Genomic DNA, 57,671 nt, shown 5'->3' on the forward strand with positions numbered 1-57,671 from the left:
CTGGCCTGGTTTCCCTGGCACCGGAGGCCCACGCACAGCGGGTTTCGGCCCGGGACAAGGTGAAGGTGGATGCCCTGCAGCAGCGCATGACCGCAGCCGAGAAGCGCTACAGCGATGCCGTTCTGCTGGTGGCCAACGCCGATCCGAAGGGGCGCAACGAGGCCGATGCCGCGCTGGAGGACATGGAAGATGTCATCAGCGAATGCGTGAAGCAGAAGGGCTGCCAGATGAGCAACATGCTGGCGACCTACAAGCGCCTGCTCAAGCACGATGCCGATGCCGCCGCCGATGATGACGTGGCCGATGAAGCCGGCGACCGCCTGGAAGCCGACCCGGACCATGTCGGCCCGCTGGCTGCCGACGTGCCCGAGGCGGCCCGCGCAGCGGCGCTGCTGAACGACAAGCGCCATGCCTTCGACAACATGGTCGAGTACAACCCCGCCGTGCAGGCCGGCATCCGCCGCTGGCTGACCGACATGCGCCCGGCGCTGATGACCACCTACGAGAACTACCAGAACCTGCGTGCGGTGATGTGGCCGGAATGGGAGAAGCGCGGCCTGCCCGAGGCGCTGCTGTTCGGCATCATGGCCAAGGAATCCAACGGCCGTGTACATGCGTCCTCGCGTGCGGGCGCCGCGGGCCTGATGCAGTTCATGCCGGCCACCGGCCGCCGCTTCGGCCTCGGCCCGGACGGTACCGGTTTCGATACCCGCTTCGATGCGCGCAGCGCCGCTGAAGCCAGCGCGACGTACCTCAACGAGCGGATGCGTGAGCTCAACAACAACGTCGAACTGTCGCTGGCCGGCTACAACGGCGGTGAGGGCCGCGCAGCGCGCGTCTACAAGCAGTACCCGGGCCAGAGCTTCTGGGTGGACAGCGTCTACAACCAGTTCCCGGGCGAAACCAAGGACTACGTGCCGATGGTGATCGCCGCGTCCTGGATCTTCCTGCACCCCCAGCAGTACGGCGTGGAGTTCCCGAAGATCAACGCGCAGCCGGCCACCATCCGCCTGGCCCGCTCGACCACGATCTACGAACTGACCATCTGCCTGGGCAGCCATGGCACCCGCGATGGCTACATGCGCGCATTGCGCAACCTCAACCCGCGCTATGAGGCCGATGGCTGGATTCCGGCAGGAACCCTCATCAACGCCACCAACCGCATTGCTGGCCTGTACGCGCGCAACTGCGTCAGCGGCCCGCGTGCCGATCTGGCCCGCACCCTGATCACCGCCGACCTCAATGCCGCGATCGTGCGCCCGAGCGCTGCCAGCTACACCGGCAGCGTGGCCGTGGGCGGGGTGGTGCCGGTGGTCGATCCCAATGCCGCCAGCAGCGTGCCGACCACGCCCGCCGCGCCGGTGGCTGCGCCGCGCCCGGCGCCGGCCCCCCGTGCCAAGCCGGCCCGCAGCTACAAGGTCGGCAAGGGCGAGACCCTGGGCCGGATCGCCGCGAAGTTCCAGTGCGATGTGCCGGTGCTGGCCCGCGCCAATGGCCTCAAGGCCCCCGGCTACAGCCTGCGCCACGGCCAGGTGCTGAAGCTGCAGGGCTGCGACAAATAATCTTTCCGCAATCTGGATATCGCATGGACCTCGAAGACACCCGCAACCTGTTCACCAACCTTCGCGAGAACACCGACTGGGACCTGGACGCCCCGCTGCTGTGGGGGTACTTCTTCGTGCACTCCACCGCCGAGCCGCTGCACGCACTGGCCACCCACCTGCAGGCACAGGGTTATGTGCTGGTGGAAGTGTTCGAGCAGGAGCCGGAAGACGGTGAGGCTGCATTCCACGTGCTGCATGTGGAGCGCGTGGAAGTGCACGACGAAACCTCGCTGGACAAGCGCAACCAGGAACTGAGCGCGCTGGCCACGCAGATGGGCGTGGAAGACTACGACGGCATGGACGTCGGCCCGGCGCCGACCCTGCAGTAACGCCCGCATCCGGTAGTGCCGGCCGCTGGCCGGCAACGCTCGATGCGTTGGATCAACGGAGATGCCGGCCAGCGGCCGGCACTACCGCAGGATCAGCGCAGCTTGGCCAGTGCCTGGCCCAGCTGTACCGGATGCTCGGCATCCAGGTGCGGGGCGAATTCGGCCACGCCCGGCGGCAGCAGCACGATCACGGTCGAGCCGTAATTGAAGCGCGCCATCTCTTCGAAGCGCTGCAGCGTGATGCCGCGGCCCCGGTAATCCTTGCGGGTGATGCGGTCGCCGTAGTGCGGAATCTCTTCGCCGCTCCACACCGTTTCCACGCCCGACACCAGCAGCGCACCGACCATCACGCTGACCATCGGGCCGAAGCTGGTATCGAAATGGCAGACCAGGCGTTCGTTGCGTGCGAACAGGCCAGGCACGTTGTTCACCGCGGCCGGGCCGACGCTGAACAGGCGACCGGGCACGTGCACGGTTTCGCGCAGGGTGCCGGTCCACGGCATGTGCACGCGGTGGTAGTCGCGCGGCGACAGGTACACCGTGGCATACAGGCCCTCGTTGAACGGCTTGGCGTCCTCGGCGCTGCCCAACAGCTCGGCGGCGGTGAACGATTGCCCCTTGGCCTGGAAGATGCGCCCGGCGTCGATCTTTCCGAGCTGGCTGATGCGGCCGTCCGCCGGCATCACCAGGCTGCGCGGATCGGCATCGGCCACGCGCGCGCCGGGTTTCAGCGCGCGGGTGAAGAACTGGTTGAAGGTCGGGTAGCTGCGCGGGTCCGGATTGGCCGCTTCATCCAGGTTGACGTTGAACTTGCGGGTGACCGTGTCGATCAGCCAGCGCGATACGCGCGGGTTGTCCGAGTACGCCAGCGAACGCGCCATCGAGGACAGCAGGCGGTGGGGCAGGACGTACGTCAGGGCGGTGGTCAGACTCATGGGGCGGATTTCTCGGTCAGCTTCTGCAGGTCGCGGGCGATCGCCGGCGCGTTGAACGGGGGCCGCACCAGGCCGGCGAGCCGGCCCTGCGGATCGAGCACGGCCAGGCTGGCGGAGTGCTCGAGGGTGTAATCCTCGGGATTCTCGTCGAAGTGCTTGCCCGGCACTTTCTGGAACACGAAGCCCAGCGAGGTGGCAAAGCGCTCCAGCGAGGGGATGTCGGCAGTCGCCGCCAGGGTGTCCTTGTGGAAGCCATGGGCGTACTCGCCCAGGCGCGTGGCGGTGTCGCGCTCCGGGTCGACCGAGACGAACAGCACGCGCGGGCGCAGGCCATCGGGCAGGGCTTCCCACTGGTTCTGCGCGCCGGCCAGCTCGGCCAGGGTGGTCGGGCAGACGTCCGGGCAGAAGGTGAAGCCGAGGAACACCAGGGTCCAGTGGCCCTTCAGTTCGCCGGGAATCAGGCGCGTGCCGTCGGACTGGGCCAGGTTGTAGTCGGGCAGGGTGCGCGGCTGCGGGTACAGGGTGATCGCTTCGGTGGCCGGCTGCCCGGCCGGCGGCTTCGGCGCGAACACCTGCTGGGCGGCGAGCAGGCCAAGGCCCGCCGCCAGGGCGATCAGCAGGATGATGCCGACGTTGCGATTGAACATGGGATTCCGCCGCAGGAAGTGGCCACCATCATACCGGCTGCGGCTGGATCGTTTCTGCCGCAACGGATGCCGGCGCAGGCGGCAACCCCTATAATCGGGGGCCACTTTGCCCGCAGTACCGCCATGACCGCTGAAACGGCCGCCGAACTCCACACGATCATCGATCTGATCCGCTACGGCACCAGCCGTTTCAATGCTGCGGGCCTGACCTTCGGGCACAGCTACGACAATGCCCTGGACGAGGCCACCCAGCTGGTGCTGCACGGCCTGCACCTGCCGCACGACCTCGGCCCGGCCTACGGCCAGGCGCGCCTGCTGCGCGAAGAGAAGCTGGCGGTGCTGGAGCTGTTCCAGCGCCGCATCGACGAGCGCATCCCGGCCGCCTACCTGACCGGTGAAGCCTGGTTTGCCGGCCTCAGCTTCAAGAGCGACACGCGCGCGCTGGTGCCGCGTTCGCCGATCGCCGAACTGATCGAGTGCGGCTTCGAGCCGTGGCTGGCCGGCCGCGATGTCAACCGCGCGCTGGACCTGTGCACCGGTTCGGGCTGCATCGCCATCGCCATGGGCCACTACTATCCGAACTGGGAAGTGGACGGCGTGGACCTCAGCGATGAGGCGCTGTCACTGGCCGAAGAGAACAAGGAACGCCTGCAGGCGCACAACGTGACCCTGCTGAAGTCGGACCTGTTCAACGGCCTGACCGGTCGCCACTACGACCTGATCGTCACCAACCCGCCGTACGTCACCAACGACGAGACCGACGCCCTGCCGCAGGAATACTCCTACGAGCCGGAGATGGGCCTGCGTGCCGGCGACGACGGCCTGGACCTGGTGCTGAAGATCCTGCGCGACGCGCCGCTGCACCTGAGCGAGGACGGCCTGCTGATCTGTGAAGTGGGCGAATCCGAACAGCACCTGATCAAGCTGCTGCCGGAAGTGGATTTCGCCTGGGTCGAGTTCAAGGTCGGCCAGATGGGCATCTTCGCGGTCGAGTGCCGCGAGCTGATCGCCCACAGCGCGCGCATCACCGAACTGGCGGCGCAGCGCCCGTGAGCTCCAATTCGTTCGGCAAGCTGTTCACCGTCACCACGTTCGGCGAATCGCACGGGCCGGCCATCGGCTGCGTGATCGATGGCTGCCCGCCGGGGCTGGCGCTGGACGCGGCCGAATTCAACCATGACCTGCAGCGTCGCGCCACCGGCAAGAGCCGGCATACGTCGGCGCGGCGCGAGGCCGACGAGGTCGAGATCCTGTCCGGGGTGTACGAGGGCCTGACCACCGGCACTCCGATCGCGCTGCTGATCCGCAACACCGACCAGCGCAGCAAGGACTACAGCAACATCGGCCAGCAGTTCCGTCCGGGGCATGCCGACTACAGCTACTGGCACAAGTACGGTATCCGCGACCCGCGCGGCGGTGGCCGCTCCTCGGCGCGCGAGACCACCATGCGCGTGGCTGCTGGCGTGGTCGCCAAGAAATGGCTGGCCGAGCGTTTCGGCATCACCGTGCGCGGCTACCTGTCGCAGCTGGGCGAGATCACTCCGGCCGGTTTCGACTGGTCGGTAGTCGAGGAGAATCCGTTCTTCTGGCCGCACGCCGCACAGGTGCCCGAGCTGGAGGCGTACATGGATGCGCTGCGCAAGTCCGGCGATTCGGTCGGTGCCTGCGTGGACGTGGTCGCCGACAATGTACCGCCGGGCTGGGGCGAGCCGATCTACGGCAAGCTTGATGGCGAGCTCGCGGCCGCACTGATGAGCATCAACGCGGTGAAGGGTGTGGAGATCGGCGACGGTTTCGCCAGCGCCATGCAGAAGGGCACCGAACACCGTGACCTGCTGACCCCGCAGGGTTTTGCCAGCAACCACGCCGGCGGCATTCTCGGTGGTATCTCCACCGGCCAGCCGGTGGTCGCCTCGATGGTGCTCAAGCCGACTTCCAGCCTGCGCCTGCCCGGTGAATCGCTGGATACGGCCGGCAATGTGGTGGAGGTGGTCACCACCGGCCGCCATGATCCCTGCGTCGGCATCCGCGCCACGCCCATCGCCGAGGCGATGATGGCCCTGGTGCTGATGGACCAGGCGCTGCGCCACCGCGCGCAGTGCGGCGATGTCGGCACCATCACCCCGCGCATTCCCGGCCAGCTTGATGGCTGATACGCGGCCGACGGTATGGGTGAGCCAGCCGCTGATCGACGCGGCCATCGCGCCGCTGCGCGATCGCGTGCAGCTGCGCACCACCGATACCGTCACCGCTTGGTCGCCACAGCAGATCGCCGCGCAGCTGGCCGACGTTGACGGGGCGATCATCACCCTCAACGAGCGCATCGGTGCGACCCAGGTCGCCGATGCCGCGCAGTTGAAGGTGATCGCCAATGTCGGCGTCGGCTACAACAATCTGGATGTCGACGCGCTCAGCGCCGCCGGCATTCTCGCCAGCAACACCCCGGACGTTCTCACCGAGACCACCGCCGATCTCGGCTTTGCGCTGTTGATGGCCACCGCGCGCCGGATCACCGAATCCGAGCGCTGGCTGCGCGAGGGCCAGTGGGGGCAGTGGTCGTTCCAGACCATGCTGGGGGCCGACATCCATGGCAGCACGCTGGGCATCCTCGGCATGGGCCGCATCGGCCAGGGCATCGCCCGTCGCGGCGCGCACGGCTTCGGCATGAAGGTGCTCTACCACAACCGTTCGCGGCTGCCGGCCGATACCGAAGCCGCGCTCGGCGCGACCTATGTGGATCTGGACACGCTGCTGGCGCAGTCCGACCATCTGTTGACCGTGTTGCCATACACCCCCGCCTCGCACCACATCATGGACGCCGCCGCGCTGGCCAAGATGAAGCCGTCTGCCACCCTGGTGAACATCGCCCGCGGCGGCATCGTCGACGAACTGGCGCTGGCCGATGCACTGGCCAACGGTCGCCTGGCGGCGGCCGGCCTGGATGTCTACGAAGGCGAACCGAACGTGCGGCCGGAACTGCTGGCCCTGCGCAACATCGTGCTGACCCCGCATATCGGCAGCGCATCGCTGGCCACGCGTACGGCCATGGTGCAGATGGCCGTGGACAATCTGCTGGCCGGGCTTGGCCTGGATGGCAGCCCGTCGCGCATGCCGAGCGCGATCAACGCCGACGCGGCCCTTGCCGCGCGCGCGACCTTGGACAAAAAAAGCGGGAAACGATAGGGAACCTCCGCGCATCCATCCGAGGAGGCTCCCCGAACCCAGCTGTCGTGCGTGAGTTTTCCCCCTTCCCGTTTTCGTGAGAGTTCCCCCATGAGCAATGCACAACGCAGCTTCCACGTCGCCATCGTCGGTGCCACCGGCGCGGTCGGCGAGACCATGCTGGCCATCCTGGCCGAGCGCGATTTCCCGGTCGGCACCCTGAGCCTGCTCGCTTCCGAGCGCTCGGCCGGCGGCGAAGTCGAATACAACGGCAACAAGGTCAGGATCCAGGACCTCGCCACTTTCGACCCGAGTGGCGTGGACATCGCCCTGTTCTCGGCCGGTGGCAGCGTGTCCAAGGAATACGCCCCGAAGTTCGCTGCCGCTGGCGCGGTGGTGATCGACAACTCCTCGGCCTTCCGTTACGACGATGACGTGCCGCTGGTGGTGTCGGAGGTCAATCCGGACCAGGTCGCCAACCGTCCGCGCGGCATCATCGCCAACCCGAACTGCTCGACCATGCAGATGCTGGTCGCGCTGGCACCGCTGCACCGCAAGTACGGCATCGAGCGCATCAACGTGTCCACCTACCAGTCGGTATCCGGTGGTGGCCGTTCGGCACTGGAAGAACTGGGCAAGCAGACCGGCCAGCTGCTGAGCTTCCAGGAAATCGATCCGCAGCGTTTCCCGGTGCAGATCGCCTTCAACCTGATCCCGCACATCGACGACTTCCTGGACAACGGCTTCACCAAGGAAGAGATGAAGCTGGTCTGGGAGACCCGCAAGATCCTGGGCGACGACAGCATCCTCGTGAACCCGACCGCGGTGCGCGTGCCGGTGTTCTATGGCCATTCCGAATCGGTGGCGATCGAAACCCGTGACAAGGTGACCGTGGCCGAAGCGCGCGCGTTGCTGGAACAGTCGCCGGGCATCGAGGTGGTGGATCGTCACGAGGCCGGTGGCTACCCGACGCCGGTCACCCATGCCTCGGGCACCGACGCGGTGTACGTCGGCCGCATCCGCGAGGACCTGTCGCATCCGCGCGGCCTGAACCTGTGGATCGTGTCGGACAACGTGCGCAAGGGCGCAGCCCTCAACGCGGTGCAGCTGGCCGAGCTGGTCGCCGCCGAGAAGCGCTGATCCCTGCCGTTGCATGACCGGTAGTGCCGGCCGCTGGCCGGCAGTGCCTTATCGGTGCATGCCCGTGCCTGCCGGCCGCTGGCCGGCACTAGCGCAGTCCGCCTCCCCGGTGGGTGCGGACCGTGGTCCGCACGCTTTATAGTGTCGCCCATGAATAAACGAGCCAAGGGCGCACGGCGTCCGCTCACCTGTCTTTCCGCCGCGCTGCTGGCCCTGGTCAGCAGTTCGGCCATGGCCCTGGGCCTGGGCGACATCCGGGTCCTGTCCAAGCCGGGACAGCCGTTGCTGGCCGAGATCCCGGTGATCTCGGCCGATCCGTCCGAACTTGAGAACCTGCGCGTCGCGCTCGCTTCGCCGGTCACCTTCGAGCGCGTTGGCCTGCAGCGCCCGGCGGGTCTGGTCAGCGAACTGCAGTTCGAGCTGACCCGCAATGCGCAGGGCAGGGCGGTGGTGCGGGTGACCTCGCAGACGCCAGTGGAAACACCCTCGTTGAGCTTCCTGGTCGAGGCCGACTGGGGCCAGGGCCGGCTGGTGCGTGAGTACTCGGCGCTGGTCGATGCACCGGCCAGTGCACTGGCCGTGGCCGAACCGGAGATCGTCGCGCCGGCCGGCGTGCTGTCGGACACCATCGTCCGTGATGCGCCTGCCGCCGCTGCAACCGCACCCGAGCCGGCACCGGTCACGGCGGCCGCCGCACCTGCTGCACCGCGTCCACGGGCTGCGTCACCTGCGCCAGCACCTGCACCTGCACCAGCGCTCGCTGCAGACGGCAGTGTGACCGTGCAGCGCGGACAGACGCTTTCGCAGATCGCCGGCTCGCTGGCCCGTGGCAATCAGATCAGTCGCGACCGGGCGATGATCGCGCTGTTGCGTGCCAACCCCGAAGCCTTCATCCGTGGCAACGTCAACCTGCTCAAGCAGGGCGCGGTACTGCGCATGCCGGGCGATACCGCACTGGCCGCGGTGGATGCGGCCGAGGCGGCCGCGCTGGTCCGCGAGCATGCCGCACAGTGGCGGCAGGCACGCACCGTGCCACAGCCGGCTGGCGCCGCGATGCCGGTGGCCAAGGCCGATGGCGCTGCTTCTTCCCCGGCTGCGGCCACCGGGGCACGACTTGAAATCGCTCCGGCGCTGGCATCCGACGCCGCGCACGCGGGCACAACCACCGGCACCAGTGCCGGCAGCGAGGGTGACATGCTGGGCAACGAACAACTGCGCCAGGCCAAGGAGGACATCGCCACCCGCGATGCCGAAATCGGCGATCTGAAGCAGCGCGTGGCGGAGCTGGAGAAGCTCAAGGAGCAGCAGCAGTCACTGATCGCGATGAAGGACAACGACCTGGCCGCCGCGCAGCAGCGTTTGGCCCAGGCGCCCGGTGTGCCCGGCGCTGGCACGCCGTGGTACTGGCTGGGCCTGCCGCTGCTCGTGCTGGTTGCCCTGGGCGCCTGGCTGCTGCGTCGTCGCAAGCCCTCGCCGCTGCCGCCGCTGCGCGAGGAACACGATGCCGCCGGCCTGGCAGCAGCGCTGCCGGCAGGTGCCGCGCTGGATACCCTGACCGAACAGGACGCCGGGGTGAACTTCGCCGCCGATGGCGGACGCCAGGAACCGGCGATGCCGGCCTGGGCTGCCACCGACCATGACGTGCCGGCTGCGGACATCCATGAGGATGCCTCGCCGGCCGAGTGGCGGGCGGGTGAGCTTGATGAAGACGAACGGGTTGAACTGCCTGCTGCGGTGAACGATCTGCCGCGTTGGGACGATCCTGCCGGCGCTGCTGCGGTGGCGCCCATCGAGCCAGCCGAGGTGGCCGTGCCCGAATACGCGCTGCAGGCCGAACAGGAGCCGCAGTTCCGCGGTGTGTTCGATCTGCCGGCCGAACCGCATGAGCATGAGACGGCTGCACCGTTCGACCTGCACGACGACCGTGCTGCCGCCGGGGACGCCGTCGGGTCTGCTGCAGACAATGGCCATGACTGGGCACCGCGTATCGGCCAGGAGCGGCTGGAACTGGCCATCGCCTATCTGGACCTGGGCGACGCGCAGACCGCGCGCACCCTGCTGCAGGAGGTTGCCGAAGGGGGTGACCTGCATTGCCAGGCGCAGGCCCGCGAACTGCTGGCCCGTCTGCCCTGACACCCTTTCGACAAGGACCTGCGATGACCCGCGAACGCCGTCTCGACTACGTTGAATTCGCCTCGAGCGACCCGGCTGCGAGCCGCGCGTTCTTCGAGGTCGTGTTCGGCTGGTCGTTTGTCGATTACGGCAGCGACTACACCGCTTTCGATGATGGCCGCCTGCAGGGAGGCTTCTTCCGTGGCCAACCACAACGTGCCAGCGAAGGCGCGCCACTGCTGGTGCTGTATGCCGACCAGCTGGCGCCGATGGACGCGGCGGTGCGTGCGGCCGGTGGTCAGATCGTGCGGACCGTGTTCTCTTTCCCTGGCGGCAGCCGTTTCCAGTTCGTCGAGCCCGGTGGCAACGAACTGGCGGTCTGGTCCGAGCGCGACCCGGCCTGAGCGCCGCCCCACCCGCAATATCGAGGTAGCACATGCGTTACGCGCTCGGCGTCGAGTACGACGGCAGCGATTTCAGGGGATGGCAGAACCTGGGCGAGGGCGGACCCAGCGTCCAGGCCAGCCTGGAACAGGCCCTGTCATCGGTGGCCGATACCCCGCTGCAGGTGGTCTGCGCCGGCCGCACCGATGCCGGCGTGCACGGCCAGTGCCAGGTCGTGCACTTCGACACCGACGTGGTGCGTGATCCGCGCGCGTGGATGCTCGGCACCACTACCCGCCTGCCGCGTTCGATCGCCGTGCGCTGGTGCGTGCCGGTGGCCGATGATTTCCATGCCCGTTTCTCCGCCCGCGCACGACGTTATCGCTACCGCCTGCTCAATCGCGAAGTGCGCCCGGCGCTGGGCCGGCAGACCCTGAGCTGGGAGCGGCGCCCGCTCGATGCCGAGCGCATGCACCTGGCCGGGCAGGCCCTGCTGGGCGAGAACGATTTCAGCGCCTTCCGCTCGGTCCAGTGCCAGGCCCTGCATGCCCGGCGAGAGCTGCAGTCGCTGCAGGTCAGCCGCCACGACGACGTCATCGAGGTGGCGGTGCGCGGCAATGCATTCCTTCATCACATGGTCCGCAATATCGTCGGTTCGTTGATACTGGTCGGCAGTGGCGAGCAGCCGGTGGAGTGGATCGCCGAACTGCTGGCCGGGCGCGACCGCACCGTGGCCGGTCCCACCGCTCCTCCGCAGGGACTGGTGTTCCTGGGGCCGCTGTACCCCGACAACTGGCATCTGCCCGCCGAGGTAACGCTATGAGCCGCTCCTACTACCGTACCCGCATCAAGTTCTGTGGCATGACCCGTGCCGGCGACGTGCGCCTGGCCGGCGAGCTGGGCGTGGATGCGGTGGGCTTCATCTTCGCCCGCGAGAGCAGCCGCCGGGTCGCCCCGGCCGAAGCGCGCGCGATGCGCCAGGCCATCGCACCGATGGTCGACGTGGTGGCGCTGTTCCGCAACAACAGCAGGGAAGAAGTGCGCGAGGTGCTGCGTACCGTGCGGCCGACCCTGCTGCAGTTCCATGGCGAGGAAGACGAGAGCTTCTGCCGCAGCTTCAACATGCCTTACCTGAAGGCGATCGCCATGGGCGGGCGCGAGGAGATCAATGCGCGCACCCTGCAGCTGCGCTACCCCAGCGCCGCCGGCTTCCTGTTCGACAGCCATGCGCCGGGCGGCGGCGGCGGTACCGGTGTGGCCTTCGACTGGTCGCGTATCCCCACCGGCCTGCACCGGCCGTTCCTGCTGGCCGGAGGCCTGACGCCGGAGAACGTGCATGACGCCGTGCTGGCGACCCTGCCGTGGGGCGTGGATGTCTCCAGTGGCATCGAACTGGAGCCGGGCATCAAGGACGGCTACAAGATGCGCACGTTCGTCGAAGAAGTCCGGCGCTCCGATTGCGCCGTGCTCGATTGAGACACGGTCACTTCCGAGGTGTCCGGTCTTCACATTTGAGCCTGCACACCCTCTTCACATAGGATGATCCCCAAGCGTGCTGGCCATGAGGGCCGGCACGAGGATCGACGGAGCCGCTGGTGGCGTGCTCCGAACGGGCGCTTGGCGCCCCCGCCCAGGAAGGCAAGCGATGCAGGAATTCCTAACCGTCGTACTCGGTTATCCGACCCTCCCGTACAGCGTAGCGCTGGCGGTGGCGGTTCTGTATTGGGGGATTGCCGCCTTTGGCCTGGTCGATGACGGTTTCGGCGAGGCCGGTGCCGATGGCGCCCTTGAAGGCGATGCCCATCTCAGTGGCCTGTCAGCGCTGCTGGCGCGCTGGGGCCTGGGCGGCGTGCCGCTCATGGTGGTGGTGACGCTGCTGAGCCTGTTCGCCTGGACCCTCACCTACTTCATCCATCTGTACCTGCTGCTGCCGTTGCCCGACCTGCTGCGCTGGTCATTGGGCACCGTCGTGGCGGTGCTTGCGCCCCTGCCGGCCGTGCCGGTCACCGCGCTGCTGCTGCGTCCCATCCGCCGCTTCCTGCTGCGCCTGCGCCCGGTGCCGCAGGCCTCGCTGCTGGGCCGGGTCGGCGTGGTCGCTTCGCCGAAGGTCGACGCACGCAGTGGCCATGCCACCGTCGATGACGGCGGTGCCGGCCTGGTCCTGCAGATCCGCAGCGACATCGAACTGCAGCGCGGCGAGCGCATCGTGCTGGTCGAGCACGTGGCTGCACAACACCATTACCGGGTGGTCCGCGCCGACGCGGTCGCCCTCGACTTCCAGGACAACCTGCTTCCGGGCAACAAGGAGAAACATCAATGACGTTGGCATCCGTGCTCCCCTTCCTGATCATCGTGGGCGGCGTCCTCGCCCTCCTGCTCGGCGTGGCGGGCCTGTTCAAGGCGTTCTACCGCAAGGTCGACCAGGGCGTGGCCCTGATCGTCAACGACATGAGTTCCACCCCGAAAGTGCATTTCACCGGTGCGCTGATCATTCCCGTGCTGTACCGCGCCGAGCTGATGCGGATCAGCCTGATCACCCTGCAGATCGACCGCCGCGGCAAGGAAGGCCTGATCTGCCGCGACAACATGCGCGCCGACATCGCCGTGGCGTTCTACCTGCGCGTCAACGAGACCCAGGCCGACGTACTGCGCGTGGCCAAGGCGATCGGCGCCGACCGCGCGTCGGACAAGCATGCCGTCGATGAGCTGTTCAACGCCAAGTTCTCCGAAGCACTGAAGACGGTCGGCAAGAAGTTCGATTTCACCGAGCTGTTCGAGAAGCGCCAGGAATTCCGCGACGAGATCATCGCGGTGATCGGCAACGACCTCAATGGGTATGTGCTGGAAGACGTGGCCATCGACTACCTGGAGCAGACCCCGAAGTCGCTGCTGGACCAGTTCAACATCCTCGACGCGCAGGGCATCCGCAAGATCACCGAGCTGACCGCTGCGCAGAACGTGGTGACCAACGAGCTGGAGCAGAACGAGAAGCTGGCCATCACCAAGAAGAACGTCGAAGCCCGCGAAGCGTTGCTGGCCCTTGAACGGCAGCAGGCCGAAGCCGAGGCACGGCAGAAGCGCGAGATCGAGACCATCCGTGCGCGCGAGGAAGCCGAGACCGCCAAGGTGCAGGAAGAGCAGCGCCAGCTGTCCGAGAACGCCCGCATCGAAGCGCAGCAGGTGATCGACATCCGCGAGCAGAACCGCATGCGCGAAGTTGAAGTGGCCGAGCAGAACCGCCAGCGCGCCGTGGCCATCGAAGCCGAGCGCGTCGAGCGCGCACGCCAGCTGGAGCAGGTCACCACCGACCGCGAAGTGCAGCTGCAGGGCGTGGAGCGCGACAAGGTGGTCGAGCAGGGCAAGATGGACGTGGCCAACATCACCCGCGAACGCATCTCCATCGACAAGACCGTGGCGCAGGAAGAAGAGCGCATCAAGGAAGTGCGCGAAGTCTCCGAGGCCGACCGCCAGAAGCAGGTGTTGATCCTGGAAGCCGAGGCGAAGGCGCAGGAATCGCTGGTGCGCGAAGTGAAGGAAGCCCAGGCCCGCGAGACCGCCTCCAAGCATCGCGCGGTGGAGCTGACCACGCTGGCGCAGGCCGAGCACGAAGCCGCCGGCAAGCAGGCCGAGGCCAAGCGCCTGCTGGCCGACGCCTTCCGCGCCGAGCAGGCCGCACCCGGCCTGGCCGAAGCGCAGGTACGCGAAGCGTCGGCGCTGGCCATCGAAAAGGTCGGCATCGCCGAGGCGCGCGTGATCGAAGCCAAGGCCGAAGCGAACCTGAAGCAGGGCAGCAACGAGGCGCGCGTGCTGGCCGAGACGCTGCAGGCACAGGCACAGGGCGAGGAGAAGATGGGCCTGGCCCGCGCCACCGCCACCGAATCGCTGGGCAACGCCGAAGCCGGCGTGGTGCAGAAGAAGCTGTTGGCCGAGGCCGAGGGTCTGGTCCGCAAGTTCGAGGCCATCGCCTCGCTGAGCGACCAGGCGCGCGGCCATGAAGAATTCCGCATGATGCTGGACAACAGCCTGAAGCAGGCGCTGGCATCGATCGAAGCCGGCAAGGAAGTCTCGCGCGAGAACGCCGGCGTCATCGCCAGCGCGCTGCGCAACGCCGACATCGACCTGGTTGGCGGCGACGGCGGCATGTTCGAGAACCTGATCAAGGCGGTTTCGCTGGGCAAGTCGATCGAGGGCTTCGCCGGCAAGAGTCCGATCGTGCAGGACCTGATGCAGCGCTACCTGGGCGTCAACGTGGCCGACAATGCACCGCGGCAGATCGCCGAGGACGCAGAGACCGTGCCCGTCGCGGCGACCGTCGTGGTCGACAGCGCGCGCTGATCCACCCGGCGATGGCCATCGCCATCGCCCACCCGTGCCGGCCGCATCGACGGCCGGCCGTCCGTGAGCCGGAAACCTGCTGATGTCCGAAACCAAACCGTCCACCGAGTCCGCCGCACCAGAGGCTGCCGGCGATACCGTCGACCAGGCCGTAGCCCAGGGCGGCGCCTATGAAGTCCTGCGGCGCCGTCTCGGCGAGCAGGGCCAGCGCCTGCAGGCCGTTGCCGAGCAGCTGAACCGCCAGCGCCTGGCCGAGTTCGGCGACAGCCGCCTGGAGGTGGTCGGCCGTTTCCGCATCCGCAGCGAGAACAACTGTGTCGGCCGCGACATCGTCCAGGTCGGCCCGGATCGCCTGCTGTTCGGCTACAACGTGTTCATCGGGCTCAAGACCCAGACCCGCATCGAAGATGTGTTCGGTCTGTACCGGCTGGTACAGGGCGCTGATGGCTACGACGTCGCTGCCCTTGAACTGAGGGGCAGTTTCCTCGACCAGCCCGGCTTCGTGCATGACTTCAACGAGCTGTACGCGTACTACAAGCATGCGCGCCTGCTGCAGCTGATCGTGGTGGGCGACAAGCTGCTGGCCTCGTTCCAGATCGGTGAGCGCAGCAGCGACGTGCGCGTGTTCCGCTGGGCGTTGTCACGCGAAGGTGAACTGACCTATCTCGATGCGCGCGGCGAGCGTGACATCGCCTTGCCGCCACCCTTCGATTTCGAATGGACCCGCGCCACGCGCGACCTTGCCGTCAACGGCCGCCATTCGCATCTGAACATCCTCGATACCCTGTTCGTGGAAACCACCGGTGGCGATCTCACCATCAAGGTGGAGAACAACACCGAAACCGGGCAGGGCATCTACAGCGAACCGGTGGAGGACAGCACGCAGTCGCTGGACGATGCCCAGTTCGAGTTCGCCCGGGTCGGCTCGCTGGTGCTGCTGAAAGTGCTGCCCTACCGCGAAACCGAATGGCGCGGACTGATCTACAACACGCTTACCGGCGACATCGTGCGCAACGATGCCATCGTCCAGGCCTGCGTGCAGCTGCCCGAAGACCACGGCATCATCTTCCCCGGCGGCTATTACCTGCAGGGTGGCGAGCACAAGGCGTTCGACGCCTCGATGGATGGCATGCAGTTCAAGCGCAGCATCCGTTCGCCCAACGGCGAGGACGTGCTGTACATCTTCTACGAGCGCGAAGGCGGGCGTTCGGCGCTGTTCGTCTACAACACCATCCAGCGCGTGCTGCAGAACCCCGTGTTCGGCCACGGCTATGCCTTCATGCAGGACGGGCGCATGGTGCTGTTCCATGCCGAAGGCACCGAGCCGACCCGCATCCATCCGATGCAGGTCTGGCAGACGCCCTTCAGCAGCGATGAGTTCGCCGCCAGCCGTCCGCCCGGCAATACCTTCATGGGGCGCATCGGCAACGCCGAGCTGGTTCGCGGCATCTCCAACCTGTTCAACCTGGCGCGCGAGATCGACGGCCAGGATGTATCGGTGCAGCGCTACCAGCGCCTGGTAGCCGACACCCGGCGGCTTTTCGATGCGCATCATTGGCTGGGTGACGAGGCCTGCGATGGCGCCGAGGCCCTGCTGCGGCAGATCAGCGCCACCGGCGAATCGGTGCTGGACGAATACGAAAAGGTGCAGTCGATCCGCCAGCAGTCGGCCCAGGCAATGGCCGAGGCCGAGGCCACGCACAAGGCGCTGCTGGGCCGGCTGCAGCCGGAAAACTGGAACGAGGTGCAGGCCTTCGTCGAAGCGCTCAACGCGATCACCGCACTGCGCGGTCGACTGCTGACCATCCGCGAACTGCGCTACATCGATACCGCGCGCATCGAGGCGATGGCCGCCGAACTTGTGCAGGCGCACGACCGTGTCGGCGCCGCCACCGGTACCTTCCTTGCCGGCGATGCAGCACTGGCCCCCTTGACCGTCCGCATGCAGGCGCTGGACGACGCCGCACAGCAAGCCGCAAGTGCACGCCAGCTGGATGAGCAGCTGGACGGCCTGCGCGGCATGGCCGGCGATCTGGACATGCTGTCCGAGCTGATGGCCGGACTGAAGGTCGACGATGCGACCGCGCGCACCCGCGTGGTCGAATCCATCTCGCTGCTGTACGGGCGCCTGAACCAGGCACGCGCACGCGCCGAACAGCGCCGCAAGTCGCTGGGTTCGGCCGAAGCCGTGGCCCAGTTCGCCGCCCAGTTCGCCCTGTTCTCGCAGTCGATCACCAGCGCGCTGGCGATGGCCAGCGACCCTGAGCGGGCCGACGAACAGTTGTCGCGCCTGCTGGTGCAGCTGGAAGAACTGGAAAGCCAGTTCGGCGAGCACGAGCAGTTCCTCGGCGACATCCTGAGCAAGCGCGAAGAGCTGGTCGAAGCCTTCGATACGCACAAGCAGGCCCTGCTGGATGATCGCCAGCGCAAGGCGCGCTCGGTGCTCGATGCCGCCAACCGCATCCTTGATGGCCTCGGAAAGCGTACCGAGCGGTTCGGCACGGCCGACGAGCTCAACGCGTTCTTCGCCGGCGATCCACTGATCCTCAAGCTGCGTGAACTGGCCGAGCGCCTGCGTGCGCTGCGCGACAACGTCAAGGCTGACGATGTCGAGGCGCGCCTGAAGGGCGTGCGCGACCAGGCCGTGCGCCAGCTGCGCGACCGCAGCGACCTGTACGAGGCCGGCGGCAACGTGGTCCGCCTTGGTCCGCGCCATCGATTCAGCGTGAACACCCAGGCGCTGGACCTGACCCTGCTGCCACGGGGTGAAACCCTTGCCATCCACCTCACCGGCACCGATTTCCTGGAGACCCTGCACGATCCCGAGCTTGATGCGCTCAAGCCGTTCTGGCCGGTGACCCTGGATTCGGAATCGGCAGCGATCTACCGCGGCGAATACCTGGCCGGGTGCCTGTTGCTGGCTGCGGAGGAGGGCCGCGATGGCCTGGACCTGGCCCAGCTGCAGCACGATGCAGCCGAACCGGAAGCGCTGGGCCAGCGGGTCCGCGCCTTTGCCGCGCCCCGTTACCGCGAGGGCTACGAGCGCGGTATCCATGACCATGACGCCGCCCTGATCCTGCGCGCGCTGTTGCCGCTGCAGCAGGCCGCCGGACCGCTGCGGCATTCGCCCCATGTGCGTGCGTTGGCACTGCTGTTCTGGGCCGCGCGGCAACGCGATGAAGCCGTGGCGCAGTGGCCCGGCCGGCAGGCTGGTGCCGAGGCCATCGCGCGCCTGTTCGGTTCCGATGAGGGGCGCCAGGCCCTGCGTGCGGAGATGGCCAAGGCGCTGCATGACCATGCACTCGCGCATGCACTGCCGTTTGACGCCGCCGCCGCCGATGCAGCAGCGGCATACCTGGGCGAAGAACTGGTGGCCGGCGAGCCGGTGTTCAGCACCAGCCGGCACGCGCAGGCATTGCTGGACGCGCTGTCGCAGCAACTGGAGCAGGCGGGCCAGCGTGATGCGCTTGAACGTGCGCTGCAGCGCTCGCAGGATCCGCTGGCCATGCGCTGGGCATTGGCCGGGCAATGGCTGCGGGCGCTCGCCGGGCTGCCGGCACAGTCGGCGCATGCCGGCTATGTCGAAGAAGCAGCGGCATTGCTGCTGGTGCAGCGACAGCTGCGCACCCGTGCCAGCGATGCACCGCTGCAGGCGGAGGTCAGCGGCCTGCTGGGTGAACACGCCCGCATCCACAACGGCAGCCTGACCGTGTCGCTGGACGATTTCCTGGCACGCCTGCAGCATCACCTGCAGGCGTTCGTACCGGCCTTCCATGCCTATCAGGCGGTGCGCCAGGGCATCATCGGTCGCGAACGCGAAACCCTGCGGCTGTCGGAGTTCAAGGCCCGGCCGTTGTCGTCCTTCGTGCGCAACAAGCTGATCAACGACGTATATCTCGGCGTGATCGGCGACAACCTGGCCAAGCAGATGGGTACCGTTGGCGAGAACAAGCGCAGCGACCTGATGGGCCTGCTGATGATGATCTCGCCGCCCGGCTACGGCAAAACCACGTTGATGGAGTACGTGGCACATCGCCTCGGCCTGGTCTTCATGAAGATCAACGGCCCGGCGCTGGGCCACGAAGTGCGGTCGCTGGATCCGCAGCAGGCACCGGACGCCACCTCGCGGCAGGAGCTGGAAAAGCTCAACCTGGCGCTGGAGATGGGCAACAACACCATGCTGTATGTCGATGACATCCAGCACACGCACCCCGAGTTCCTGCAGAAGTTCATCTCGCTGTGCGATGGCACGCGCCGCATCGAAGGCGTATGGCGCGGCCGTACGCGCACCTACGACATGCGTGGCAAGAAGTTCTGCGTGGTCATGGCCGGCAACCCGTACACCGAATCCGGCGAAGTGTTCAAGATTCCGGACATGCTGGCCAACCGTGCCGACATCTACAACCTGGGCGATGTGCTCGGTGGCATGGAAGCAGCCTTCACGCTCAGCTACATCGAGAACAGCCTGACTTCCAACCCGGTATTGGCGCCGCTGGCCACGCGCGAGATGGCCGACCTGTACCTGCTGGTCGACCGCGCGATGGGCAAGGATGTGTCCACCAACGGCCTGAGCCACGCCTACAGCGGCGCCGAGATCAACGAGATCACCGCCACCCTGCAGCGCATGCTGCAGGTCCGCGATGTGGTCTACAAGGTCAACCAGCAGTACATCGCCAGCGCTGCCCAGGATGACCGCTATCGCACCGAGCCGCCCTTCCGCCTGCAGGGCAGCTACCGCAACATGAACAAGCTGGCGGAGAAGATTTCGCCGGTGATGAATGACGACGAGCTGCAGCAGCTGATCTCCGACCACTACCTGGGCGAAGCGCAGCTGCTGACCACCGGTGCCGAAGAGAATCTGCTGAAGCTGGCCGAGCTGCGTGGCGTGCTCGATGAAGAACGCGCGCAACGCTGGGCGCAGATCAAGCGTGATTTCCTGCGCAACAAGGCAATGGGTGCCGGTGACAGTGATGTCGGTGGCCGCGTGGTCGCGCAGCTGGCCGACATCGCCAGTGCGTTGCAGCTGCCACCGCCACCGCCGGCAGAGGTGGCCGTCGCACCGGAGCCTGCGCCATGGCCCGCCCTGCTGGCAGCGCTGCAGCGCCTGGCCGATGTACATCCGGCCAGCGCGCCGGCTGCCGCCGTACCGCAGGCCGCAGCCACGCCATTGGCCGAAGACCTGCAGGCTGGTCTGGCACCGCTGCTGCAGCTGCTGGTCGCCTCGCAGGAACAGCAGGTGCAGTTGTCGCAGACGTTGGCGGCGTTTGCCGGGTGGGCCCGGCAGCAGGTAACGGCCGATGTGGCCACGACCGACACGCGTCGTCGCCCGCGGGTGCGTCGTGCAGCGACTCCGGAAGAACGTGCGCTGGACGAAGCGCTGATGCGCCACTTCTACGGTGAATCATTGCCGCCGGAAACGGTGGCTGATGACGGCCCACGGCCGCCGCCACTGCCGTGACCTGCGTGCGCTCCCTGCCCGAACCCACGCTTCCGGCGCGTGCCGATGTGGCCACGCTGGCAGCGTACGGCAGCCACTTGCTGCAGGTATTGGCCGAGCCTGCACCGTTGCAGGCCGGCGCGGAAGGCGAGGGACTGGTGGCTGCGCTGGCGCGGATCGCATTGGCGTTGCAGGCCAGCGATCCGGCGCGCCTGCGCCGGCAGGAGAGCTGGTGGGGGCGCCTGCTCGGCCGTGACGTTGAACGCCAGGCACAGGCGCAGGGGCTGCAGGCGCAGCTGGGCGTGCTGGCGCTGCAGGCGCGCGAGCAGGCGCAGGGTCTCGCGCAGCGTGTGCAGCAGCGTGCCCGGGCCATCATCGACAACGATGCGGCTGCCGCCGCGTTGGAGGCCTGGGCCACGTTCGGCGCCGCGCAGCTGGCGACACTGCAGGGAGCTGCGCAGGTCGCGCTGGCCCCACGCGTGGACCATCTGCAGCGGCTTGCCACGCTGCGACGCATCGAAAGCGGGCAGTGGCGGCTGCTGCAGGAGCAGGACGAAGCCCTGCTGCAGCGCTTCGTCCGCATCCACGATGTCCTGCTGCCGGCCTGGCGCCAGGCCGCATTGGCGCGCCAGGCACTGGCGCAGGCTGCACAGGCTGAGCAGGCAGCCACGCTGCAGGCCCAGATCGACGACGAAGTAGCCGCTGCTCAGGCTAGACTGCCCTGAGCCGGCCGCCGCTGCCGCTTATCCACCGCAAGGACACTGCCCGATGACCCAGGACAGCCAGAACTCCGGCACGCTCGTGCCCGCCACCACGCCCGCCCCTGAACTTGATGACAGCACGTTGAAGGCCCTCGGCCTGGTCCGCGACGACCTGCCGCGCATCGCCGAAATCGGCCGCGAGCTGGAAGACCTGCGTCCGGGCAACCTGCAGGTGTTCGGCCGTGAGGCCGCCGCTCGGACAACGGCCTTCTCCAGCCAGCTGCTGGACCAGGTGCGCAACCGTGACCTCGACGCCAATGGCGAGAAGCTCGGCGAAGTGGTGCGCATCGCGCGCGAGCTCAAGCTGGATGGTTTTTCCCAGCGCTCGAAGGTGCCGTTGATCGGTGGCCTCATCGATCGCCTGCGTTCTTCCAAGGGCGAGCTGGTGCAGAAGTTCAGCGATACCAATTCGCAGATCGAACAGCTGCTCGGCGACGTGGGTGCGCAACAGGCGCTGATGGGCAAGCGGGTAAGCGATTTCGACCGCATGCATGACATCGTCCGCGAGGAGCGTCATGCGCTGGGCCTGTATGCCGCCGCCGGCAAGCAGCGCCTGGCCCAGCTGCAGTCCGAGCAGTTGCTGGGTCAGGGCAGCGATGACCCGCAGCAGCGCATCCGCCAGAGCGAGATCGACAATGCGATCCGCCTGATCGAGAAGCGTGTCTCCGACCTGCAGCTGATGCAGCACGCGGCTGACCAGTCGCTGCCGATGATCCGCCTGATCCAGGCCAATGCGCTGCAGCTGATCGAGAAGTTCAACACCGTCCGCGACATCACCATCCCCTCGTGGAAGCGTCAGTTCGCGATCCAGTTGTCGCTGGGCGAACAGAAGAACGCCGCCGAACTGGCCAATGCCATCGACGATGCGACCAATGAGCTGATGCGACGCAATGCCGACCTGATGCGCCAGGCGTCGGTGGACACCGCACGCAGCAACCAGCGCGGGGTGATCGACGTGGCCACGCTGCGCCACGTCCACGATCAGCTGATCGCTACCGTCGAGGAAGTGCGCAGCATCCATCGCGAGGGCATGCAGCAGCGGCAGCAGGCCGAAGTCGAGCTGTCGCGCCTGCGCGAGGACCTGCAGCAGCGCCTGGCGGCGCCGACGGCGTCGTAGCGGTCACCCTACATCCACCAGGCATCTGGCCTGACACCATGCACCCAACCTGCCACGGCTGGGTGCCAGCCGTGCGCGTTCCACCACCGCGCGACGTCTGCGGTGCGACATGCCGTCAATGAGGTTGCAAATGGATATGCCCCTTCTCCGTCCGCGCATGGCCCGCATCGCCGCTGTTCCAGGTTTGCTGCTCGCTCTGGCTGCGTGCGCCGCCGGAGAATCGTCGAGCCCGGCCACTTCGTCGCCAACCATTGCAACGGCGCCCGCCACTGCTTCGACGGCCGCACCCGTGTCTGCATCAGCATCGGCCGACAGCGGGTTGGCCGCGTTGATCCAGGCCAGCGGGGTGAAATGCAGCGATGCCAGCAAGGGCGCTGGCTGCACGGCGGGTGACGTCGACAGCGGTGATTTCTACGACGTCGAGCTTTCCCCGGCCTGTGGCGAACAGGGCTTCTTCGCCGGCGTTGCCGAGGATAAGGGCGTGGACACCCTGGACGCAGTGCCGAGCACCGGCAGCAGGGTTTCGACGACCGCAAGGCTGTCGAAAGGGCAGCTGGTCTGCGTACAGGCCATCGGTCGTGCCGGACAGAATCCGCTCTTCTATTACGTGGTCGCCATTCCCGCCGCAACGGTCGGCAAGTGCAAAGGCAGCGCGTTGTGTGAGACCTATGGTGACAGGCCCATCAGCGGCATGAAGGAAATGGGAAGCGAAGCCTGCCACGTGGCAGGGCCGGGACACTACGCTGGCAACTGCGCGCAGGGCTGGGTCAGTGCTGACGTGCTCGACCTGTTTTCTGACGGGATGTAATCGACGTCAAGCGAGGTTGCCCGCCGTTGCGGCCACTTCGTGGCGGCGATCTTCACTTCAGCTGCCCTACCGCCCAATCAGCCAACGCGTCCACGCGCGCATCGACAGGGCCGTCCGGCCGCGCCAGCACCCAGAACCCGCCGGTCGCGGCGAACCCCCACGGCGCGACCAGCCGCCCGGCTGCCAGATCCTCGGCCACCAGTGGCTCCGGCGCGATCGCCGGGCCCAGCCCCGCTACCGCTGCTTCCAGCAGGTAGTACAGGTGTTCGAAGCCGGTGCCGAGCTGCAGCTGGGCCGGGTCCAGCCCGTGCGACTGCGCCCATGCAGGCCACGCCTGCGGGCGCGAACTGGTGTGCAGCAGCGTTTCCCGCAGCAAGGCCGACGGGAGGACATGGCGCAACCGTTGCGCCGCCGGGTGCGAGGGCGCCACCACCACACCCACCCGTTCCGGTGCCAGCTCGCGCACCTGCCAGCCGCGCGGCCATGGTCCCTGTGCCAGCAGCAGCACCGCATCCAGCGTGGCCTGCGCCTCGGTGAAACTGCCATCCAGGGCCGACCACTGCAGGCGCACGCCGGGCAGGGCAGCCTGCAGTGCCGGCAGCCGCGGAATCATCCAGCGCGCCAGCACGCTGCCGCTGCAGCCCAGCACCAGGGCCGGCTCTGCGCTTGGCCGCCGCAGTTCGCGCACGCAGTCTTCAATGCCGCCGAACGCCTCGCTGCAGGCCTGTTGAAGGCGGGTGCCGGCGGCGGTCAGGCGCAGTCCGCGGCCGGCGCGCTGGAACAGGGCCAGGCCCAGATGGTCTTCCAGCAGCTTCAGTTGCCGGCTGATCGCGCCATGGGTCACATGCAGCGCCTGGGCCGCGCGGCCAACGCCGCCCAGACGTGCGGTGGCCTCGAACGCCCGCAGGGCATTCAAGGGCGGCAGCAGTGACGTGCTCATGTGAGATTTCCTGACGGGATAGGCCAGATAATATCCATTTTCCGGACACAATCCGTGCGCTAGAGTATCCACCTGTCTGAACGACCGGTCGTCTCCATGCCTGACTCTCCCATCGCCGATTTCCATGCCTTCCCTGACGCCCAGGGCCACTTCGGCCGTTACGGTGGCAGCTTCGTCGCCGAAACCCTGGTAGGCCCGCTGCAGGAACTGGCCCAGGCCTATGACCAGGCCCGCCAGGATCCGGCGTTCCAGCTGGCCTATGACCGCGACCTGGCCCATTACGTGGGCCGGCCGAGCCCGATCTACCATGCTGAACGATTGAGTGACCACGTCGGTGGCGCGCAGATCCTGCTCAAGCGCGAGGACCTGAACCACACCGGCGCGCACAAGATCAACAACACCATCGGCCAGGCGCTGCTGGCGGCGCGGATGGGCAAGAAGCGCATCATCGCCGAGACCGGCGCCGGCCAGCATGGCGTGGCCAGTGCCACCGTCGCGGCGCGGCTGGGCCTGGAGTGCGTGGTGTACATGGGCGCCACCGACATCGAGCGGCAGAAGATCAACGTCTACCGCATGAAACTGCTCGGGGCGACGGTGGTGCCGGTGACCTCCGGCTCGGCCACCCTGAAGGACGCCCTCAACGAAGCGATGCGCGACTGGGTCACCAACGTGCAGGACACCTTCTACATCATCGGCACGGTAGCGGGTCCAGACCCGTACCCGCGCATGGTGCGCGACTTCAACGCCATCGTCGGCCGCGAGGCACGCGAGCAGATGCTGGCCGAGTACGGTCGCCTGCCTGATGCGATCACCGCCTGCGTCGGCGGCGGCAGCAATGCGATCGGCCTGTTCCATGCCTTCCTCAACGACCGCCAGGTCGAGATCGTCGGCGCTGAAGCGGCCGGTGATGGCATCCACACCGGCCGCCACGCAGCTTCCATCGCCGCCGGCCGCCCGGGCGTGCTGCACGGCAACCGCACCTATGTGCTGTGCGACGACGATGGCCAGATCATCGAGACCCATTCGGTGTCGGCCGGCCTGGATTACCCGGGTGTAGGCCCCGAGCATGCGTTCCTGGCCGACAGCGGCCGTGCGCGCTACGTCGGCATCACCGACGAAGAGGCGCTGCAAGCCTTCCATCTGCTGGCCCACACCGAAGGCATCCTGCCGGCGCTGGAGTCCAGCCACGCGCTTGCGCAGGCGATGAAGCTCGCGCGCGGGCGTCCGCGCGACCAGATCGTGCTGTGCAACCTGTCAGGACGTGGCGACAAGGACGTGCATACCATCGCAGCGCGCGAAGGGCTGGTGCTGTGAGCGCACTGATGCGCAGTACGGGCGTGCTGCTGGTGCTGGGCCTGGCCGCGTGCCAACCGCCGGAACCGCCGGTGCTGGCGCCGGCGGCCAACGCCGCTGCGCAACCGTCGCAGCCGATGGCGGCCAACGATGACGTCGACCCGATTGCGAGCACGCCCATCGATGATCCACCGGCCTCGGCCGCGGTCTCCAGCGATGACGCGCCCGCCGTGGCGTCGGTGGCGCTGGATCATGCCGGCGAGGTGCTGATCGGCCAGCACATGAGCGACCTGAAGGCCTTCGGGCCGTGGAAGGCAATGGGCGCGGTCGAAGCCATCGGCGGCAGCTGCGAGTACTACGACGGGAAGGGGCTGCCGCCCGGCGTGTCGATGATGACCGACGAAGACCGCGTGGTCCGTTTCGATCTTGGTCCGGGCGAGGACGCCAAGGCGCCGGTCGACCAGCCGGGTCCGTTCGGACTGCGCATCGGCATGACGCGGGCGCAGGCGGTGGCGCAGTTCCCCGGCGCGCCGGTCTCCAGCCCGCATGCCTACGACGGCGATCAGGGCGAGTACCTGACCTGGCAGGATCCGGGTTCCGACCTGGGCATCCGCCTGGAAGTGTTTGAAGGGAAGGTCATCCTGATGTACTGGGGGACCAGCGAAGCGATTGAACTGATTGAAGGATGTGCCTGAGATGCCTGTTTCCCGACTCGATGACTGTTTCCAGCGCCTGCACCAGCAGCAGCGCAAGGCCCTGATCCCCTTCATCACCGCCGGTGATCCCTCGCTGGAAGCCACGGTGCCGGTGATGCACGCGCTGGTCCAGGCCGGTGCCGATGTGATCGAACTGGGCGTGCCGTTCTCCGATCCGATGGCCGACGGCCCGACCATCCAGCGCAGCTCCGAGCGCGCGCTGGCGCGCGGTGCCGGCAACCGTTACGTGCTGCAGGCGGTGGCGCAGTTCCGGCAACAGGACACGCAGACGCCGGTGGTGCTGATGGGCTATCTCAACCCGGTGGAGATCCACGGTTACGTGGCGTTCGCCGAAGCGGCGGTGGCGGCTGGCGTGGACGGCGTGCTGCTGGTCGACCTGCCGCCGGAAGAGGCCGGCGAAGCCCAGCAGGCCTTCGACGCTGCAGGCCTTGCGCTGGTTCTGCTGGCATCGCCGACCACCAGCGAGGCACGCGCCGACAAGCTGCTGGCGCTGGCCCGTGGCTATCTGTACTACGTCAGCTTTGCCGGGGTCACCGGCGCCTCGGAACGACTGGACAGCGACGCGGCCAGCGCACGCCTGCAGGCGCTGCGGGCCAGGGCCAGCGTGCCGGTGGTGGCCGGCTTCGGCATCAAGGACGCAGCCAGTGCGGCGGCCATGGCGCGCCAGGCCGACGGCGTGGTGGTCGGCAGCGCACTGGTGGCGGTGCTGGCCGAAGCGACCTCCACCGAGGATGCGGCGCAGCGCGCCGCAGCGTTCCTGGCTCCGCTGCGGCAGGCGCTGGATCAGTAATGGTAGCGCCGGGCCATGCCCGGCGGTGGGGCGCGCAAGAATATCCGCCGGGCATGGCCCGGCGCTACCCAGCACCTAAACGTACGTCCCAGCATGGTTTTTTCCAGCGGGCCCAAGGCCGGGCAGGGGGTGCACGGGCAGGGAAAGCGGAGCTAGACTGTCCGCCTTTGCGGCCCCCGGGCCGCCCTGAACGGAAGTGTCCTCCCGCATGAGTTGGCTCAGCAAGTTGATGCCGTCTGGCATCCGCACCGACAACACCCCCAGCAAGAAGCGCAGCGTCCCCGAGGGCCTGTGGGAAAAGTGCAGCAACTGCGGCAGTGCGTTGTACCGTCCGGAGCTGGAAGAGAATCTGGAGGTCTGCCCGAAGTGCGGCCACCATATGGCCATCCGCGCGCGCGCCCGTCTGGCTGCGCTGTTCGACGCCGACAGCACCACCGAGATCGCTGCCCGCCTGGGGCCGACCGACCTGCTGAAGTTCAAGGACCAGAAGAAGTACAGCGAGCGCATCAAGATCGCGCAGAAGAACACCGGTGAGTACGACGCGCTGATCGCCATGCGCGGCCTGCTCAAGGGCCGTCCCCTGGTGGCCTCGTCCTTCGATTTCGCCTTCATGGGGGGCTCGATGGGCTCGGTGGTCGGCGAGCGCTTCGCCCTTGCCGCTGAGACCGCCGCCGAGATCGGCGCACCGTACGTGTGCTTCTCCGCCAGTGGTGGCGCGCGCATGCAGGAGGGCCTGTTCTCGCTGATGCAGATGGCCAAGACCTCGGCCGCACTGGGCAAACTGCGTGAAGCCGGACAGCCGTACATTTCGGTGCTGACCCACCCGACCACCGGCGGTGTGTCGGCATCGTTCGCGATGCTGGGCGACATCAACATCGCCGAACCGCGTGCACTGATCGGCTTCGCCGGCCCGCGCGTGATCGAGCAGACCGTGCGCGAGAAGCTGCCGGAAGGGTTCCAGCGTTCGGAGTTCCTGCTCGAGCACGGCGCCATCGACCAGATCTGTGACCGTCGTGAACTGCGCGACCGCCTGGCCGACCTGCTGGCGATGCTGCGTCGCGAGCCGGCACCGGAGGAGGTTTGATGGGGGGCCGCAAGTACTTCGGTACCGACGGCATCCGCGGTCGGGTCGGCCAAGGGGCGATCTCGGCTGATTTCGTGCTGCGCCTTGGCAACGCCCTTGGCCGCGTGCTGGTCGCCCAGCGCGGCCAGGAGGGGCGCCGTCCGATCGTGGTGATCGGCAAGGACACGCGGATCTCCGGCTACATGTTCGAAGCCGCGCTGGAAGCCGGGCTGGTCGCCGCGGGCGCTGACGTGCAGCTGCTCGGCCCGATGCCGACCCCGGCCGTTGCCTTCCTGACCCGTACGCTGGGCGTGGACGCGGGCATCGTCATCAGTGCGTCGCACAACCCGCACTACGACAACGGCATCAAGTTCTTCTCCGCCCAGGGCGAGAAGCTCGACGATGCTACCGAACTGGCGCTGGAAGCCGCATTGGACGTGCCGTTCACCACGGCCGTTTCGGAAAAGCTCGGCAAGGCCTCGCGTGCACGCGAGGCCGTCGGCCGTTACATCGAGTTCTGCAAGTCCAGCGTGCCGCGCGCGTTCGATCTGCGCGGTGTGCGCCTGGTGCTCGACTGCGCGCATGGCGCCACCTACCAGATCGCGCCGCTGCTGTTCCGCGAACTGGGCGCGGAGGTCATCGGCATCGGTGCCGAACCCAATGGCGTCAACATCAACGACGGCGTCGGGTCGACCCACATCGACAACCTCGCTGCCAAGGTGCGTGAGACCCGCGCCGACCTGGGCATCGCCTTCGACGGTGATGGTGACCGGGTATTGATGGCCGATGACCGCGGCAACCCGGTCGATGGCGATGACCTGGTGTACATCCTGGCGCGCGCATGGCAGGCCGAAGGGCGCCTGCGCGGTCCGGTGGTCGGTACCCTGATGAGCAACTTCGGTCTGGAAAAGGCCCTGGCCGAACTGCAGATTCCGTTCCAGCGCAGCAACGTCGGCGACCGCTACGTGCATCAGGCACTGGTGGAGGGAGGCGGCGTGCTCGGCGGCGAAGCGTCCGGCCATCTGCTGTGCCTGGACCGGGCCACCACCGGCGACGGCATCGTCAGTGCCCTGCAGGTACTGGTGGCGCTGAAGCAGCAGGGAAAGAACCTGCGCGAAGCGCTGCAGCCGTTGTCCAAGGTGCCGCAGAAGACGGTCAACGTGCGCCTTGGCGATGTCTCGGCCAAGGCCACCGTGCAGGCCGAGAGCGTGCAGGCTGCGCTGCTCGAAGCGCAGCAGGCGGTATCCGGTCGCGGGCGCGCCTTCCTGCGTCCCTCCGGCACCGAACCGGTGGTGCGGGTCACGGTCGAGGCCGATGACGCGACGCTGATGCAGGACACCCTGGACCGGCTTTCGGCGGCGGTCAGGACAGCGGCTGCGGCCTGAACCCTGTCGCTGGATCGAACCGACAACATGGCCGCTTGTGCGGCCATGTTGCTGTCTGCCGCAAGCAAGGCATCAGGCGCTGCGCGTCATCTCCGTCTGCCATTTCCAGGTGTCGCGGCACATGTCCGCCAGGCCATGGCGCGCGGTCCAGCCCAGCTCGCGCAGGGCCAGGGACGGGTCGGCAAAACTCACCGCGATGTCGCCAGTACGGCGACCGGTGATCCGGAACGGAATCGGCCGGCCGACGGTCTGCTCGAAGGCCTTGATCAGTTCCAGCACGCTGTGGCCCTGGCCGGTGCCCAGGTTCAGGGTGATGCTGCGGCGCTTGTCGCGCAGGTACTGCAGCGCCAGCACATGGGCCCGCGCCACGTCCTGCACATGGATGTAGTCGCGTACGCCGGTGCCGTCACAGGTCGGATAGTCATCGCCGAATACCTGCACTTCGGGCAGCAGGCCGGCGGCCACCTGGGCGATGTAGGGCATCAGGTTGCTGGGCGTTCCGTGCGGCAGCTCGCCGATCAGCGCGCTTGAATGCGCCCCCACCGGGTTGAAGTAGCGCAGCGTTGCCACATGCAGCGACGTATCGGCGCCGACCAGGTCGGACAGCAGCTGCTCCACCACCAGCTTCGAACGGCCATAGGGCGTCATCGCGCAGGTCGAGGCCGTTTCGGCCACCGGGCAATGGTCCTGGTCGCCGTACACGGTTGCCGACGAGCTGAACACGAACGTGCCCACGCCGGCGTCGCGCATGGCGCCGAGCAGGGCGAGGGTGCCGCTGATGTTGTTGTCGAAGTAGTCCAACGGCATCTGCCGCGATTCGCCAACCGATTTCAGCGCGGCAAAATGCAGTACCGCATCGATCGAATGCTCGCGCAGCACCGCGGTGATCCGCGCACGGTCACGCACGTCGGCCTGTACGAACAGCGGCGCGATGCCGGTGATGTCGCCGATCCGGCCGATCACCCCGGCGTCGCTGTTGCACAGTGAATCGACGACGACCACCGCATGGCCCTGCTGCTGCAGTTCCACGCACGTGTGGGAGCCGATGAATCCAGCGCCGCCGGTAACCAGAACGTTCATTTCCTGTAGTCCTTCCACTCTGTTGGAGCTTCCTTGCCGAAGCTGTGCCAGCCCAGTGCTGGCAGCGCCATCACGGCCCCGGCACCATCTTCTTCTGCCGCGCCTTGAAGCCGTTGAACAGGGGGGCGATCAGCGGGTTGTAGCTCCACGCGATGCGCTTGCGCAGCCAGCTTGCCGGCCGGTTGCGGATGGCGAAGCGGTAGATGCGCTCGGGATCGCCGCCGACCACGTTGCGGCCGAACGGATGGGTGGTATGCAGGTAGCGGAAACCCTGCTCACGCGCCACTTCGATATAGTCCTGGTCGAAATCGCCGTACGGCCAGCACAGTGTGTCCGACACTTCGCCCAGCTTCTCCAGCAGCACTTCCTTTGCCATCGACAGGTCGCCACTGATGCCGGCGCGGCGCTGGGCGCGATCCAGGTCCTGGCGGCGCAGCCAGCGGGTGTGGGTGTGGGTATGGCAATGGATCTCGAACGTGCCCGCCTCGATGGCCGCACGTGCTTCGCTCCAGCGCATCATCACCTCGTCACTGCGGCCCTGCTTGTAGATCAGGTCTTCGCAGGCGCGATGTTCGGGCGTTTCCGGCAGCGTGGCGCCGGCGATGCCGGCATGCGGGCGCATCGGCCCCTCGTGCATCCAGCCGGTCACCACGAACACCACCGCGTGCATGCCGTACTTCTGCAGGATCGGATGGGCGTAGACCCAGTTGTCCAGGTAGCCATCATCGAAGGTGATCACGATCGATTTGCGCGGCACCGGCTTGCCGGCCAGGAAGCCGGCGTACTGGTCCAGCGTCAACGAGGTCCAGCCGGTGCGCGCCAGCCAGGCGATCTGGCTTTCGAAATTCTCCGGCGACACCGTGATCATGCCGGGCGAGTTGCTGACGTGGTGATGCATCAGCACCGGTACGGTTCTGGCATTAGCCATGACCCAGCTCCTTCATCCATTGGTGGTAATAGTGTTCGGTGGCTTCAGCGTGGCCCTCGGGGCTGAAACGCTTGGCGCTGCGGATCCAGTCCCAGCCGGAACGTCCCATCTGCCGGCGACGCTCGGGATCGTCCACCAGCAGCCGCAACGCGCCGGTGAGGGCAGCATTGTCGCCAAGCCGGGTGAGGATGGCATTGCTGCCTTCCACCAGCATTTCAGGCACGCCGCCGACCCGATGCGACACGATCGGCAGGCCGGCCTGGGCCGCTTCCAGGAACACCGTGCCCGATGCTTCCTTGTGTGTGGCCAGGGCGAAGATGTCAAAGCCTGGCATCAGCTGGCTGGCATCGCTGCGGAAGCCCAGCAGATGGACCTGGTGCTGCAGGTCGTGCTCGGCGCAGGTGGCCTGCAGGCGCTGCATCACTGCCTGGCCATCGCCGACCACCACCAGATGCAGGCGGGGATTGGCCTTGCACAGCGGCACCATGGCCTGCAGCAGTTCGGCGTGGCCCTTGGGTTCGCGCAGCACGGCCACGCAGCCCACTACGATGTCCTGTTCGTCGAATCCGAGCTCGGCGCGCACGCGTGCGCGCGCCTCCTGCAACGCCTGCCAGGAGGGCTCATGCGTGGTGTCGGTTGGCGCAACCGCCATCGGCGGCACGATGCCGATGTGATCGGCGGGAATGCCACGGTCGGCCAGCAGTTGCTTGACGAAATTGCTTACCGTGATGACCCGGTGCGGCAGGCCGGTGTAGGTCAGCAGCGAATTCACCGGGCTCATCAGGTGGCGCGAGCGCACTACCAGCGGTGTGCCGCCCAGGCGTGCGCCCGCGGCGGCAATCAATGCATCGCGACGGCTGGTGGTGTTGACCACGTCGTAGCGCTCGCGGCGGACCAGCCGTGACACCGACCAGATGCCGCGCAGCAGCCGGGCCAGGCCGCCCATGCGCAGCGTATGCACGGTGAAGCCATCATCGCGCGCGCGCTTTGCCAGGCGCGCGTCCGGCTGGCACAGCAGGGCGACGTCATGGCCGCGCGCGCGCATCACCTGCATGTGGCGGAAAATGTAGATCTCCTGCCCACCCATGCCTTTGGCGGCTTCGGTATGCAGGATACGCAGCGGACGGTTCATGGTGGATCGGTCCTTGGATTCAGCGGTTGCGGAAGCGCGTCAGCGCTTCCCATGCCGCGCGGATGCTGGCGGCGTCGGGGGTCTGTTGCGGCAGGGGGCGGTAGCGCGCATCGAGCGCGGTGGCGTTGCCGAATTTGTCGAACACGTAGATCGCCTCGCCATTGCGCACCGCACGCTGCGACCAGCTTTCCACCACCAGAGCTCGCTTGCCGGTCGGTGCAGCCAGCAGGTCGTGGCCGGTGCTGTAGTCGGTCAATGCGTTCTCGCAGCCCAGGCCGTGGCGCATCAGCGTCGGCACCCAGTCTTCATGCGAACTGACCCGCGCGTCGCGGCCGCCACCCTGGCCGGGCCAATGCAGCACGAAGGGAACCTGCAGCTGGTGGTTGGAGAAGTTGCCGTTGTGGCCCCAGTAGTTGAGTTTGAGGTCGTTGAATTCCTCGGCGTGGTCACCGGTCACCAGCACGATCGTGTCCTGGTCCAGTCCCTGTGCACGCAGGTCATCCAGCAGCGATCCAATCAGGCTGTCGGCGTAATGCACCGCGGTGTGATAACGGTTCAATTCCGGCGTTGGATCGTGCTCGGGGCCGAACTTGAGAAAATCGATGGCATCGGCCATCGGCGTAGCGAGCGGCGGATAGCCGACCGGCATGTGGTAGGGCGCGTGGGTGGAATCGAGGAACACGAAACCAAACCACGGGCGCTGCGCAGCCTGGCTGGCGCGGATGTCCTTCTGCAGTCCAGCGACGATGGCGGCATCACGGCCGTCGGAGGTCAGTTCGGACGGCCCCTGGTGCAACTGGTCGCGGACATCGGCGAACGCTGTGCGATCGAACTCCGGGCTGTACAGCGGCGCGCTGCCATACAGATGCAGGTCATAGCCCTGCTGTCCCAGCACCTTGAACAACTGCGAGCCGCGCTGCTCGTCGAGCATGCTGGGCCAGTAGCCACCCGGCAGGCCGTACAGCAGCCCGAACAGACCATAACGGGTGGCGTTGCCGGTGCTGAAATGATGTTCGTACACCCGCGAGGACCGGGCCAGTTGCGACACGTTGGGCATGAACTGCGGGGTGAGCACGTCATGGCGCAACGACTCCAGTACCACCATCAGCACGTTCGGCCGCTGGTGGCTCTGGCAGCGCAGGGGCTGCAACGGATAGTTGAGCTGGGCATGGCGCGGATCGGGCAGGCCGACCTGGTGCTGGCTGACCACGCCGAAGCGGCGCATCGCGCTCTTGGCGGTGATCGGCTGCGCCCATGGCAGGTAGTTCCATTGGCTGATCACTGCGCGTTCGCCGAGCGCGTCGTAGTAGGCAGTGGCGACCTGGCCGCCGCCCATCAGCAGGGCAACCACCGCCCAGGCCTGCAGTACCCGCCGCCGCCGTGGCGCTGCGGGCAGCAGCTTCCAGCACGCCCAGGCCAGCAGGCCCTGCGCGGCGAAAATCGCCGATACCAGAGCCGCCGCCTGCAGCCAGGTCTTCCAGGACAGGCTGACCTGATCCTGCAGGGCGCCGCCGAACACCATGTTGGCAACCATCGCGTTGAGGTGGAAGCGATACAGCGCGAAGACCTTGGCATCCACCAGCAGCAGGCACAGCCACAGGCCCTGGCAGATCACCGCCGAGACGCTCAATGCGCGCGCGCTGCGCGGCCACAGGCCGATGGCCAGCGGCAGCAGGCCAGCCAAGGCACCGAACGCGAGCAGGTGGCCAGGCAGGGCGAACGCCAGATAAGCCAGGCCGAGCGTGCCGCCGGGGTTATCGCGTAGCGGCACGTTGCCCAGCGCGATGAGCGCGGCCAGTACGGCGTTGGCGGCCACGAACAAGGACCACCAGGCCAGCCGGCGCCAGCGTCGGGCAGGGCCGGAAATAACAGCGGCGGTGGCGTCGGGCAGGGCGGCATCCATGGCGGGGCGGGTTCAGGTGGGCAACGGGGCGATTCCCGGCGTGACGAAGTCGTTAAGCCGCGCGCGGGTGGCGCATTGTATCGGTTTGTTTCAGCGTGTCGGTGGCGTGTTCCGATCTATCTGTCACAATGTTCAGATCGGTCGCCATTGCATGGCGGGCCCGTACCGACTCAACGACAAGCCAGGAACCGCTGTGAGCCAGATCCCCACCCTCGACATCACCCGTTTCGACAGTGACCGCGACGCCTTCGTGGCCGAGCTGGGGGCGGCATATCGCCAATGGGGGTTTGCCGGCATCCGCAACCACGGCATTCCGCAGGCCGACATCGATGCGGCCTACGACGTCTTCAAGGCCTTCTTCGCACTGCCGGATGAGACGAAGCGGAAGTACCACGTGGCTGGCAGCGGCGGCGCCCGCGGCTATACCCCGTTCGGTGTGGAGACCGCCAAGGGCTCCAAGCACTTCGACCTGAAGGAGTTCTGGCACATCGGCCGCGAGATCGCCGACGACTCCAAGTACCGGGACGTGATGGCGCCGAACCTGTGGCCGTCCGAGGTCGAGGGCTTCCGCGAGCGTGGTTACGGCCTCTACCAGGCGTTGGACAACCTGGGTTCGCGCGTGCTTTCGGCCCTGGCCCTGCACATCGGCCTGCCGGAGCACTTCTTCGCCGACAAGACCAATTTCGGCAATTCGATCCTGCGCCCGATCCACTACCCGCCGATCACCACCGACGACATTCCCAACGTGCGCGCTGGTGCGCATGGCGACATCAACTTCATCACGCTGCTGGTCGGTGCCAGCGCGGCAGGCCTGGAAGTGCAGTCGCATGACGGGGACTGGGTGCCGTTCACCTCGGACGCGGACACCATCGTGGTCAACATCGGCGACATGCTGCAGCGCCTGACCAACCACGTGTATCCGTCGACCATCCACCGGGTGGTCAATCCCCCGGGTGAGCTGGCCCGTCAGCCGCGCTATTCGGTGCCGTTCTTCCTGCACCCGAACCCGGATTTCCTGATCGACGTGCTGCCTTCGTGCATCACTGAGGAGAACCCGAGCCGGTACCCGGAACCGATCACCGCGCACGGCTTCCTCGAAGAGCGCCTGCGCGAGATCAAGCTGAAGTAACAAAAAGGCCGCCGAAAGGCGGCCTTCTTGTTACGGCTAGCGCCGGGCCATGCCCGGCGAGCGCGGCGGAGGGGTTTCGGCAGGGTTGCACCCTGCACCCGCAGAGGCCAAAGCCAAGGCCAAAGCCAAAGCCAAAGCCAAAGCCAAAGCGGCTCTGGGTTTCTGTGGGTTGGGCGGGGCGGTGTGGGCTGGCAGGACACGCCGTAAACCCATCCCTGGGGGCTCGATGGCGCCTTGCTCGTGTGCGCTGTCCTGCGCACACGGCAAGACCGGGGTTGGGCGTCCTGCCCAACCCGCCCGAGGCATGCCTCGGGTCCATGGCGCCAACGGTCCTGCCAACCCACACCGCCCCGCCCCCGACAATTTCCCGCGGCTGTTGGTAGGTGTCGACCTTGGTCGACACGATCTATCCATTTATCCACGCCATGCGTGGATGAGATCTGTCAGGTCTCGAAGCAGGAAGGGGTTGAAGCTCTGCTTTCGCTTTTGGGGGTCAGATCCCGGCGGCCGCCCGGGATGCTGCCTTTGCCTTTGCTCTTCTTTTTTCTTTCCGTGGCGGGCGGAACCGCCGGAATGTGTCAGGGGGCCGGGTGGGTGGGGCTGCGCAGGGGCGTGAGCCGCATGGATGCGGCGACCGAGCTTACAGGGACGTACTTGCAGCGACCCCTGCGCAGTCCCACCCGCCCGGCCAACCCCGCAAATCCACCCGGGGCTCTCCGCGACCAACCTAAACCCGCCACGAGGGGCTGCGCCGTTGGCTGAAAATCCATGTAACCGCTTACACGGAAACGGTTTTTTGCCGCAGCAGGTATCATGGGCGGCTGAGTTCACACAGGAGCCACCCGCTCATGCGCCGCAAGATCGTCGCTGGAAACTGGAAGCTGCACGGCAGCCGTCAATTCGCCACCGAACTGCTGGGGCAGGTCGCTGCCGGGCTGCCCAAGAGCGGGGTGGAGGTGGTCATCCTGCCGCCGATGCCCTATCTGGGTGAGCTGGTCGAAGACTTCGGCGAGACCGGCCTGGCCTTTGGTGCACAGGACGTCAGCAGCAACGAGAAGGGCGCTTACACCGGTGAGGTCTGTGCGGCCATGCTGCATGAGGTGGGTGCCCGCTATGGTCTGGTCGGCCACTCCGAGCGCCGCCAGTACCACAACGAGAGCAGCGAACTGGTCGCGCGCAAGTTCGCCGCCGCCCTGCATGCCGGCCTGGTGCCGGTACTCTGCGTCGGTGAAACCCTTGAGCAGCGCGAGGCCGGGCAGACCGAGGCGGTCATCGCCAGCCAGCTGGCCCCGGTGCTCGAGCTTGTCGGGGCCGCAGGCTTCGCCAATGCCGTGGTCGCCTACGAGCCGGTCTGGGCGATCGGAACCGGCCGCACCGCAACCAAGGAGCAGGCGCAGCAGGTGCACGCGTTCATTCGTGGCGAAGTCGCGCGCATCGATGCTAGAATTGCTGATTCACTGCCCATTGTTTACGGCGGTAGCGTGAAGCCCGACAATGCCGGGGAACTGTTCGCGCAGCCGGATGTCGATGGTGGGCTGGTTGGTGGTGCCTCCCTGGTGGCCGCCGACTTCCTGGCCATCGCAGAGGCGGCGGCAAACAATTAGTTACGGTTGCCGGCTAGCCGCCGGCACTCTAGTCCGAGGGCGGATTTCCAATGCTGATGTTGATCCTCAATGTCGTCTACGTGCTGGTTGCCGTAGCCATGGTCGCGCTGATCCTGATGCAGCGTGGCTCGGGTGCGGCGGCAGGTTCGGGCTTTGGCGCTGGCGCCTCGGGGACCGTGTTCGGTGCGCGTGGCGCGTCCAACTTCCTGTCCAAGTCGACCAAGTGGCTGGCCGTGGTGTTCTTCGGCATCAGCCTCTTCATGGCCTGGTACGCCGGCCATGGCAACCGCCCGGCCGCCGATCAGGATCTGGGTCTGATGTCCGCCCCGGCGGCCAGCGCTCCGGCCGCTCCGGCGGGCGAATTGCCGGCCGTTCCGAAGGCCGATGCGGTCCCGGCCGCCCCGGTTCCGGCCGCAACTGTGCCGGCTCAGGCGGAATCTTCGGTTTCTGGTGAAGAAAAGCCTTCGGAAGGCTCCCAGAAAGACTGAAGCCGGTTACAATACGCGGCGCATCGGGAAGATAGTCTGATGTGATCGTTTGCCCAGGTGGCGGAATTGGTAGACGCACTACCTTGAGGTGGTAGCGACTTAGGTCGTAGGGGTTCGAGTCCCCTCTTGGGCACCATTTAGTAAGTAAAGCGGGTTGGTCTGGCGCGCAAGGCGCCAGGCAGCTTCCCGTCCACTCCCCCATGCCAAAGCGCCTGCAGGCGCAGCGGCAGAGGCAAGAGAGAATCGCTGTGCTGGCCGAATATTTGCCGTCTCTGCTGTTTCTGATCGTTGCCACCGGTATCGGCATTACGCTGATGCTGGTTGGTCGATTCCTCGGTCCCCGCCGCCCCGATCTGGAAAAGCTGTCGCCGTACGAGTGCGGCTTCGAAGCCTTCGAAGACGCGCGTATGAAGTTCGACGTGCGCTACTACCTGATCGCGATCCAGTTCATCGTCTTCGACCTGGAAATCATCTTCATCGTGCCGTGGACGCAGGTCTTCATGGAGCTTGGCGCGCGTTCGCTCGTCACCATGGGTCTGTTCGTCGGCATGCTGTTCCTCGGTTTCATCTATGTCTGGAAGAAGGGAGCGCTGGAATGGGAGTGATTCAGACTCTCGATGGCCTGATGACCAATCCTGTCCCGGAAGGGCGGGTTGACGACATCCTGCGGCCGGAAGGCGACAACCCGCTGCTGGAAAAGGGCTTTGTCACCACCAGCGTCGATGCGCTGCTGAACTGGGCACGCACCGGCTCGATGTGGCCCATGACCTTCGGTCTGGCCTGCTGTGCGGTCGAAATGATGCACGCAGGTGCGGCGCGCCTGGACCTTGACCGCTACGGTGTGGTGTTCCGCCCGTCGCCGCGCCAGTCCGACGTGATGATCGTCGCCGGCACCCTGGTCAACAAGATGGCCCCGGCGCTGCGCAAGGTCTATGACCAGATGCCCGACCCCAAGTGGGTGATCTCCATGGGCAGCTGCGCCAATGGCGGTGGTTACTACCACTATTCCTATTCTGTGGTGCGCGGCTGTGATCGCGTGGTGCCGGTGGACGTCTACGTCCCGGGCTGCCCGCCGACCGCCGAGGCGCTGGTGTACGGGATCCTGCAGCTGCAGAAGAAGATCTGGCGTACACAGACCATCGCCCGCTGACCCCTTCACCTGACAAGAGCGCGCCAAGCCCCCATGGCAGAGCAAGCATCCTTCATCGACCGACTCTCCGCACGTTTCGCTGGTGCGAAGGTCATCGTGGTCGAACCCCGCGGCGAAGTGACGCTGGAAGTGCCTGCCGCTGAGTGGCACGCCACCGCCCTCGCGCTGCGTGACGAGTTTGGTTTCGAGCAGGCCGTGGACCTCTGCGGCGTCGATTACCTCGGTTATGGCTCCGATGAGTGGGACACCGCCGACGTGTCCTCGCAGGGCTTCAGCCGCGGTGTCGAGGGCAAGGCCCAGGGCCGCTTCGCCTGGGGCGAATTCCCCAGCGAAGAGAGCGCCGACGGTGCCCGTCCGCAGCACATGCCGACCCAGCGCTTCGCCGTGGTCGCACAGCTGCGTTCGTACCAGCACAACCTGATGATGCACCTGCGCTGCTTCGCGCCTGACGAAGCGCTGCCGGTGGTGTCCTCGCTGACCAGCATCTGGCCGGGCCTGAACTGGTTCGAGCGCGAGGCGTTCGATCTGTATGGCGTGATCTTCGAAGGTCACCCGGACCTGCGCCGGATCCTGACCGACTACGGTTTCGTCGGCCATCCGTTCCGCAAGGACTTCCCGCTGATCGGCAACGTCGAAGTCCGCTACGACGAAGAAAAGAAGCGTGTCATCTACGAACCGGTCACCTCGGTGGAGCCGCGCGTCGGCGTGCCGCGCGTGATCCGCGACGACGCCCGCCTGCAGACCGCTGCCGGCGAGCGCTCGCAGGAGGCAGTGAAGTGAGTCACGTACACCAGGCCGGCGAAGCATTCGCCAGCAACGCTGCCGAAAGCCGGCAGGAAATCCGCAACTACACCATGAACTTCGGCCCGCAGCATCCGGCCGCGCACGGTGTGCTGCGCCTGATCCTGGAGATGGACGGCGAGACCATCATGCGTGCCGACCCGCACGTGGGTCTGCTGCACCGGGGCACCGAGAAGCTGGCCGAATCCAAGCCCTTCAACCAGTCGATCGGCTACATGGATCGCCTGGATTACGTGTCGATGATGTGCAACGAGCACGCCTACGTGCGCTCGATCGAGACCCTGATGGGCATCGAGGCGCCGGAGCGCGCGCAGTACATCCGCACGATGTTCGACGAGATCACCCGCATCCTGAACCACTTGATGTGGCTGGGTTCCAACGCGCTCGACCTGGGTGCGATGGCGGTGATGCTGTACGCCTTCCGCGAGCGCGAAGAGCTGATGGACTGCTACGAAGCGGTCTCCGGCGCGCGCATGCACGCGGCGTACTACCGTCCGGGCGGTGTCTACCGCGACCTGCCGGACCACATGCCGAAGTACAAGGAATCGCGCTGGCACAAGGGCAAGGCCCTGAAGAACCTCAATGCCTCGCGCGAAGGTTCGCTGCTGGACTTCCTGGAGAACTTCACCAATGAGTTCCCGGGTCGTGTCGACGAATACGAGACCCTGCTGACCGACAACCGTATCTGGAAGCAGCGTACCGTCGGCATCGGCGTGGTCACCCCGGAGCTGGCCCACCAGTGGGGCATGACCGGCGTGATGCTGCGTGGCTCGGGCGTCGCCTGGGATCTGCGCAAGAAGCGCCCCTATGCGAAGTACGATGCCGTCGATTTCGACATCCCGCTGGGCAAGGAAGGCGATTGCTACGATCGCTACCTGTGCCGCGTTGCCGAAATGCGCGAGTCCAACCGCATCATCAAGCAGTGCGTGGCATGGCTGAAGGCCAACCCCGGCCCGGTCATGGTCAAGAACTTCAAGGTCGCTCCGCCCAAGCGCGAGGACATGAAGGACGACATGGAAGCGCTGATCCATCACTTCAAGCTGTTCAGTGAAGGCTATTGCGTGCCGGCCGGCGAGACCTACGCCGCGGTTGAAGCGCCCAAGGGCGAATTCGGCTGCTACCTGGTTTCCGACGGCGCCAACAAGCCGTTCCGCGTACACCTTCGTGCGCCGGGCTTTGCCCACCTGTCCTCGATCGATTCGATCGTGCGCGGCCACATGCTGGCCGACGTGGTGGCGATGATCGGTACCTACGATCTGGTGTTCGGCGAGGTTGACCGGTAATGCCGTCCGCCACGCCAACGCCCGCTGCAGGCAGCCGGCGCAAGCCGGCGCCGCAGTTTCTGCAATTTCACGTTATGCATTTCGCTGAGGTCGGCCGATGAAGGCGACAGGTAATTTCGAGGCGGCGCGCGACGTCGACCCGATGGTGGTGTTGAGCGACAAAACCCGCGCTCACATCGATCACTGGCTGTCCAAGTTCCCGCCGGACCGCAAGCGCTCTGCCGTGCTGCAGGGTCTGCATGCTGCCCAGGAGCAGAACCAGGGCTGGCTGACCGACGAGCTGATCGCCGGCGTGGCCAAGTACCTGGACCTGCCGCCGGTGTGGGCCTACGAGGTTGCCAGCTTCTACTCGATGTTCGAGACCGAGAAGGTGGGCCGCAACAACGTGGCCATCTGCACGAACATCAGCTGCTGGCTCAATGGCGCCGAAGACATCGTGCGCCATTGCGAGAAGAAGCTGGGCATCAAGAACGGTCAGTCGACCGCTGACGGCCGCGTCTACCTCAAGCGCGAGGAAGAGTGCCTGGCCGGCTGCGCGGGTGCACCGATGATGGTCATCAATGGTCACTACCATGAGCGTCTGACCCTGGAAAAGGTCGACGAGCTTCTGGACGGGCTGGAGTAAGGGCATGGCACATCACCACGAATCCAAGGGTCCGGTCGGCCCCGCGCCGCTGCCGCACCAGGTGGTCTACACCACCCTGCATTACGACACCCCGTGGTCGTACGAAAGCTATCTGAAGACCGGTGGCTACGCTGCCCTGCGCAAGATCCTCGAAGAGAAGATCCCGCCGGAGCAGGTCATCGAGATGGTCAAGGCCTCGGGCCTGCGCGGCCGCGGCGGCGCCGGTTTCCCGACCGGCCTGAAGTGGTCCTTCATGCCCAAGGGCAACGTGCAGAAGTACATCCTCTGCAACTCGGATGAATCCGAGCCGGGCACCTGCAAGGATCGCGACATCCTGCGCTACAACCCGCATTCGGTGGTCGAAGGCATGGCGATTGCCTGCTACGCCACCGGTTCGACCGTGGGCTACAACTACCTGCGCGGTGAATTCCACCACGAGCCGTTCGAGCACTTCGAGCAGGCCCTGGCCGATGCCTATGCAAACGGCTGGCTGGGCAAGAACGTGCTGGGCTCGGGCGTGGATATCGACATCTACGGCGCCCTGGGTGCCGGCGCTTACATCTGCGGCGAAGAAACCGCGCTGATGGAATCGCTGGAAGGCAAGAAGGGCCAGCCGCGCTACAAGCCGCCGTTCCCGGCCAATTTCGGCCTGTATGGCAAGCCGTCGACGATCAACAACACCGAAACCTACGGTTCGGTGCCGGCGATCATCCGCAATGGTCCGGAGTGGTTCAAGGGCCTGAGCCTGACCGCCAATGGCGGCCCGAAGTGCTTCTCGGTGTCCGGCTGCGTGCAGAAGGGCGGCAATTTCGAAGTGCCGCTGGGCACCACCTTCGACGACCTGCTGGAAATGGCCGGCGGCCTCAAGCCGGGTCGCAAGCTCAAGGGCGCGATCCCGGGCGGCGTGTCCATGCCGGTGCTGACCGCGGCCGAGCTGAAGGGCCTGCCGATGGACTACGACACCATCCGTGCGCTGGGCTCCGGCCTGGGCTCCGGTGCGGTCGTGGTGCTGGATGACAGCGTCTGCTGCGTCAAGTTCGCCTGCCGCATCAGCCAGTTCTTCCACAAGGAATCCTGTGGCCAGTGCACCCCGTGCCGCGAAGGTACCGGCTGGATGCACCGCGTGCTGGAGCGCATCGTCGCCGGCAAGGCCACGATGGAAGACCTGCACCAGTTGAAGACCGTGGCCGGCCAGATCGAAGGCCATACCATCTGTGCGTTCGGCGAAGCGGCGGCATGGCCCATCCAGGGCTTCCTGCGCCAGTTCTGGGACGAATTCGAGTACTACATCGTCAACGGTCATTCGATGGTTGACGGCAAGAAGGTGGAGGCAGCCGCTGCATGAGCGCGCAACCCATAAATCCCAGCGTGCCACCGGACCACGTCACCATCGAGATCGATGGCAAGTCGCTGGTCGTGCCCAAGGGTTCGATGATCATCCAGGCCGCCGACAAGGCGGGCATTTCGATTCCGCGCTTCTGCTACCACGAGAAGCTGCCGATCGCTGCCAACTGCCGCATGTGCCTGGTGGATGTGGAAAAGTCGCCGAAGCCGGCACCGGCCTGCGCCACGCCGGTGATGGAAGGCATGAAGGTCGCCACCCGCAGTGAAAAGGCGCTGAAGTTCCAGCGCTCGGTGATGGAGTTCCTGCTGATCAACCACCCGCTGGATTGCCCGATCTGCGATCAGGGCGGCGAGTGCGAGCTGCAGGACGTGTCGCTGGGCTACGGCCGTTCGGTCAGCCGCTTCAACGAGCGCAAGCGCGTGGTGGCCGACGAGGACATGGGCCCGCTGGTCGCCACCGAGATGACCCGCTGCATCCAGTGCACCCGCTGCGTGCGCTTCACCGCCGACGTTGCCGGTACCTATGAACTGGGTGGCATGTACCGCGGTGAAAACCTGCAGATCGGCACCTACGACGGCAAGCCGCTGACCACCGAGCTTTCGGGCAACGTCGTCGACGTGTGCCCGGTCGGCGCGCTGACCAACAAGGTGTTCCAGTTCCGCGCCCGTCCGTGGGAACTGACCGCGCGCGAATCGCTGGGCTACCACGACGCGATGGGCTCGAACCTGTTCCTGCACGTGCGTCGCGGCGAAGTGCTGCGTACCGTGCCGCGCGACAACGAGGCGGTCAACGAGTGCTGGCTGTCCGATCGTGACCGTTATTCGCACCAGGGCCTGTACAGCGAAGACCGTGCGGTCAAGCCGCTGCGCAAGGTCAACGGCGAGTGGAAGGAAGTGAGCTGGGCTGAGGGCCTGGCCGCGGCCGCCGAGATCCTCAAGGCCAACCAGGGCGACAACCTGGGCGTGCTGGTGCACCCGTCGACGTCGAACGAAGAGGGCGCACTGCTGGCCCGCCTGGCCACCGGCCTGGGTTCGGCCAACATCGACCACCGCATCAACAACCGCGACTTCTCCGACGCCGCCACTGCCGAAGTGTTCGGCCTGCCGCTGGCCGAGATCGAAGGCGCGGACCGCATCGTCGTGCTCGGCAGCAACATCCGCCACGAGCTGCCGTTGCTGCACGCCCGCCTGCGCAAGGCGCAGACCCAGAACGGCGCGAAGATCCACGTGGTCAACCCGGTCGACTTCGACTTCGCGTTCAGCGTTGCCGGCAAGCAGATCGTGGCTCCGTCGAAGTTCGTCGATGCGCTGGCCAACGCCGAGCTGCGTTCGGCGGTGCAGGGCGGTACCAATACGGTGCTGATCGTCGGTGGCATCGCCGAGAACCATCCGCAGGCTGCCGCGATCCGCGCCGCTGCGCGTGATTTCGCCGCCGCCACCGGTGCCAAGCTGTGCCGCATCCCGCAGGGCGCCAATGCGATCGGCCTGACCCGCGCCGGCGTACTGCCGGCCGGCAAGGACGTCGCTGCGATGCTGGCCGATCCGCGCAAGGCCTACGTGGTCTACGGCCTGGAACCGGGCCTGGACTTCGCCGATGCTCCGGCCGCCCGCAAGGCGCTGGTCGGCGCACAGGTGGTGGCCTTCAGCCAGTTCGCCTGCGCCTCGACCCGCGACGTTGCCGACGTGATCCTGCCGATCGGTGCGCTGCCGGAAATCGATGCCACCCTGACCAACCTCGATGGTCGCGAGCAGTCGGCGCGTGCCGGCGGCAAGCTGCCGGGCGAGGCCCGCGAGGGCTGGCGCGTGCTGCGTGCACTCGGCGGTGAGCTGGCCGTGGCCGGTTTCGAGTTCATCGACCTGGCCGGCCTGCGCGCCAGCCTGGCACCGGTGAACGTGCAGGTGTCCGCTTCGGCACAGCCGGTGCTGGCGGGCGAGGGCATGGAAGTGGCCTCGACCGCTGCGATCTACCGCACCGATGCGGTGGTCCGTCGCGCCCCGGCGCTGCAGTCGCATCCGCTCAACAACGCCCCGCGCATCGTGCTCAACGCTGACGATGCCGCCCGCCTGCAGCTGCAGGAAGGGCAGATGGCCAAGGTCGGCACCGATGCCGGCAAGGCCACCCTGCCGGTGGTGGTCGACGCCCGCGTCGCTGCGGGTTCGGTCTGGATTGAATCGGGCCACGGCGCAACCGCGCCGCTGGGTGCCGCTCGTGTTTCGGTGGTGGCTGCATGAACGAATTGCTGATTAACGCTGTCGATCCGCTGCACCAATGGCTGCTTGGCCTGGGTGACATCGGCGCGCTGATCTGGATCATCCTGAAGATCCTGGTGATCACCGTTCCGGTGATCGTCTCGGTGGCCTTCTACGTGGTCTGGGAACGCAAGCTGATCGGCTGGATGCACGTCCGCCACGGCCCGATGTACGTGGGCATGGGCATCTTCCAGGCCTTCGCCGACGTCTTCAAGCTGCTGTTCAAGGAAGTCCTGCAGCCCAGCAGCGCCAACAAGGCGATCTTCCTGCTGGCGCCGCTGATCACCCTGGCCCCGGCCTTCGCCGCGTGGTCGGTGGTGCCGTTCGACCATCAGCTGGTGCTGTCCAACGCCAATGCCGGCCTGCTGTACCTGCTGGCGATGACCTCGCTGGGCATCTACGGCATCATCCTCGCCGGTTGGGCCTCCAACTCGAAGTACGCGTTCCTGGGTGCCATGCGCGCCTCGGCGCAGATGATCAGCTACGAAATCGCGATGGGCTTTGCCCTGGTCGGCGTGATGATCGCTTCGGGCAGCCTCAATCTCAGCAACATCGTGATGGCCCAGGCCGGCAGCTCCGGCTTCTTCGACTGGTTCCTGATCCCGCTGTTCCCGCTGTTCGTCGTGTACTGGGTGTCCGGCGTCGCCGAAACCAACCGCGCGCCGTTCGACGTGGTGGAAGGCGAGTCGGAAATCGTCGCCGGCCACATGGTCGAGTACTCCGGCGGTGCGTTCGCCCTGTTCTTCCTGGCCGAATACGCGAACATGATCCTGATCAGCTTCCTGATCTCGATCTTCTTCCTCGGCGGCTGGCTGAGCCCGATCCAGGGCTGGGTCAACCCGGGCGAGATCTCGCCGTTCATCGACTGGATCTGGAAGGGCGGCTGGCCGTGGCTGTTCGTCAAGGTCTTCTTCTTCGCCAGTGCCTACATCTGGTTCCGAGCAAGCTTCCCGCGCTTCCGCTATGACCAGATCATGCGCCTGGGCTGGAAGGTCTTCATCCCGCTGACCATTTTCTGGATCGCGGTTACCGCCGTCATGGTGTTCTTCGGCGTGATTCAAAAGGGCGTCTAAGTGATGAACAGGATTACCCATTACTTCAAGAGCCTGCTGCTGCTCGAACTGCTGGCCGGTCTCTGGCTGACGCTGAAGTACAGCTTCAAGCCGAAGTACACGATGATGTACCCGATGGAGAAGTTCCCGCAGTCGCCGCGCTTCCGTGGCCTGCATGCCCTGCGCCGTTATCCCAACGGTGAAGAGCGCTGCATCGCCTGCAAGCTGTGCGAAGCGGTGTGCCCGGCATTGGCCATCACCATCGATTCGGCCAAGCGCGAGGACGGCACCCGCCGTACCACGCGCTACGACATCGATCTGTTCAAGTGCATCTTCTGCGGCTTCTGTGAGGAAAGCTGCCCGGTGGACTCGATCGTCGAGACCCACATCCTCGAGTACCACTTCGAGAATCGTGGCGAAAACATCGTTACCAAGCCGCAGCTGCTGGCCCTGGGCGACCGTCTCGAATCCGAGATCGCCGAGCGTCGTGCCGCCGATGCCGCTTACCGCTGAGGTCGAGAGATGGATTGGGTAAATATCGCTTTCTGGGTCTTCGCCATCGCGGCAACGGTTTCGGCCGGTGCGGTGATCAGCGTGCGCAACCCCGTGCACGCTGTCCTGTGCCTGGTGCTGACCTTCTTCTCCATCGCCTGCGTGTGGCTGCTGGTCGGCGCCGAGTTCCTCGGCGTGGCACTGGTGCTGGTCTACGTGGGTGCGGTGATGGTGTTGTTCCTGTTCGTGGTGATGATGCTCGACATCGATCCGGACAAGCTGCGTGAAGGCTGGGTGCGCTACCTGCCGGTCGGCCTGATCGTGGCCGTGGCGATGCTGGTGCAGATGCTGATCCTGATCGGCGTGAAGGGCAGGACGGTCAACCCGTTCCCGGCCGACAACGCCGCCGCGCTCGCCGCCGACAGTTCCAACGTCACCTGGCTGGCACGCAGCCTGTTCACCGAGTACCTGCTGCCGTTCGAGTTCGCCGCCGTCATCCTGACCGTGGCCGTGGTCGCCGCGGTGATGCTGACCCTGCGCCGTCGTGAAGGCCTGAAGACGCAGAACCCGTCGCAGCAGACCATGGTCAAGGCACACGACCGCCTGCGCATGGTCAAGATGGACGCCGAACAGCCGCAGATCCACAGCAACAGCACGCCGGCCGCGGGCGACGAGGAGACCAAGGCATGATCTCGATCACTCTGGGCCACATCCTGGCGCTGGGCGCGGTGCTGTTCTGCATCAGCCTCGCCGGCATCTTCCTCAACCGAAAGAACATCATCGTCCTGCTGATGTCCATCGAGTTGATGCTGCTGTCGGTCAACATCAATTTCGTCGGGTTCTCCCGGGAACTGGGGGACACGGCCGGCCAGCTGTTCGTGTTCTTCATCCTGACCGTGGCTGCTGCCGAGGCCGCCATCGGCCTGGCGATCCTGGTGACCCTGTTCCGTACACGCCGCACGATCAATGTCGGCGAAGTCGATTCGTTGAAGGGCTGATCCACAGATGGAAATCACTCTCTCCAAGAGTCTGTTGATCGCAGTGGTGCTTGCACCGCTGTTCGGCAGCATCATCGCCGGCCTGTTCGGTCGCCAGGTCAAGCGCTTCGGTGCGCAGACCATCACGATCCTCGGTGTCGCGGTTGCCTGCGGCCTGTCGATGCACACGCTCTACCAGCTGCTGTGGGGCGGGGCGCAGCCGTTCAACCAGAACCTGTACACGTTCTTCGAAGTCGGCCAGTACTCGGCCCATGTCGGCTTCATGGTCGACAAGCTGACCGCGATGATGATGGTGGTGGTGACCTTCGTGTCGCTGCTGGTCCACATCTACACGATCGGCTACATGCAGGATGATCCGGGTTACCAGCGGTTCTTCAGCTACATCTCGCTGTTCACCTTCTCGATGCTCACCCTGGTGATGAGCAACAACTTCCTGCAGCTGTTCTTCGGCTGGGAAGCAGTGGGCCTGGTGTCGTACCTGCTGATCGGTTTCTGGTTCAAGCGCCCGACCGCGATCTTCGCCAACATGAAGGCGTTCCTGGTCAACCGCGTCGGTGACTTCGGCTTCCTGCTGGGCATCGCCGGCGTGTTGTGGGTGTTCGGTACCCTGGACTACTCGCAGGTGTTCTCGCAGGCCGGCATGCTCGCCGACCCGCGCGCCCAGCTGCAGATCTGGGACGGCACCATGTTCGGCATGCAGCTGCTGAACGAGCCGGTGATCTGGTCGATCGCCACCGTCATCTGCATCGGCCTGTTCATCGGTGCCATGGGCAAGTCGGCCCAGGTTCCGCTGCACGTCTGGCTGCCTGATTCGATGGAAGGCCCGACCCCGATCTCGGCACTGATCCACGCCGCGACGATGGTGACCGCCGGTATCTTCATGGTCACCCGCATGTCGCCGCTGTTCGAGCTGTCGCAGACCGCGTTGAACTTCATCCTGTTCATCGGTGCCACCACCGCGTTCTTCACCGGCCTGATCGGCATCGTGCAGAATGACATCAAGCGCGTCGTCGCGTACTCCACGCTGTCCCAGTTGGGTTACATGACAGTGGCGCTGGGCGTGTCGGCGTACTCCGCTGCCGTGTTCCACCTGATGACCCACGCCTTCTTCAAGGCGCTGCTGTTCCTGGGTGCCGGCTCGGTCATCATCGCGATGCACCACGAGCAGGACATGCGCAAGATGGGCGGCCTGCGCAAGTACATGCCGATCACCTTCATCACCATGTGGATCGGTACCCTGGCCCTGGTCGGTACGCCGTTCTTCTCCGGCTTCTACTCGAAGGACACCATCATCGAGGCCGCCGAGATCCACGCCCACATGCAGAACAGCTGGGTGGCCACCTATGGCTACTGGGCGGTGCTGGGTGGCGTGCTGGTGACCAGCTTCTACAGCTTCCGCCTGCTGTTCCTGACCTTCCACGGCAAGGAACGCTTCCGCGATGCGCACGACGATCATGGCCATGGTCATGACGACCACCATGCTGCCGATGCACATCATGCCGACGCGCATGACGACCACGGCCATGGCCACGGTCCGCATGAGCCGCATGAAACCCCGTGGGTGGTGACGCTGCCGCTGATCCTGCTGGCCATCCCGTCGATCGCCATCGGTTTCTTCAGCATCGGTCCGATGCTGCACGGCACCGACTGGGCCGGTCACCACGCCCATGCGGCGATCAAGGGCCAGGTCAACACGTTCTTCACCGGCATCGTCGATTTCTACGATCCGGCCAAGAACACCGTGGCCTTCCTGGGCGAGGAGTTCCATGGTCCGGTGGCCTTCGCGCTGCACGGCATGATGCTGCCGCCGTTCTGGCTGACCCTGGCAGGCTTCCTGCTGGCTGCGTTGTTCTACCTGTGGAAGCCGGACCTGTCGGGCAAGGCACGCAAGACCTTCGCCCCGGTGGTGTCCGTGCTGGAAAACAAGTACGGCTTCGACAAGCTGTGGATCGATGGCTTTGCCGGTGGCAGCGTCAAGCTGGGCAAGGTCTCGCGCTGGATCGACAGCAACATCGTCGACGGCGTGGTCAATCTCTCGGCACGTGTTGTGGACGTCGCAGCCAGCGTGCTGCGCCGTACCCAATCCGGTTTCCTCTATCACTACGCCTTCGCGATGATCATCGGCCTGATTGCCCTCCTGGGCGTGCTGATGCATTACCTGCGTTGATGACCTGTACGGAATAAGAAGACGTGTCGAACTGGCCTCTACTCAGTGTCCTCATCTGGCTGCCGATCCTCGGCGGTGCCCTGATCCTTGCGATCCGTGATGCGCAGACCGCCCGCTGGGCGTCGCTGGGCGTCGCGGTGCTGACCTTCGTGGCGAGTCTGTCGCTGCTGGGCGGCTACAACCCGGGCATCGACGCGCTGCAGTTCGTCGAGACCCACGCCTGGATCCCGACCTACAACATCGGCTACAACCTGGGCGTGGACGGCATCGCCGTAGCGCTGATCCTGCTCACCACGCTGGTCAGCGTGCTCGCCCTGATCGGCGCCTGGAGCGCGATCGACAAGCGCGTGAACCAGTACGTGGCCGCCTTCCTGATCCTGGAAGGTGTCACCGTCGGCATCTTCGCCGCCACGGACGCGATGCTGTTCTACGTGTTTTTCGAGGCGATGCTGATCCCGATGTTCCTGATCATCGGTGTCTGGGGTGGCCCGCGTCGCATCTACGCCGCACTGAAGTTCTTCCTGTACACCTTCCTCGGCTCGGTGCTGATGCTGGTGGCGCTGATCTACCTGTACATGAAGGGCGGCAGCTTCCAGCTGGCCGACCTCTACGCACTGCAGCTGTCGGGCAAGGAACAGACCTGGATCTTCTTCGCCTTCCTGATCGCGTTCGCGGTCAAGGTGCCGATGTTCCCGGTGCATACCTGGCTGCCGGACGCGCACGTGGAAGCGCCGACCGCCGGTTCGGTGATCCTGGCCGCCATCGCGCTGAAGATCGGTGGCTACGGCTTCCTGCGCTTCAACCTGCCGATCGTTCCCGATGCCTCGCAGGAATGGGCATGGCTGGTCATCGCGCTGTCGCTGATCGCAGTGATCTACGTCGGCCTGGTCGCCTTGGTGCAGGACGACATGAAGAAGCTGATCGCCTATTCGTCGATCGCGCACATGGGCTTTGTCACCCTGGGTACCTTCATCGCCCTGTGGCTGGTGCGTGAAGCCGGCAACGTCGATGCGGCCCGCCTGGGCCTGCAGGGCGCCATGGTGCAGATGATCTCGCACGGCTTCGTGTCCGGCGCGATGTTCTCCTGCGTCGGCGTGCTGTACGACCGCATGCACAGCCGCCGCATCGCCGATTACGGCGGCGTGGTCAACGTGATGCCGTGGTTCGCCACGTTCGCCATGCTGTTCTTCATGGCCAACGCCGGCCTGCCGGGCACCAGCGGTTTCGTCGGTGAATTCATGGTCATCCTGTCGGCGTTCCAGCGGAACCCGTGGATCGCCCTGGGCGCAGCCACCACCCTGATCATCGGTGCGGCCTACACCCTGTGGCTGTACAAGCGCATCTTCTTCGGTGAGGTGGCCAACAGCCACGTCGCCGAACTGAAGGACATCAACGGCCGCGAATGGCTGGTGCTGGGCGTGTTCGCCATTGGCGTACTGGCCCTGGGCATCTACCCCAAGCCGCTGACCGACCTGATGGAGCCCTCGATCGCAAAGCTGGCGATGCAGATCGCATCCAGCAAGTTGCTGTAATTCCAGGATTTGATGATGACCACCTCGCCGCTGCTGCCACTGACCGCTGCTGACCTGCCACCGCTCGCTCCCGAGCTGGTGCTGATCGGCAGTGCCTTCGCCCTGATGATCCTCGACCTGTTCGTCAGCGAACGGAACAAGATCGTCACCCACCTGTTCTCGGTCGCCGCACTGGCCGTGGTGCTGTTCATGCTGGCCACCGGCGTGGGCGGGCAGGGGGAGGTCTTCCATGGCATGTTCGTGCGCGATACCGCCGCGGACGTGATGAAGACCGGGATCGTGCTGCTCAGCGGCCTGACCCTGATCTACGGCTGGGGCTACCTGCGCGAGCGCAAGCTGTTCCAGGGCGAGATTCCGGTGCTGATCCTGTTCGGCACCGCCGGCATGATGATCCTGGTGTCCGCCGGCAGCCTGCTGATGGTGTACCTGGGCCTGGAACTGCTGGCCCTGTGCTCCTACGCACTGGTTGCCAGCAACCGTGACAACGGCCTGGCCTCGGAAGCGGCGATGAAGTACATCGTGCTCGGTTCGCTGGCCTCGGGCCTGCTGCTGTACGGCATGTCGCTGATCTACGGCGCCACCGGCAGCCTGCACCTGGACGCCATCCAGGCCGCCATCCCACACTCGGAAGAGCGCGTGCTGCTGGTCACCGGCGCGGTGTTCATGATTGCCGGCGTTGCCTTCAAGCTGGGTGCCGCACCGTTCCACATGTGGCTGCCCGACGTTTACCAGGGTGCCCCGGCGCCGGTCGCGCTGTTCATCAGCTCGGCGCCGAAGCTGGCCGCTTTCGGCATGGCCTACCGCCTGCTGGAAATGGGCGTGGGCCCGCTGTCCACCGAACTGCAGCTGCTGATCGCTGGCCTGGCCGCGGTCTCGCTGGTGATCGGCAACCTGATGGCCATTGCGCAGAGCAACCTCAAGCGCATGCTGGCGTTCTCCACGGTCTCGCATATCGGCTTCCTGCTGATGGGCATCGCCGGCGGCGGTTCGCAGGGCTATGCGGCCGCGCTGTTCTACGCCCTGGCCTACGCGATCATGTCGACTGCTGCTTTCGGCGCGATCATCGCGCTGTCGCGCGCCGGCTTCGAGGCCGAGAACATCGAGGACTTCAAGGGCCTGAACGCCCGCAACCCGTGGATGGCCGGCCTGGTGCTGTGCATCATGGCGTCGCTGGCAGGCATTCCGCCGTTCCTCGGTTTCTGGACCAAGCTGGCCGTGCTCGGCGCTGCCATCAATGGCGGCCTGCTGTGGCTGGCGATCCTGGGCGTGCTGTGTGCCGTGGTCGGCTGCTTCTACTACCTGCGTGTCATCAAGGTCATGTACTTCGATGAGCCGGTGGGCGAGGCCATGCCGCGCAGCAAGGATCGCGTGCTGGGTGTCGTGCTGGGCGTTAACGCACTGGCATTGCTGGCGCTCGGCCTGGCCTGGAACCCGATCATGGTCTGGTGCCAGCAGGCATTTGCGCATCTTGCATAAAAGTTGACACAAAGCTGCGCGATTCGTGTAATATACGCAGCTTGAGTTGTTACTGCAGCGGTTCAGCCAGAACATCGTTGCGGAGCGCCTCCCTCGCCAGAGTGGGGCAGCGGTTCAAACACTTCCGGTGCGGGGTGGAGCAGTCTGGCAGCTCGTCGGGCTCATAACCCGAAGGTCGCAGGTTCAAATCCTGCCCCCGCTACCAACACATCGAATCGGCGCCAACCAATTCGATGAATGAGGAAAAGCTTGCAGGTTTTGAAGTTATCCCTCATAATTCCGCTTCTGATGCGGGGTGGAGCAGTCTGGCAGCTCGTCGGGCTCATAACCCGAAGGTCGCAGGTTCAAATCCTGCCCCCGCTACCAAGTAAAGGATGCGCCTTCGAAGCTCTGCTTCGAGGGCGTTTTTCTTTGCGGCTTCCGCCTATCCGCCGGGCATGGCCCGGCGCTACCATCGCGCGGTCACCCGGTAGCGCCGGGCCATGCCCGGCGAGTGCAGCGGAGGGTTTCAGGACGGCCGCAGCCTTGCACCAGAGCGGTGCAGGGGCTATCATCAGCGGCCTAGAAGTACCCCTGACGGCGGCGCTCCCCATCGGAGATCCACCCGGAAGGAGGGCCGCAGCACGCTTGTTCAGCGCGTTGCAACCGGAATCCAGTCACCGGAGTCTTTCCGGAAAAGGGGCCCAGCGGGCCCTTCGTCGTTTTCGGGGCGTCATGTTTCCATGCTGGCCAAGGCCGGCACCCAACCAAGAGATCAAGGCAGGCTGTGAGCGACAAGGCAACCGACATCGCGAATCTGCTCGCCCCGACCGTTGTGTCGCTGGGCCTGGAGCTGCTGGGCGTTGAGTATCTGCCGGCCCCCGGCGGTGCGACCCTTCGCCTTTACATCGACGTGCCGCTGGCGGAACAGCCGGAGCGCATCATCAATGTGGACGACTGTGAGCGGGTAAGCCGCGAAGTGTCCGCACAGATGGACGTCGAAGACCCGATCAGCGGCAATTACACGCTGGAAGTGTCTTCGCCGGGCGTGGATCGCCCGCTGTTCAACCTGGAGCAGTTCGGTCGTCACCTCGGCGAATCGGCCAAGGTCACCCTGAAGCTGCCGCAGGAAAACCGTCGTCGCCTGCAGGGTCGCATCGAAGCGATCGATGAGGCGCAGGGCAGCATCACCTTCATCGTCGACAACGCCGCACTGGTGGTGTCGGCCGACAACATCGACAAGGCGCGGATCATGCCTGACTGGGTGGCGCTGGGGCTGGCCCCGAGCAAGCCGACCGGTCCGGCACCGAAGCGTCCGAAGCCGAACAAGAATTCTTCTTCCAACGAGCCGGCGGCAAAGAAGCCGCGCGCGGAGTGAGCCAATGAGCAAGGAACTGTTGCTGGTAGTGGACGCGGTCGCCAACGAGAAGGGCGTGCCGCGTGAAGTGATCTTCGATGCCATCGAGGCCGCCCTGGCCTCGGCAGCGAAGAAGCGCTATCCCGACGAGGAAGTGCTGACCCGCGTGGTCATCGACCACAAGGATGGCAACTACGAAACCTTCCGCCGCTGGGAAGTGGTGGCCGACGACGTAGTGATGGAATCGCCGGATCGCCAGATCCGCCTGATGGACGCCATCGACGAAGCCGAAGGCGTGGATGTCGGCGATTACATCGAAGAGCAGATCGAGAACCCCGACTTCGGTCGCATCGCCGCCCAGGCCGCCAAGCAGGTGATCGTGCAGCGTGTGCGCGAAGCCGAGCGCCAGCAGGTGGTCGATGCCTGGGCCGATCGCGTCGGTGAGCTGATCACCGGTGTGGTCAAGCGCGCCGAGCGCGGCAACATCTATGTCGACCTGGGCGGCAACGCCGAAGGCTTCATTCCGAAGGACAAGGGCATTCCGCGTGATGTCCTGCGTGCCGGCGACCGCGTCCGCGGCTACCTGGCCGAAGTGCGTTCGGAGCCGCGTGGCCCGCAGCTGTTCATCAGCCGCGCAGCGCCGGAATTCATGATCGAGCTGTTCAAGCTGGAAGTGCCGGAAGTCGGCCAGGGCCTGGTGGAAATCAAGGCCTGCGCCCGCGATCCGGGCGACCGCGCCAAGATCGCCGTGCTCGCCCACGATGCCCGCACCGATCCGATCGGCGCCTGCATCGGCATGCGTGGTTCGCGCGTGCAGGCCGTGTCCAACGAGCTCAATGGCGAGCGCGTGGACATCGTCCTGTGGAACGAGAACCCGGCCAACTTCGTCATCAACGCGATGGCGCCGGCCGAAGTGCAGTCGATCATCGTCGATGAAGACAAGCATTCGATGGACCTGGCCGTTGCTGAAGACCGCCTGGCCCAGGCGATCGGCAAGGGCGGCCAGAACGTGCGCCTGGCCAGCCGCCTGACCGGTTGGCAGCTGAACGTGATGACCCAGGACCAGGTGACCGCCAAGTCGGAAGCCGAGCAGGCTTCGGCTCGCCAGCTGTTCATGGACAAGCTGGAAGTGGACGAGGAAATCGCTGGCATCCTGGTCAGCGAAGGCTTCGGCACGGTCGAGGAAATCGCATATGTACCGGTCGGCGAACTGCTGGCCGTGGAAGGTTTCGACGAAGACATCGTCGAAGAGCTGCGCGCACGTGCCCGCGATGCGCTGCTCAATGAGGCCCTGGCAGTCGAGGAAGGCCTGGAGGACGGCCAGCCGGCGCAGGACCTGCTGTCCCTGAAGGGCATGGACGAAGCCACCGCATATGCGTTGGCCGGCCACGGCGTGCGTACCAGCGAGGACTTGTCCGACCTGGCCGCCGACGAGGTCATGGACTTCGGCATCGAAGGGCTGGACCAGGAGCGCGCCGCGGCGCTGATCCTGGCCGCGCGTGCCGAGGAAATCGCCCGACTGGAACGCGGCGAATGAGCCGGCAATGAACAGGGCCCTGAGCCGATCAGGGCGTAGAATCCGCGCCACCTCCAGATGCGGGGGGGCGCCCACAAGATCATAGGATCCGAATGTCGCAGCAAACCACCATCCGCAAGCTTGCTGAACTGGTCAATACACCGGTCGAAAAACTGCTGGAACAGCTGGCTGGTGCCGGCATGAAGTTCAGCGGTCCCGACCAGGTCGTGACCAGCTCCGAGAAAGTGAAGCTCCTGGGCTTCCTTCGTCGTTCGCATGGCAAGCCCGAGCAGGCCCCGGAAGAGACTGATCAGTCTGCCAAGAAGATCACCCTCAACCGTCGCAAGCAGCAGGAAGTGACGGTCAATTCCGGTCGCAGCAAGACAACCGTGAACGTGGAAGTGCGCCAGAAGCGCACCTACGTCAAGGCCGATGGTGGTCGCGCGATGACCCCGGACGAAGAGCGTGCCGACATCCTGCGCAAGCTGGAAGAGTCGCGCGCACGCAACCTCGCCGAGCAGCAGGCACTGGCCGAGAAGGACCGCCTGCGTGACGAGGAAATCGTGCGCAAGCGCGAGGAAGAGGTCGCTGCCAAGGAGCGTGCCGAGGCCGAGAAGAAGGCGGCCGAGGAAGCTGCGGTCGCCGCCAAGGCTGCCGAAGCCCTGGCTGCCAGCCAGCCCAAGGTGCGCGCGCCGATCGACGAAACCGCGCCGCGCCCGCCGCGTGCTCCGGCTGCAGCCCCGGCTGCTCCGCGTAGTGCGCCGCCGCGCAGCGACGACCGCAACAATCGCAACGCGCCGCGCAACGAGCGTGGCCCGGGTGATCGCTTTGCCGGTCAGATGCACTTGTCCGCCGCCGATCGTGCGCGCCGTGGCAACAGCAACAACAGCAACAACCGTGGTCGCCCGGGCAGCCGTCCGACGTCCGGCCGTCGCGACATGTCGCGCGGCGGTGGCAACTCCGGCCCGCACGCCTTCGAACGTCCGACCGCACCGGTCGTGCGTGAAGTGGCGATCGGCGACACCATCACCGTGGCCGACCTGGCGCAGAAGCTCGCGCTGAAGGGCGGCGAGGTGGTGAAGGCGCTGTTCAAGATGGGCGTGATGGCCACCATCACCCAGTCCATCGACCACGACACTGCGGCACTGGTCACCGAAGAGCTGGGTCACAAGGCGATCCGCGCCAGCGACAACGACGCTGAAGACGCGCTGTTGGCATCGGCTGGCGAGAACCAGGGCGAGGCCGTGCAGCGTCCGCCGGTGGTCACCATCATGGGCCACGTCGATCACGGCAAGACCTCGCTGCTGGATTACATCCGTCGCACCAAGGTCGCCACCGGCGAAGCCGGCGGCATCACCCAGCACATCGGTGCGTACCACGTTGAAACGCCGAAGGGCGTCATCAGCTTCCTGGATACCCCGGGCCACGCCGCGTTCACCTCGATGCGTGCCCGCGGTGCCAAGCTGACCGATATCGTGGTGCTGGTCGTGGCTGCTGATGACGGCGTCATGCCGCAGACCAAGGAAGCGATCCAGCACGCCCGTTCGGCGGGTGTGCCGCTGATCGTGGCGATCAACAAGATCGACAAGTCCGGTGCCGACCCGATGCGGGTCAAGAACGAGCTGCTCTCCGAGCAGGTCGTGGCCGAAGACTTCGGTGGCGACACCCAGATGGTGGAGATCTCGGCCAAGACCGGCCTGGGCATCGACGATCTGCTGGAAGCTGTTTCGGTCCAGGCTGAACTGCTGGAACTGAAGGCGGTCGACGACGGTCGTGCCAACGGCGTGGTCATCGAATCGTCGCTGGACAAGGGCCGTGGCCCGATCGCGACGGTGCTGGTGCAGCAGGGCCGCCTGAAGAAGGGCGATTACCTGGTGTGCGGCATCCAGTACGGCCGCGTGCGTGCGCTGTTCGACGAAACCGGCAAGCAGCCGGAGTTCGCTGGTCCGTCCATCCCGGTGCAGGTCCTGGGCCTGTCCGGCGTGCCGGAAGCCGGTGACGACTTCGTCGTCGTTGACGACGAGCGTCTGGCCAAGGACGTTGCCCAGCAGCGTGAGACCAAGCGCCGCGAATCGCGCCTGGTCGCCACTGCGGGCAGCCGCATGGAAGACATCATGGCGACCCTGGGCAAGGGCGAGGGCCAGCAGGTCCTCAACCTGGTCATCAAGGCCGACGTGCAGGGTTCGGTGCAGGCGTTGAGCCAGGCCCTGGTGGCGCTGTCCAACGACGACATCCGCATCAACGTGATCCACTCCGGCGTGGGTGGCATCACCGAGTCGGATGCCAATTCGGCCGCCGCTTCGAAGGCCACCGTCATCGGCTTCAACGTGCGTGCGGATGCTTCGGCCCGTCGCATCATCGAATCCAACGGCGTGGACCTGCGTTACTTCTCGATCATCTATGACGTGATCGATCAGGTGAAGCAGG

Annotated in this window: 48 protein-coding genes and 3 tRNA genes (2 of these 51 only partly in view); 44 read left to right on the top strand and 7 right to left on the bottom strand. The window is 66.1% G+C overall.

Going from position 1 to position 57,671, the window contains the following annotated elements; genetic code table 11:
- A protein-coding gene (locus tag ABIA73_RS07245) for a transglycosylase SLT domain-containing protein (protein WP_354275593.1) crosses the window boundary here: on the top strand, window positions 1–1,562 show its 3' portion. Its footprint begins 49 nt before the window's first position; only the last 1,562 of its 1,611 coding nucleotides appear in the window; the start codon falls outside the window, past its left edge; it ends in the stop codon at window positions 1,560–1,562.
- 23 nt (window positions 1,563–1,585) lie between these two features.
- Complete coding sequence (locus ABIA73_RS07250) at window positions 1,586–1,933, top strand: ribonuclease E inhibitor RraB (RefSeq protein ID WP_025876137.1); 348 nt, start codon at window positions 1,586–1,588, stop codon at window positions 1,931–1,933.
- Window positions 1,934–2,025: 92 nt separating this feature from the next.
- On the opposite strand, the gene asd is transcribed toward ABIA73_RS07250, so the two are convergent.
- Together asd and ABIA73_RS07260 are read right to left on the bottom strand one after the other, a co-directional pair.
- On the bottom strand, window positions 2,026–2,868 hold the full coding sequence (gene asd / locus ABIA73_RS07255; protein ID WP_025876139.1) for an archaetidylserine decarboxylase: 843 nt from the start codon (window positions 2,866–2,868) through the stop codon (window positions 2,026–2,028).
- On the bottom strand, window positions 2,865–3,515 hold the full coding sequence (locus ABIA73_RS07260; RefSeq protein WP_032975016.1) for an SCO family protein: 651 nt from the start codon (window positions 3,513–3,515) through the stop codon (window positions 2,865–2,867). The genes asd and ABIA73_RS07260 overlap by 4 nt, the downstream gene beginning before the upstream one ends.
- Window positions 3,516–3,638: 123 nt before the next feature.
- Between ABIA73_RS07260 and prmB the strand changes: the two genes are divergently transcribed.
- From prmB to ABIA73_RS07330, 14 genes are all read left to right on the top strand, one after another.
- Window positions 3,639–4,568: a 50S ribosomal protein L3 N(5)-glutamine methyltransferase gene (gene prmB, locus ABIA73_RS07265; RefSeq protein ID WP_025876143.1), complete on the top strand. Its 930-nt coding sequence runs from the start codon at window positions 3,639–3,641 to the stop codon at window positions 4,566–4,568.
- Window positions 4,565–5,668, top strand: coding sequence for a chorismate synthase (gene aroC / locus ABIA73_RS07270; RefSeq protein ID WP_025876145.1), 1,104 nt, complete (start codon window positions 4,565–4,567; stop codon window positions 5,666–5,668). Before prmB ends, aroC begins: the two co-directional genes overlap by 4 nt.
- Window positions 5,661–6,698, top strand: a complete 1,038-nt coding sequence (locus ABIA73_RS07275; RefSeq protein WP_025876147.1) for a 2-hydroxyacid dehydrogenase — start codon at window positions 5,661–5,663, stop codon at window positions 6,696–6,698. The genes aroC and ABIA73_RS07275 overlap by 8 nt, the downstream gene beginning before the upstream one ends.
- 90 nt (window positions 6,699–6,788) lie before the next feature.
- Window positions 6,789–7,817, top strand: coding sequence for an aspartate-semialdehyde dehydrogenase (locus ABIA73_RS07280; RefSeq protein WP_025876149.1), 1,029 nt, complete (start codon window positions 6,789–6,791; stop codon window positions 7,815–7,817).
- A 150-nt stretch (window positions 7,818–7,967) separates the two neighbouring features.
- Entirely contained in the window at window positions 7,968–9,950 is a 1,983-nt protein-coding gene (locus ABIA73_RS07285) for a FimV/HubP family polar landmark protein (protein WP_354275594.1), read from the top strand.
- 23 nt (window positions 9,951–9,973) lie between these two features.
- The gene (locus tag ABIA73_RS07290; RefSeq protein ID WP_354275595.1) at window positions 9,974–10,333 is read left to right on the top strand and encodes a VOC family protein; all 360 of its coding nucleotides are present in this window, start codon (window positions 9,974–9,976) and stop codon (window positions 10,331–10,333) included.
- A gap of 32 nt (window positions 10,334–10,365) precedes the next feature.
- Window positions 10,366–11,136 (top strand): tRNA pseudouridine(38-40) synthase TruA, encoded by a 771-nt coding sequence (gene truA, locus ABIA73_RS07295; protein ID WP_025876154.1) that lies wholly within the window; start codon window positions 10,366–10,368, stop codon window positions 11,134–11,136.
- Entirely contained in the window at window positions 11,133–11,789 is a 657-nt protein-coding gene (locus ABIA73_RS07300) for a phosphoribosylanthranilate isomerase (protein ID WP_025876155.1), read from the top strand. Before truA ends, ABIA73_RS07300 begins: the two co-directional genes overlap by 4 nt.
- A gap of 169 nt (window positions 11,790–11,958) precedes the next feature.
- Window positions 11,959–12,633 carry a DUF1449 family protein gene (locus tag ABIA73_RS07305; protein WP_032975011.1) on the top strand — a complete coding sequence of 225 codons (675 nt, stop codon included), beginning with the start codon at window positions 11,959–11,961 and terminating at the stop codon, window positions 12,631–12,633.
- A complete protein-coding gene (locus ABIA73_RS07310; protein WP_025876158.1) occupies window positions 12,630–14,648 on the top strand; it encodes a flotillin family protein in 2,019 nt (672 codons plus the stop codon). Before ABIA73_RS07305 ends, ABIA73_RS07310 begins: the two co-directional genes overlap by 4 nt.
- Before the next feature lie 82 nt (window positions 14,649–14,730).
- Window positions 14,731–20,106 (top strand): DNA repair ATPase, encoded by a 5,376-nt coding sequence (locus tag ABIA73_RS07315; RefSeq protein WP_354275596.1) that lies wholly within the window; start codon window positions 14,731–14,733, stop codon window positions 20,104–20,106.
- A 5-nt stretch (window positions 20,107–20,111) separates the two neighbouring features.
- Window positions 20,112–20,810 carry a hypothetical protein gene (locus tag ABIA73_RS07320; protein WP_223486167.1) on the top strand — a complete coding sequence of 233 codons (699 nt, stop codon included), beginning with the start codon at window positions 20,112–20,114 and terminating at the stop codon, window positions 20,808–20,810.
- Between the two features lie 43 nt (window positions 20,811–20,853).
- Window positions 20,854–21,963 (top strand): toxic anion resistance protein, encoded by a 1,110-nt coding sequence (locus ABIA73_RS07325; RefSeq protein WP_032975007.1) that lies wholly within the window; start codon window positions 20,854–20,856, stop codon window positions 21,961–21,963.
- Between the two features lie 157 nt (window positions 21,964–22,120).
- Window positions 22,121–22,771 carry a hypothetical protein gene (locus ABIA73_RS07330; protein ID WP_244439058.1) on the top strand — a complete coding sequence of 217 codons (651 nt, stop codon included), beginning with the start codon at window positions 22,121–22,123 and terminating at the stop codon, window positions 22,769–22,771.
- A 52-nt stretch (window positions 22,772–22,823) separates the two neighbouring features.
- Here ABIA73_RS07330 and ABIA73_RS07335 read toward each other — a convergent pair whose 3' ends face one another.
- Window positions 22,824–23,711 (bottom strand): LysR family transcriptional regulator, encoded by an 888-nt coding sequence (locus ABIA73_RS07335; RefSeq protein WP_354275597.1) that lies wholly within the window; start codon window positions 23,709–23,711, stop codon window positions 22,824–22,826.
- A 96-nt stretch (window positions 23,712–23,807) separates the two neighbouring features.
- On the opposite strand from ABIA73_RS07335, the gene trpB reads away from it, so the two are divergent.
- From trpB to glmM, 5 genes are all read left to right on the top strand, one after another.
- Window positions 23,808–25,025 (top strand): tryptophan synthase subunit beta, encoded by a 1,218-nt coding sequence (gene trpB / locus ABIA73_RS07340; RefSeq protein ID WP_032975005.1) that lies wholly within the window; start codon window positions 23,808–23,810, stop codon window positions 25,023–25,025.
- Window positions 25,022–25,699, top strand: coding sequence for a hypothetical protein (locus tag ABIA73_RS07345; RefSeq protein WP_354275598.1), 678 nt, complete (start codon window positions 25,022–25,024; stop codon window positions 25,697–25,699). Before trpB ends, ABIA73_RS07345 begins: the two co-directional genes overlap by 4 nt.
- A 1-nt stretch (window position 25,700) precedes the next feature.
- Complete coding sequence (gene trpA, locus ABIA73_RS07350; RefSeq protein ID WP_025876174.1) at window positions 25,701–26,510, top strand: tryptophan synthase subunit alpha; 810 nt, start codon at window positions 25,701–25,703, stop codon at window positions 26,508–26,510.
- A gap of 208 nt (window positions 26,511–26,718) precedes the next feature.
- A complete protein-coding gene (gene accD, locus ABIA73_RS07355; RefSeq protein ID WP_025876176.1) occupies window positions 26,719–27,594 on the top strand; it encodes an acetyl-CoA carboxylase, carboxyltransferase subunit beta in 876 nt (291 codons plus the stop codon).
- On the top strand, window positions 27,594–28,958 hold the full coding sequence (gene glmM, locus ABIA73_RS07360) for a phosphoglucosamine mutase (RefSeq protein ID WP_025876178.1): 1,365 nt from the start codon (window positions 27,594–27,596) through the stop codon (window positions 28,956–28,958). The genes accD and glmM overlap by 1 nt, the downstream gene beginning before the upstream one ends.
- A 72-nt stretch (window positions 28,959–29,030) precedes the next feature.
- Here the strand turns inward: glmM and galE are convergent, their stop codons facing one another.
- From galE to ABIA73_RS07380, 4 genes are all read right to left on the bottom strand, one after another.
- On the bottom strand, window positions 29,031–30,038 hold the full coding sequence (gene galE, locus ABIA73_RS07365; protein ID WP_025876180.1) for a UDP-glucose 4-epimerase GalE: 1,008 nt from the start codon (window positions 30,036–30,038) through the stop codon (window positions 29,031–29,033).
- 70 nt (window positions 30,039–30,108) lie between these two features.
- Window positions 30,109–30,966: a polysaccharide deacetylase family protein gene (locus tag ABIA73_RS07370; protein ID WP_025876181.1), complete on the bottom strand. Its 858-nt coding sequence runs from the start codon at window positions 30,964–30,966 to the stop codon at window positions 30,109–30,111.
- On the bottom strand, window positions 30,959–32,098 hold the full coding sequence (locus ABIA73_RS07375) for a glycosyltransferase family 4 protein (protein ID WP_059064708.1): 1,140 nt from the start codon (window positions 32,096–32,098) through the stop codon (window positions 30,959–30,961). The genes ABIA73_RS07370 and ABIA73_RS07375 overlap by 8 nt, the downstream gene beginning before the upstream one ends.
- Before the next feature lie 19 nt (window positions 32,099–32,117).
- Window positions 32,118–34,001: a DUF3413 domain-containing protein gene (locus ABIA73_RS07380; RefSeq protein ID WP_354275599.1), complete on the bottom strand. Its 1,884-nt coding sequence runs from the start codon at window positions 33,999–34,001 to the stop codon at window positions 32,118–32,120.
- 151 nt (window positions 34,002–34,152) lie between these two features.
- Between ABIA73_RS07380 and ABIA73_RS07385 the strand changes: the two genes are divergently transcribed.
- The 23 genes from ABIA73_RS07385 to infB form a co-directional block, all read left to right on the top strand.
- Window positions 34,153–35,130, top strand: coding sequence for an isopenicillin N synthase family dioxygenase (locus ABIA73_RS07385; protein WP_049469229.1), 978 nt, complete (start codon window positions 34,153–34,155; stop codon window positions 35,128–35,130).
- A gap of 848 nt (window positions 35,131–35,978) precedes the next feature.
- A complete protein-coding gene (gene tpiA, locus ABIA73_RS07390; RefSeq protein WP_025876190.1) occupies window positions 35,979–36,734 on the top strand; it encodes a triose-phosphate isomerase in 756 nt (251 codons plus the stop codon).
- A 50-nt stretch (window positions 36,735–36,784) separates the two neighbouring features.
- The gene (secG, locus tag ABIA73_RS07395; protein ID WP_025876192.1) at window positions 36,785–37,222 is read left to right on the top strand and encodes a preprotein translocase subunit SecG; all 438 of its coding nucleotides are present in this window, start codon (window positions 36,785–36,787) and stop codon (window positions 37,220–37,222) included.
- Window positions 37,223–37,273: 51 nt separating this feature from the next.
- A tRNA-Leu gene (locus ABIA73_RS07400) sits at window positions 37,274–37,358 on the top strand.
- Between the two features lie 112 nt (window positions 37,359–37,470).
- Window positions 37,471–37,827, top strand: a complete 357-nt coding sequence (locus ABIA73_RS07405) for an NADH-quinone oxidoreductase subunit A (protein ID WP_005414075.1) — start codon at window positions 37,471–37,473, stop codon at window positions 37,825–37,827.
- Window positions 37,818–38,372, top strand: coding sequence for a NuoB/complex I 20 kDa subunit family protein (locus ABIA73_RS07410; RefSeq protein WP_025876198.1), 555 nt, complete (start codon window positions 37,818–37,820; stop codon window positions 38,370–38,372). The genes ABIA73_RS07405 and ABIA73_RS07410 overlap by 10 nt, the downstream gene beginning before the upstream one ends.
- 33 nt (window positions 38,373–38,405) lie before the next feature.
- Window positions 38,406–39,152 (top strand): NADH-quinone oxidoreductase subunit C, encoded by a 747-nt coding sequence (locus tag ABIA73_RS07415; protein WP_025876200.1) that lies wholly within the window; start codon window positions 38,406–38,408, stop codon window positions 39,150–39,152.
- A complete protein-coding gene (locus ABIA73_RS07420) occupies window positions 39,149–40,456 on the top strand; it encodes an NADH-quinone oxidoreductase subunit D (RefSeq protein WP_025876202.1) in 1,308 nt (435 codons plus the stop codon). The genes ABIA73_RS07415 and ABIA73_RS07420 overlap by 4 nt, the downstream gene beginning before the upstream one ends.
- 97 nt (window positions 40,457–40,553) lie before the next feature.
- On the top strand, window positions 40,554–41,081 hold the full coding sequence (gene nuoE, locus ABIA73_RS07425) for an NADH-quinone oxidoreductase subunit NuoE (RefSeq protein WP_025876204.1): 528 nt from the start codon (window positions 40,554–40,556) through the stop codon (window positions 41,079–41,081).
- A gap of 4 nt (window positions 41,082–41,085) precedes the next feature.
- Window positions 41,086–42,426: an NADH-quinone oxidoreductase subunit NuoF gene (gene nuoF, locus ABIA73_RS07430; RefSeq protein ID WP_025876206.1), complete on the top strand. Its 1,341-nt coding sequence runs from the start codon at window positions 41,086–41,088 to the stop codon at window positions 42,424–42,426.
- Window positions 42,423–44,657, top strand: coding sequence for an NADH-quinone oxidoreductase subunit NuoG (nuoG, locus tag ABIA73_RS07435; RefSeq protein WP_354275600.1), 2,235 nt, complete (start codon window positions 42,423–42,425; stop codon window positions 44,655–44,657). Before nuoF ends, nuoG begins: the two co-directional genes overlap by 4 nt.
- Window positions 44,654–45,748 (top strand): NADH-quinone oxidoreductase subunit NuoH, encoded by a 1,095-nt coding sequence (gene nuoH / locus ABIA73_RS07440; RefSeq protein WP_025876209.1) that lies wholly within the window; start codon window positions 44,654–44,656, stop codon window positions 45,746–45,748. Before nuoG ends, nuoH begins: the two co-directional genes overlap by 4 nt.
- Before the next feature lie 3 nt (window positions 45,749–45,751).
- Window positions 45,752–46,240 carry an NADH-quinone oxidoreductase subunit NuoI gene (gene nuoI / locus ABIA73_RS07445; protein WP_005417924.1) on the top strand — a complete coding sequence of 163 codons (489 nt, stop codon included), beginning with the start codon at window positions 45,752–45,754 and terminating at the stop codon, window positions 46,238–46,240.
- A 9-nt stretch (window positions 46,241–46,249) separates the two neighbouring features.
- Window positions 46,250–46,909 carry an NADH-quinone oxidoreductase subunit J gene (locus tag ABIA73_RS07450; RefSeq protein WP_025876216.1) on the top strand — a complete coding sequence of 220 codons (660 nt, stop codon included), beginning with the start codon at window positions 46,250–46,252 and terminating at the stop codon, window positions 46,907–46,909.
- Window positions 46,906–47,217, top strand: a complete 312-nt coding sequence (nuoK, locus tag ABIA73_RS07455) for an NADH-quinone oxidoreductase subunit NuoK (RefSeq protein ID WP_032951897.1) — start codon at window positions 46,906–46,908, stop codon at window positions 47,215–47,217. The genes ABIA73_RS07450 and nuoK overlap by 4 nt, the downstream gene beginning before the upstream one ends.
- Before the next feature lie 7 nt (window positions 47,218–47,224).
- Window positions 47,225–49,384 carry an NADH-quinone oxidoreductase subunit L gene (gene nuoL / locus ABIA73_RS07460; protein ID WP_140226410.1) on the top strand — a complete coding sequence of 720 codons (2,160 nt, stop codon included), beginning with the start codon at window positions 47,225–47,227 and terminating at the stop codon, window positions 49,382–49,384.
- 23 nt (window positions 49,385–49,407) lie between these two features.
- A complete protein-coding gene (locus tag ABIA73_RS07465) occupies window positions 49,408–50,916 on the top strand; it encodes an NADH-quinone oxidoreductase subunit M (RefSeq protein WP_025876221.1) in 1,509 nt (502 codons plus the stop codon).
- A 15-nt stretch (window positions 50,917–50,931) separates the two neighbouring features.
- The gene (gene nuoN, locus ABIA73_RS07470) at window positions 50,932–52,392 is read left to right on the top strand and encodes an NADH-quinone oxidoreductase subunit NuoN (protein ID WP_025876222.1); all 1,461 of its coding nucleotides are present in this window, start codon (window positions 50,932–50,934) and stop codon (window positions 52,390–52,392) included.
- Window positions 52,393–52,520: 128 nt separating this feature from the next.
- Window positions 52,521–52,597 (top strand) — tRNA-Met (locus ABIA73_RS07475).
- Window positions 52,598–52,681: 84 nt separating this feature from the next.
- Window positions 52,682–52,758 (top strand) — tRNA-Met (locus tag ABIA73_RS07480).
- Between the two features lie 400 nt (window positions 52,759–53,158).
- Window positions 53,159–53,749, top strand: a complete 591-nt coding sequence (rimP, locus tag ABIA73_RS07485; protein WP_025876223.1) for a ribosome maturation factor RimP — start codon at window positions 53,159–53,161, stop codon at window positions 53,747–53,749.
- Between the two features lie 4 nt (window positions 53,750–53,753).
- Window positions 53,754–55,265, top strand: coding sequence for a transcription termination factor NusA (gene nusA, locus ABIA73_RS07490; protein WP_025876225.1), 1,512 nt, complete (start codon window positions 53,754–53,756; stop codon window positions 55,263–55,265).
- Window positions 55,266–55,357: 92 nt separating this feature from the next.
- Window positions 55,358–57,671 carry the 5' portion of a translation initiation factor IF-2 gene (gene infB / locus ABIA73_RS07495; protein ID WP_025876227.1) on the top strand. The gene runs 329 nt beyond the window's last position, so 2,314 of the gene's 2,643 nt are visible here — the first part of the coding sequence; the start codon lies at window positions 55,358–55,360; its stop codon lies off the right edge, out of view.

Source organism: Stenotrophomonas sp. 2694, from assembly GCF_040548715.1.
Taxonomy (GTDB): Bacteria; Pseudomonadota; Gammaproteobacteria; order Xanthomonadales; family Xanthomonadaceae; genus Stenotrophomonas; species Stenotrophomonas indicatrix.

Bases quoted from the DNA above. Each gene is read 5' to 3' on its own strand.
- ABIA73_RS07250 (WP_025876137.1), top strand. From the start codon at position 1,586: ATGGACCTCGAAGACACCCGCAACCTGTTCACCAACCTTCGCGAGAAC.
- asd (WP_025876139.1), bottom strand. From the start codon at position 2,868: ATGAGTCTGACCACCGCCCTGACGTACGTCCTGCCCCACCGCCTGCTG.
- ABIA73_RS07260 (WP_032975016.1), bottom strand. From the start codon at position 3,515: ATGTTCAATCGCAACGTCGGCATCATCCTGCTGATCGCCCTGGCGGCG.
- prmB (WP_025876143.1), top strand. From the start codon at position 3,639: ATGACCGCTGAAACGGCCGCCGAACTCCACACGATCATCGATCTGATC.
- ABIA73_RS07275 (WP_025876147.1), top strand. From the start codon at position 5,661: ATGGCTGATACGCGGCCGACGGTATGGGTGAGCCAGCCGCTGATCGAC.
- ABIA73_RS07280 (WP_025876149.1), top strand. From the start codon at position 6,789: ATGAGCAATGCACAACGCAGCTTCCACGTCGCCATCGTCGGTGCCACC.
- ABIA73_RS07285 (WP_354275594.1), top strand. From the start codon at position 7,968: ATGAATAAACGAGCCAAGGGCGCACGGCGTCCGCTCACCTGTCTTTCC.
- ABIA73_RS07290 (WP_354275595.1), top strand. From the start codon at position 9,974: ATGACCCGCGAACGCCGTCTCGACTACGTTGAATTCGCCTCGAGCGAC.
- truA (WP_025876154.1), top strand. From the start codon at position 10,366: ATGCGTTACGCGCTCGGCGTCGAGTACGACGGCAGCGATTTCAGGGGA.
- ABIA73_RS07300 (WP_025876155.1), top strand. From the start codon at position 11,133: ATGAGCCGCTCCTACTACCGTACCCGCATCAAGTTCTGTGGCATGACC.
- ABIA73_RS07305 (WP_032975011.1), top strand. From the start codon at position 11,959: ATGCAGGAATTCCTAACCGTCGTACTCGGTTATCCGACCCTCCCGTAC.
- ABIA73_RS07310 (WP_025876158.1), top strand. From the start codon at position 12,630: ATGACGTTGGCATCCGTGCTCCCCTTCCTGATCATCGTGGGCGGCGTC.
- ABIA73_RS07315 (WP_354275596.1), top strand. From the start codon at position 14,731: ATGTCCGAAACCAAACCGTCCACCGAGTCCGCCGCACCAGAGGCTGCC.
- ABIA73_RS07325 (WP_032975007.1), top strand. From the start codon at position 20,854: ATGACCCAGGACAGCCAGAACTCCGGCACGCTCGTGCCCGCCACCACG.
- ABIA73_RS07330 (WP_244439058.1), top strand. From the start codon at position 22,121: ATGGCCCGCATCGCCGCTGTTCCAGGTTTGCTGCTCGCTCTGGCTGCG.
- ABIA73_RS07335 (WP_354275597.1), bottom strand. From the start codon at position 23,711: ATGAGCACGTCACTGCTGCCGCCCTTGAATGCCCTGCGGGCGTTCGAG.
- trpB (WP_032975005.1), top strand. From the start codon at position 23,808: ATGCCTGACTCTCCCATCGCCGATTTCCATGCCTTCCCTGACGCCCAG.
- trpA (WP_025876174.1), top strand. From the start codon at position 25,701: ATGCCTGTTTCCCGACTCGATGACTGTTTCCAGCGCCTGCACCAGCAG.
- accD (WP_025876176.1), top strand. From the start codon at position 26,719: ATGAGTTGGCTCAGCAAGTTGATGCCGTCTGGCATCCGCACCGACAAC.
- glmM (WP_025876178.1), top strand. From the start codon at position 27,594: ATGGGGGGCCGCAAGTACTTCGGTACCGACGGCATCCGCGGTCGGGTC.
- galE (WP_025876180.1), bottom strand. From the start codon at position 30,038: ATGAACGTTCTGGTTACCGGCGGCGCTGGATTCATCGGCTCCCACACG.
- ABIA73_RS07370 (WP_025876181.1), bottom strand. From the start codon at position 30,966: ATGGCTAATGCCAGAACCGTACCGGTGCTGATGCATCACCACGTCAGC.
- ABIA73_RS07375 (WP_059064708.1), bottom strand. From the start codon at position 32,098: ATGAACCGTCCGCTGCGTATCCTGCATACCGAAGCCGCCAAAGGCATG.
- ABIA73_RS07380 (WP_354275599.1), bottom strand. From the start codon at position 34,001: ATGGATGCCGCCCTGCCCGACGCCACCGCCGCTGTTATTTCCGGCCCT.
- ABIA73_RS07385 (WP_049469229.1), top strand. From the start codon at position 34,153: ATGGCGGGCCCGTACCGACTCAACGACAAGCCAGGAACCGCTGTGAGC.
- tpiA (WP_025876190.1), top strand. From the start codon at position 35,979: ATGCGCCGCAAGATCGTCGCTGGAAACTGGAAGCTGCACGGCAGCCGT.
- secG (WP_025876192.1), top strand. From the start codon at position 36,785: ATGCTGATGTTGATCCTCAATGTCGTCTACGTGCTGGTTGCCGTAGCC.
- ABIA73_RS07410 (WP_025876198.1), top strand. From the start codon at position 37,818: ATGGGAGTGATTCAGACTCTCGATGGCCTGATGACCAATCCTGTCCCG.
- ABIA73_RS07415 (WP_025876200.1), top strand. From the start codon at position 38,406: ATGGCAGAGCAAGCATCCTTCATCGACCGACTCTCCGCACGTTTCGCT.
- nuoE (WP_025876204.1), top strand. From the start codon at position 40,554: ATGAAGGCGACAGGTAATTTCGAGGCGGCGCGCGACGTCGACCCGATG.
- nuoF (WP_025876206.1), top strand. From the start codon at position 41,086: ATGGCACATCACCACGAATCCAAGGGTCCGGTCGGCCCCGCGCCGCTG.
- nuoG (WP_354275600.1), top strand. From the start codon at position 42,423: ATGAGCGCGCAACCCATAAATCCCAGCGTGCCACCGGACCACGTCACC.
- nuoH (WP_025876209.1), top strand. From the start codon at position 44,654: ATGAACGAATTGCTGATTAACGCTGTCGATCCGCTGCACCAATGGCTG.
- nuoI (WP_005417924.1), top strand. From the start codon at position 45,752: ATGAACAGGATTACCCATTACTTCAAGAGCCTGCTGCTGCTCGAACTG.
- ABIA73_RS07450 (WP_025876216.1), top strand. From the start codon at position 46,250: ATGGATTGGGTAAATATCGCTTTCTGGGTCTTCGCCATCGCGGCAACG.
- nuoK (WP_032951897.1), top strand. From the start codon at position 46,906: ATGATCTCGATCACTCTGGGCCACATCCTGGCGCTGGGCGCGGTGCTG.
- nuoL (WP_140226410.1), top strand. From the start codon at position 47,225: ATGGAAATCACTCTCTCCAAGAGTCTGTTGATCGCAGTGGTGCTTGCA.
- nuoN (WP_025876222.1), top strand. From the start codon at position 50,932: ATGACCACCTCGCCGCTGCTGCCACTGACCGCTGCTGACCTGCCACCG.
- nusA (WP_025876225.1), top strand. From the start codon at position 53,754: ATGAGCAAGGAACTGTTGCTGGTAGTGGACGCGGTCGCCAACGAGAAG.